This is a genomic window from Paenibacillus sp. NPDC058367, from assembly GCF_042723305.1.
Taxonomy (GTDB): Bacteria; Bacillota; Bacilli; order Paenibacillales; family Paenibacillaceae; genus Paenibacillus_AQ.
Genome location: NZ_JBHXIZ010000009.1, coordinates 149,055 through 199,911 on the forward strand (window position 1 = coordinate 149,055; position 50,857 = coordinate 199,911).

The window sequence follows — 50,857 nt, forward strand, 5'->3', positions numbered from 1 at the left end:
ATATTTCAATTTGATCATGTAGATCTGGATGCCAAGCCAATGGCTAAAGGAATCTATCATCCTTGGAAGCTGGCTGAATTTAAGCACGCATTATCTAAATGGCAGATTGAGACAGCCAATAAGGGCTGGATGGCACTTTTTATGGAGAATCATGATCATGTGCGTTCGGTTTCAAAATTCGGTAACGACGGGATATACCATAAAGACTCAGCTAAAATGCTGGCTGCCTATTATTTCTTAATGCGAGGAACACCGTTTATTTATCAAGGACAAGAGATTGGAATGACCAATTATTTCATGGCTTCAATTGAAGAGTACAGAGATATTGAGAGCTTAAATTATCACCGTAACGAAACTGCAATGGGTAGATCGGAGGCAGATATCCTGAACTATTTAGCGATCAGAAGCAGGGATCAGGGCCGCACACCGATGCAATGGAGTTCAGAACCAATGGCCGGATTTACGAATGCGGAGCCATGGATTAATGTGAATCCGAATTACTCATCGATTAATGTGGAGGAAGAGCTACAAGATGATAATTCTATCCTTCATTTTTATAGGGAATTAATCAAGCTGAGACGGGACAATAAGGCGTTAATTTATGGTGATTATCATGAGATTTATGTGGACTCGAATGAGCTAGGTGGATATGTTCGAACTTACGGGAATGAGTGTTGGACGGTAATTTGTAATTTTACGGATCAAGCCATTCCGTTAACTAATCCTCTTGCAGGCCATGTTGTACTGTCTAACATTGATAATCATGATAATGGTCTGTTGAGGCCTTATGAGGCTTTGATATGCAAAGGGGAAAAGAGTGCAGATGTAGCCGAAATCTAACGAGGGGGATTTATAATGCAAATTAAGAATGAAGCTATGTTGATTACCTATGCAGATAGCCTCGGGCGTAATTTAAAAGAATTAAACGAAGTATTAGATAAGCATCTGCGAGGCATCGTTGGAGGTGTTCATTTACTACCGTTTTATCCTTCTTCGGGTGACAGAGGATTTGCACCAATGGATTATACCAAAGTGGATCCTGCATTCGGAGATTGGTCGGACGTCGAAGCGATGAGTAAAGATTATTATATGATGTTTGATTTTATGATTAATCATATCTCCAGACAATCTCCTTATTTTCAGGACTTTCTTGAGAAAAAGGATGCATCAGAATATGCCGACTTGTTTATCCGTTACAAGGATTTTTGGCCGAACGGGGAGCCCACTCAGGAAGATGTGGATTTAATATATAAGCGTAAACCACGCGCTCCATACGTAGAGGTTGCCTTTAAGGATGGTAGCTTGGAGAAAGTATGGTGTACCTTTGATGAACAACAGATTGATCTGGATGTGACCACAGCAACGACGCAGAAATTTATAACAGACAACCTTACCTTTTTGGCGGAAAAAGGTGCTTCAATTATTCGACTAGATGCTTTCGCATATGCCAACAAAAAAATCGGTACGAATTGTTTCTTTGTTGAGCCGGATATTTGGGAGATGCTGAATCACTCTGAGCAGACCGTTGCCCCTTATGGCGTGACCGTTTTGCCGGAAATTCATGAGCATTATAGCATCCAGTTAAAAATCGCAGATCAAGATTACTATGTATATGATTTTGCGTTACCGATGTTAGTGCTGCATGCTTTATTTAGTGGGAAAGTAAACCGGTTGGTTCATTGGCTGGAGATTTGCCCGAGAAAACAGTTTACAACACTAGACACGCATGATGGTATTGGTGTGGTGGATGTAAAGGATCTTTTGAGCGATGAAGAAGCAGAAATGACAAGAGAAAGTCTCTATAGCCAAGGAGCTAATGTCAAAAAAATATATAGCACCGAAGCATATAACAATCTTGATATTTACCAAATAAACTGTACCTATTATTCAGCACTTGGGAATGATGATCAGGCTTATTTGCTGGCGAGAGCCATCCAATGTTTTGCACCAGGCATACCGCAGATTTATTATGTGGGGCTATTAGCTGGAGTGAATGATATAGAGCTTCTGGAAAAGACCAAAGAAGGACGGAATATTAATCGGCATTATTATACCCAAGATGAGGTTGATGCTGAGGTGAAGCGCCCGGTTGTGCAAAAGCTCTTTAACATTTTGAAATTCAGAAATAGTAATCCAGCCTTTGATGGAGACATTCAGATTGAACAGGTAGATGAGAATAATGTGGTGATAACTTGGAAAAATCTGCTGAACGAAGCGAAACTGGAAGCGAATCTGTTAACCAAGGCATTTACGATTTCGCAAAAAGAAAAGTTAGCGGATTGGGAAATGGTTGCATTGTAAGGGAGTATCCAGTGAGTTGATGAATCATGTTAAAATAGAGGGACGCTAAAATGCGTTCTTCTTTTTTTTTGCGAATAACCTTATAGAAACGATGGTGGGTATGAAGATTGAGTACGACAATCAGGTGATCGAGTTTAATGTTCAATATGGAAATGGCAAGAAAATCTCCATTCATATAGATTCTTCAGGGCGTATAACGCTCAAAGTTCCCAAGAAAACAAGTGAAGAGACGATCAAAAGCGTGGTAGAGCGTAATGGGAAATTAATAGTGGAGAAGCTGAAAAGTATTGAAGCGAACCGAGAAACACCAAAGCTCAAAGAGTATGAAGATGAGGGTAAGTTCCTGTATCTAGGCAAATATTATTCGCTTCAAGAGTTAATAGAGACAGGGGATTTAAATGAGGAAGAGCTTAAACTTAAGCTGAAGAAATTCTATTTCGCCAGCTGTAAGAAGGTTGTAGGTGAACGGATCAATAAATATCAGACACAGCTTAGAGTAAAGCCTAAGACGATTGACATTGTTGAGTCTAGAACCAAGTGGGGAAGCTGTAGTTCGGATAAAAAGCTAACCTTTAACTATCGCCTAGCGATGGCTCCAGTGGAAGTTATCGATTATGTAATCATCCATGAACTGTGTCATTTACTTCATATGAATCATGACCGCTCTTTTTGGCGAAAGGTTGGAAGCCTCATGCCGGATTATAAGGAGAAGGAAGAGTATTTAGCTAGATATGGGCGTGCTATGACGCTGTGATAAATTAGCTTTGATTCATGTTTTAAAATGAAAAAAGGATGTCCCTAATGCAAGGGCATCCTTTTTGTTGTTAATGAGTTCCTCATAATGTTAAAGGGTTCGAACGCTATCTCTTTTTATTAGCTCGCTAGGAAGCATGACATGATGAATAGCTTGTTGTTTCTCTAGTAGATCTATGAGGATCTGAGCAGCGTTGGTTCCTAACTCGTATTTATGTTGATTCACTGTAGTCAAAGCTGGTGTGCAATACGCTGTCAGATCAATATTATCGTAACCTATAATTGAAATATCCCCGGGCACCGCTTTTCCGGCTTCCTTCACACCCTGCATAGCTCCAAGCGCCATCAAATCACTTGCACAAAAAATAGCAGTGACCTCAGGATGGCTGGACATCATCTGCTGAGCAGCTTCTTTTCCTCCTTGTTCGGAAAATAATCCGTTAAAAACGAGGGATTCGTCAAAGGGAATACCGTAATTCTCAAGGGCGAGACGGTAACCTTCTAATCGAAGAAGTGCTACATCTGCTTGGGTATGTCCGTTAATCATAGCAATATGGCGATGTCCTGACTCTAGCAGATGAGTTACTGCGTGAAGCGCCCCTTTTGTATTATCAGAGGTGACATAACCGACATTTGGCCCTTCAAGTGTAATATCAATGAGCACGCAAGGAATATCAGAGGATACGATTTCCTTGAGATAGGGATCATCCAGTCGAATCCCCATAATAATGACACCATCTACACCTCTTTCTTGGCATAATGTCTTATAGGATTTCACTCTTTGCTTTTGCGGGGTTGTGCTGAAGAGTACAAGGTCATAATCCAGCTCTCCTGAACGATCATTGATCCCGCATAATACTTCAAAGGCTATATTGTCTTTGGAGCTATCTCTTGTTACGTTGGAGAGTAGGAGACCCAGCGTTTTTGTTTTTTTAGATATAAGCGATCTGGCAGCCATGTTAGGGCTATAGCCTAATTGGTCTGCAATAGTTCTAATCTTGAGCCGGGTACCTTCGTTAACATCGTCATAACCATTTAAGGCTCGGGAGACGGTTGTTACGGATACGCTGGCGGCTTTGGCAATATCTTTTATAGTAACCATAAGGATACCTCCTTCATATTTAGGGACAATAAGGCCATATGTAGTATTTAAATATTAAAAAAATAAAATATAAAATGCATCTTGTAAATGCTTTCATCATGATTTATAATTCGATTATACCTTATCCGAAACGTTTTGGTAAGTCTTTCGAGCATTCGATTATCTGAAGATATATATTTTTTTGTGCTTTTTCCGAAACGTTTCGGATACACAGCGAAGAAATGAGGGGAAGTTTTGAATTATCGAGTTATCAAAGAAAATGATCTGTTTCTAATGACGGACAAAAGTGGGGACATACCGGACAATGATCAATCGGGTCTAGGTCTCTATACCAGAGATACCCGTTTCTTAAGCCGAATGGAAATCCGAATTAATAATCAGCGACCGATATTGTTATCCTCCGCTGCCGATGAGAATTATATCTCTACTATTCGTCTTACCAATCCTCATATGGAGGAAGACGGTAAATTGATTTTGTGGCGTGAGTCTGTAGAGATTGAACGTACACGCTTTATTTATGAGGGTGCACTATATGAGACCTTCAAGTTAACAAGTTATTATCCAAAAGCAATCCAATTCGATTTCTCTGTGCTGTTAGATGCAGATTTTACAGATATGTTCGTGATTCGTGGGTTTCAGCATGGAAAGCTAGGAAGTAAGACGGGTGAACGAAGTGCTTCAGGTGAAAGAGTGATCAGTTATCTCGGGGCAGATGAGTTACTGAGAGAAACCAAGGTGAAATGGGATACTCAGGAAAGCCGAATAAGCGAGGCAGGTGAGGTACATTTCGATGTCGAGCTGAAGCATCAGGAGAGTGTTGAAATCGCTTTCTTTATTGCTCCGATGATAGATGGCAACGAGCCGCTGCAGCATGAACCTAAGGAAGCAATGAATAAACTCAGAGCATCTTACGCTAGTTGGAATGCTTCATCGACTTCCATCAGCAGTGATATGCCGTTATTTAACAAGCTGTACCATCGAGGTGTTCAAGATTTACGGGTGCTGCTAACAGACCTTGGTTATGGGCAGTTTCCGGTTGCAGGCTTGCCGTGGTACTCCGTTCCCTTTGGACGCGACAGCCTGATTGCAGCGCTGCAGATGTTATCTTTGAATCCTCAAATTGCTAAGGGAACCTTACTTACAATGGCTGCCTACCAAGGACAGAAGGAAGATGAGTGGCGCGACGAGCAGCCAGGCAAAGTGATGCACGAAATCCGGTATGGAGAGTTAGCGGCTACTAACCAGGTTCCGTTCACACCATATTACGGCACAATCGATGCAACACCTCTGTTCCTGCTGCTTACGGCAGAGTATTACCACTGGACAGGAGATCTTGATTTTGTTAGCTCTTTAATGCCGCATCTCAACGCTGCATTGAATTGGATTAAAGAATATGGCGATTATGATAAGGATTCCTTTGTGGAGTATTATCAGAAGTCATCCAAGGGAATTGCCAATCAAGGTTGGAAGGATTCTGCGGATTCCGTCATTCATAGTAATGGTGATTATGCGGAGGCCCCGATCGCGCTAGTAGAGGTTCAAGGTTATGTGTATCAGGCGCTGACTCGACTTGCTCCTATCTTCAAGATTCTAGGTCACGAAGAACAGGCAGAGGTTATGGAAAAAGATGCAGCTCAGCTGCGAACCCGTTTCGAGGAAGACTTCTGGATGGATGATGAGCAATTTTATGCAATCGCCTTGGATAAGGATAAGAAACGGGTAGACTCCGTTACTTCGAATGCAGGACATATTCTAATGTCAGGAATCGCCTCGCCAGAGCGGGCAAAAGCAGTTGCGGAAAGACTAGTAGCCCCTGATCTCTTCGGAGGATACGGTATTCGGACTATGAGTACTGCGGCTACAGGTTACAATCCGATGAGCTACCATGACGGAAGTGTATGGCCGCATGATAACTCACTCTGTTTGCTTGGCCTAAGTCAGTCCGGGTTCACAGAGGAAGCAATCACTGTTATGCAAGGATTACTGAACGCAGCTGACCAATTTGAATATTACAGATTGCCTGAATTGTATTGTGGTTACAGTGACCAGCTCGGTGCTCCTGTTCCTTATCCGGTAGCCTGTTCTCCACAAGCATGGGCGGCTGGAACACCATTGACCTTCGTGCAAGCGCTCCTTGGTCTTCAACCGAATGCTCTAACCCGGCAGATTACGATCAAGCCTGCACTTCTAAACGGTATGAATGACTTAAAGGTGGAGCAATTACAGATTGGCAATGGCACGCTCAGCCTGCGAGTTAGTCGTGTGGATAACGAGCCAAAGCTGGAGATTTTATCTAACCAAACAGGTTATGAACTGGTGATTCTATAGGCAATACGTAATTTTTTTATATAAAAAGCCTGACAATACTAAGGAGGTTGTATTGAAAATGAGAAAATCGGGGTTAATAATTCTATCTTTGATGCTGGTTGCTGGACTAATGTTGACCGCATGTGGTGGCAACAAAACAAACAGTAACGCAGGAACGGCAGCAACAAACAATAGCACAGATAAAGAAACAGCAGCACCGACAACGGATGAGCCGGTTACGATTACTCTTGCAGGCTGGGGAGCGAGTCCTGAAGAGCAGGATCTGTTAAATCAGACGCTGAAGGAGTTCGAAGCTAAATATCCGAATGTGAAAGTAAATTACGAAGTTATTGCCGATCAATACATGGATGTTATCAAGACTAGACTCATAGGTGGAGAAGGTCCGGACGTCTTCTATCTGGATGCATTTGAGGCGCCTGGTCTCATTGAAGCTAATGTGCTGGAGCCGTTGGACAGCTATGTGACACCTGAGTTTGATGTTGCAGACTTTGAACAGCCAATGGTTGATGCTTTTAAGAAGGATGATGTATCTTACGGATTCCCTAAGGATTTCTCTACGCTCGCTATGTTCTACAATAAAAAGGATTTTGCTGAAGCGGGAATTACGACTCCTCCAACAACTTGGGATGAACTGAAAGCAGACGCGATCAAGCTGACTAAAAAAGAAGGAGATAAAATCACTCGTTATGGTTTCGGCGTTGCTCCTGAGCTTGCACGTCAGATGTTCATGATCCAAGCGTTCGGTGGAAAAGTTTCTGACGAAGAAGGCAAAGCAACCTTCGCATCTGCGGAAGCACTACCAGGTCTTCAGCTTGTTGTAGATATGCATAACGTTGACAAATCCTCCGGTGAGCCTAAGGAAGTAGGTGCTGGCTGGGGTGGAGAAATGTTCGGGCAAGGCAAGGCTTCTATCGTATTCGAAGGCAACTGGGCGATTCCATTCCTGGAATCCAACTACAAGGATCTGGATTATGCTACCGCTGAGCTTCCAACGGTGAACGGCACTAAAGGCACAATGGCCTTTACGGTAGCTTATGTAATGAACAAGCAATCGAAGAAGAAAGAAGCGGCTTGGCAGTTAATCTCTTTCTTGACAGGCAAGGACGGAATGAAGACCTGGACTAGCAAAGGGTTCGCACTTCCTACACGGAAATCGGTCGCACAGGAGCTGGGCTACGACAAGGATGAACTGCGTGGAGCAATTGTAGCGGGTGCCTCCTATGCAACGCCTTGGCAAGCCGCATCTACGTTGCCTACCATCACTAATAACTTCAATAACCAATTTGTAGATACATTTATGGGCAACTCTAAGCTTGAGGATGCAATGAAGAAAGCTGAAGATGTAGCGAATAAGGAAATTGAAGCAGCAAAATAAACGGATTGAAGGGGGAGGGTCTTCGGACCACCCCTTCCTTCTTTCATTCTGATACGAAAGGAAAAGTGAAGCATGACTCAAGTCTCAACATTTAGAAAGAAGCTAAGAAATAATGTGACGGCCTATCTGTTCCTGCTTCCTACTATTCTTGTACTGGGCACTTTTTTGTTCCTGCCAGTTTTTTATTCGCTCTATTTATCAGGACATAAGGTAAATTTACTTGGTGATGTCAGTTACAAGTGGGTTGGATTCAATAACTTTACACGTATGGCCGGTGACGAGAGAGCTTGGATTGCACTGAAAAACACGGCATCCTTTGCGCTGTTCGTTGTACCTTTGCAGACTGCATTTGCTATTTTATTAGCCGTTATTTTGAATGCTAAGCTTAGATTTAAAAATTTCTTCCGAATCGTCTTTTTTATGCCGACGGTTACTTCCTCGGCGGTATTGTCACTTATTTTTATGTGGATTTACAATTCAAACGGTCTGCTGAACCGTGTGCTTGAGTTCGTAGGTTTGCATGGTTACAACTGGCTTGGAGATCCGGCGGTCGCTCTTAAGGCGATCATGCTTATGAATATATGGTCTACTGCTCCGTTTTTTATGGTAGTCTTCTTAGCTGCACTGCAAGATATCCCTGATGCATTGTACGAGTCGGCCATGCTGGATGGGGCAGGAGGATTTAGACGTTTTATTTCTATTACGCTTCCGATGATTAAGCCAGCGACCTTCTTCACGGTAGTCATGGGAGTCATTGGTACCTTTCAGCTATTCGATCAATCGTATATTTTTTCGGCAGGCTCCGGCGGCCCGAATAACTCTACCTTAACGGTGGCTCTGCTTATCTATCAGTATGCGTTTAAAAATCTCGACTTCGGTTACGCTTCTGCGCTCGCTGTCATGCTGGCTGCGGTCATTATGATCGTAACGCTGATCCAGCGGAAGCTATTCTCCGAAGAGAAGCTGAACTAGGAGGACGAATCAGGTGGTAATTAACTATTCCAAAGGGGTTAAGGTGGTTCTGTATTTCCTGTTATTCGCATATGGGTGCGTGACGGTCATACCTTTCCTATGGGCACTATCCTCATCGTTTAAACCGTTAAGCGAGATTGTGTCAGGGAGTATCAACTTTATTCCAAAACAGTTCACTTTCCAGAACTATTACGACATCTTCGTGAAGGAGCCGCTGTTCCTCAGATGGATGTTCAACAGTGCACTCATCGCTGTAGTTTCAACGCTATGCAATACCTTGTTCAACTCTATGGCGGGTTATGCGCTTGCACGTATTGATTTTACAGGCAGCAAGGTTGTGTTTTTTCTTATCTTGGCCGTACAGATGATTCCCGGCCAATTGACTATCGTGCCTGCATATCTGATCATGAAACAGCTTGATTTGTTGAATACTTATGCCGCACTGACGCTGCCGATGATGGTAAATGCGACGTTCATCTTTATGATGCGGCAATTCTTCCTGAGCTTTCCGAAAGAGCTGGAGGAGGCTGCCGAGATGGATGGTCTAAATAAATTCGGCACATTTTTCCGCATTGCTCTGCCACTAGCTATCCCCGCATTGGCGGCTCAGACGATCTTTGTATTCATGGGTGCATGGAATGAATTTCTGAAGCCACTGATGTTCATGTCAGACAAGTCGATGTTCACACTTACACTTGGTCTCAATACTTTTAAGGGCCAGTATATTAGCCACTGGAATTATATTATGGCTGCATCAATGGTGTTTACCCTACCCGCACTACTTATTTATGCATTCTTCAACCGCTTCTTTATAAAGGGAATTACGTTTACCGGCAGCAAATAATTTAATTTACAAGGACCGCCACTGATCTTAAATCAGGGCGGTTTTTTGATATGTTCATGAATTGTTACCATTCTATCGATCTTATATGGGGAAGTTGGGGTATAAAAGGAAGGGAAGAGGTAAAACTATGTTCACTAAATAGAACTGGAAGAAATTTAAATGCGGAGGTAAATGATGACACAGAATAAAGGAAATTCACAACGTCAGATTCGAACTTCAATTCTTTGTTTGATCTGTGCCTGCACCGTCCTATTAAGTGGCTGCTCTAAAGCTGCCAATGAAACCACACAAGTAACTCCAACGCCTACAACAGAAGCCACTGCACCTGCAGCTACGAACAGTGCCACTGAACAACCCAATACCTCGTCCGGTACAAATACAGAGGGACTTCCGGCGGGTGTTAGTGTTAAGAGGGTGATTAAGGAAGTTGCTTTAAAGGATGGCTATCATAAAAAGATTGAGCTGCTGACAGACGGCGGCAAGCGGGTTACCATAACGGATGCGACTCAAAAGATTGTTTTGCAGCAGATTGAATATGATGGGAAGATTACTACGTCTAACGGTAAACAGGTTACCGTTAGAGTCGAAGGTGGGGGAGAGCAAAGCATAACCATTCCCGATCATGTAGTGATCGAAGATGAGGACATGCTTGGAATGATGCCAGGTGTTGATATCGAGTGGACAGTGAATGCCGAGGGGCAAATCGAAAGTGTTGAACTGGAGGATTAAAGAGATACTGAGGTGGCTGGCTAAATGAAATTTCTAATCGTATTTGGCAGTATAGTGGTTCCCGTCGCCATGCTAATGATACAACGGAAATGGATAAAGTGGCGTATTGTTTTTAATGTAGCTTCTGTGTTGTCTACGCTTATTTTAGGTAATATTTCTGCCCTAGCTATATATGAAATATTAAGAGATAACACGGTATTTATGACCTCGATCCATGCGATTTTTTTGAATCCAATGTTCCTTTTAACGGGAGCTTATCTTGGAGTATATCTGGTCTATCGCTTGATGTTGATGACGTATGAAGAAGTATATGTATGATGTAGTTAAAAAAAGGAGTGTCCCCGTGAAGGGACACTTCTTTTTATGTTATACAGCGAAAGTTAAGAAGATTTTCCTACAACGTTTGTTCCACTCTTCGTGATCTTGTACGTAAGGATATCACCATTCCAGAAGTGGAATTTCAAGATGACCTCTCCATCTTTAACATCTTTAAAGAAGGCTGGAAGCAGCTTGATTTCTTTCGTGTTATAAGAGGGTGAGAACGTATTGCCGAACTCCTTGAATGGTGTCCAGTCTTGCGGGCCTGCATTGCCACCAGCGGTATAGACAGCCTCCATCGTGGCAAGCTGGTTACCATTAAAGGTAGTTGGAATCGCAAACGATTCAGTCGTACCTTTGGCATCACTTAATTTGGCAGTGTCATTCACGATGATCTTTAGTCTCCACGCAACACCTTTGTTGAATTTCAGCGTTAACACGGCATTTTCACCGTATTTTTGGGAAGCTGTGAGTTTTTTGAGTTGGCTGGCTTTGAGTGTGAGCTCCTCGCCATTCAAGGTGTAATCTTTTCCCTTTGTTAGATACTTCCCATTTGCACTAATCGTGGTTAGCTTATTGCCGTTTAGGTTCAGCTTCACCTTGGTGTCTTTGATCGCTGCACCTTTTTTTAGATAGACCAGATCGCTTTCAGTGCTGGAGGAACGTTCCTTCAGACCAGACATTAATACACCCTGCAGCTCAGAATCGGACCACTTATACGTTTTGCGGTTGAAATGCTGCCCATTATCCCAGAGCATGGAGGTCATTTTCTTTTCTTTTAAATAATAGGTAAGGTACTCGAAGAATTTCAGCTTCTCGCCTTGTTCAATCACACCTGTATCTTTATCGAATCCTAGCAGTCCAAACTCACCAACGATAACAGGGATTCCTTTAGCTACGAATGTGTTGTAAACGCTATCAAAAGTTTGGATGATATCGTTTTGTGTATCTTTTTCAAACGTGGTGTAACCAGCGATATTCACACTGAACGGCCAGAAGCCATAGTAGTGAACGGTCGCAATTATGTTCGGATCGTTAAGAGCTGTAATCGTCTTGTAGAGCTGATCCATTCTAGGTTGGGTAGGAGAAGTCTCTAATGAAGGTAGCACTAGCGGACGGACATCATTCTTTCCACCTGAGTTTCGAACGATCTGATGGAAGGAATTGTTGAGCTCTGCAAGCATCTGTTCCATCTTCGCTTCATCCTTACTTCCGCCATCTGTGAAACGAGGTTCATTAATACTTTCGAACATCAGCTTATCGGATTTATCCTTGAAGCGGTCCGCAATTTGAGTCCATGCTGCATTATAACGCGCCAGCGTTTCCTCATGCTTCTCTTCCATATGACTTACCCATAACCAGGAGTCGTGATGGACGTTAATCATTACATATAACTTGGCGTCCAGCGCCCAGCCTACAACTTCTTCGACACGGTCGAGGTAAGCTTTTTCAATAGTGTAGTTCGGTGCTTCGCCTATGTGTGAATCCCAAGTGATAGGAATACGGATACTTTTGTAGCCTTGTGCGGCGATTTTCTTAATCAGTTCTTGGGTCACACGCGGATTGCCCCAGGAGGTTTCATCCTCACCTGTAGCATCTAGAGTATTGCCAAGGTTCCATCCGGGCTGCATATCGTCTACATAGGATTGGATCTTACTCTTTGGTGCTGCCTTAGCTTGTTGCTCGTCCTTAGTGGCAGCGGCGGCAATGGATGAGAACAAAGAGAGCAGAAGAGCGGTGACAAGGGTCAATGATAAGAATGATTTCTGGATTCGAGTAGTCATTGAATTCTCCTTTGTAAGATCATTTTTGAGGATGCTTAAACCTGACCTTCCTTGGTACTTTGGTGCTTAGATGAACACGTACACCTCCATGAATTCGTTGTAAACGCTTACCAAATACCCTAACATAGAATAATTTCAACGAGTACCTTACTAATTTGTGGTAAATTCATATATGAATTAGTGATTTGCAGTGATTCCAAAGTTATGGAGGGCAATCCAGTGAGCAGATTTCATTACATAGGCTCGGCTACAGAGCTTCCGTTAGGAGAAAGAGGCAGTGTACCGTCAGTAATGACATATTATGAAGTGAAAAATTCCCCGGAGTATAAGAAACAAAGAGAGGCTCTGCGCCTGCAAGGCATAATTCCTTTGGATGACATCGCAGATCTGTCTCATTTAAGAGATGAGGACTGTCTTGTATACGACTCGGAAGAAGATGCAGCGGGTATTTTTATAGAGGAACTTGGGTATTGGAACGATGAGATTCGCAAGCATTTTCGGAGTCCGTATGTGTACCGGATTTCACCGAATTGGGGCGGTTTCTCTGTATCCCCTAAGCTAAAAGATACTCTACCGGGATCGTATAACGCCTCACTCAAGTGTTGTCGGGAGCTATTTAGGCTTATGACAGATTATGGGGTATCTGGTGCCGAGTTCGAGCTCTATACATGCTGGGCTGAGGAAGAAGGACTACCACGTAATAAAAAGTATGATCGAATCTTTGATTTGGCCTTTTTGTCACTGGAGGATGGTTTTGAGCTGAGAGAAAAAGAATATATTGTGGTTAGAATGATTTGATATTCAATAGGATTATCGCTAACTACTCGTTATACAAAAAACAAATATTGCATGACAAAAGCAACTATATTAGATATGATGAAGCATGAAAAATTAATATTAGCAATAGGTGCCAATTATGAATGTTTCGGAATTACAATCATAGATTGGTTAAATGGAAAGCGGGTGTGAATCCCGCGCGGTCCCGCCGCTGTGAAAGAGGAGTCCTTGCAAGGTGCCACTGGGAAACTGGGAAGGTAGCAAGGGTGATGATACTTGAGCCAGAATATCTGCCTGTTTCTAATACACCGTTAAACTCTACGAGCGATAGAGAGGTGTTTGATATAGTATATGCCTGCTATTGTTGCGGTTCACTATCTTAAACCTCTTGACGTTATGTTGAGTGGTTTTTTTGTAGTGCTATGAAAGTTTATTCTGTTTTTTAACATAGGAAGAGAAGGGAAGGGTTATGGAAACATGAAGAAAAATAAGTTTTTAGCTTGGTTACTTATTGTAGCAGTATTTATCACGACGTTCTCTACAAGTGTAATCCCGGCTCATGCGAATGAAGCAATTGCCGATAGTGCAGTTGTAACAACAGAGGTTGATCAAGCTCTAGTAGAGCAGATTAATGCGCTAGTACAAGAGCCAGATACAGAGAAGCCTACGATTTCAATAGAAGGTATACAAGATAAACAGGAAGTATCCAGTAAAGATGTAAGCTTCAAAGTAGTGGTTACAGACAATGTCTATAAAGACATTATTCCAGTAGTAAAGCTGAACCAAGTCGTTCTGTCAGCTACTAATGATGAGTACAAAGCATCTCTAAACCCAGGTAGTAACGTAATCGCAGTAACAGCTATAGATGGCGCAGGAAACAAAGCAGATAATGTAACCTATCAGGTTACTTATAAAATCACTGCTAAAGAACAGTTAGATAAAAGCTTGGCCTACATCGTTAACACCGTAAAGAATCCTTCATTTGGAACAGGTAGCGGAGAATGGTCGATTCTTTCTCTAGCACGTGCGAACTACAAAGTACCTAACGGTTATTACAATCTCTATTACAACAATGTAGCTACGCGAATAGCAACGATAATTAAGGATGGAAAACTCGACGCTAGTAAAAGCACAGAGAATTCCAGAGCCATTCTAGGACTTACCTCTATCGGAAAAGATATCACGAATGTTGCAGGTCATGATCTAAGAAATGCACTCGCTGATTATCAATATATTCAGAAGCAAGGGAACAACGGTCCCATATTTGCTCTGATTGCACTAGATAGTCATAACTATGAGATTCCAGTATTATTCCCTGATCCTGATGAGAAGGGAGTTATATATCAAAGCACAAGAGAAAACCTGGTTCAGTACATCTTAGATAGAGAAGTTAAAAAAGGTGCAGCAGATGCCGGGGGCTGGGCTTTAGGTGTAACCAAAGCCGACGTCGATATGACCGGGATGGCGATGCAAGCACTTGCGCCTTATTACGCAAAGGATCCTAATGTAAAAGCTGCCGTGGATCGGGCGATTGCATGGTTATCGAGTGTACAAAATGCTCAAGGCGGATTTACAAGCTGGGGAAGCACAAGCAGTGAGAGCATTGCACAGGTTGTTGTTGCCTTAACTGGCGTAGGCGTAGATCCGCACAGTGACCCTAGGTTTATTAAAGAAGGAAATTCACTTATAGATGCTTTACTTAGCTTCTCTGGGCCGGATGGTGGCTTCAAGCATATTCTCACCGGTAAAGTAGACGCTATGGCTACGGATCAAGGTACATATGCGCTCGTATCCTATGATCGTCTGATCAATAATAGCAACCGTCTCTATGACATGAATGATGTTCCATTTGAACAACCTACTACTGTTGTAGCCAAACAACAATTAAATAAAAACCTTGCCTATATCCTAAACACTGTAAAAAATCCGTCTTTTGGAACAGGTAGCGGGGAATGGTCGATTCTTTCTCTAGCACGGGCCAACTTCGAGGTTCCAAGTGGCTATTACAATCTTTATTATAATAATGTAGCTGCTGAAGTAGCTAAGCTAATGAAGGATGGAAAACTCGACCCTTCTAAAAGCACAGAGCATTCCAGAGCGATTCTAGGACTTACCTCGATCGGAAAAGATATCACGAATGTTGCAGGGTATGATCTAAGAAATGCACTTGCAGATTTTCAATATGTTCAGAAGCAAGGGCTTAATGGTCCCATATTTGCGCTGATTGCCTTAGATAGTCATAACTATGATATTCCTGTAGTAGAAGGCGTTACAGATCAAACCACAAGAGAAAAACTAGTTCAGTATATTTTAGAAAAAGAAGCACCAACTGGTGGATGGGCGTTATTTGGTACTAAAGCCGATACCGATATCACTGGAATGACGATGCAAGCACTTGCGCCTTACTATGCAAAGGATCCTAATGTAAAAGCTGCTGTGGATCGCGCGATTGCATGGTTATCAAGCACACAGAATGATCAAGGTGGATTTACAAGCTGGGGAAGCACAAGCAGTGAGAGCATCGCGCAGGTCATTGTTGCTTTAACTGGCGTAGGCATAGATCCGCACAGTGACTTAAGGTTTGTTAAAAAGGGAAATTCACTGATTGATGCACTGCTTACCTTTGCTGATCCGGATGGTGGATTTAAGCATATTCTCACCGGAAGAGTAGATGGGATGGCTACGGACCAAGGTACGTATGCACTTGTGTCCTATGATCGTCTGATTAATCACAGTAACCGTCTCTTTGATATGAATGATGTGGTAATTGAACAACCACCTGTACAACCAGAGGGTCCGAAAGAATTTCCGTTACCTTCTGGTGATAAGCCGGAAGTTGTAATCAATGATGATGCTCATGATTATATCGTTCCGATCAGCACAGGAGATAGCAACAAGGAAATAACGGTAGTTATTCCTAAAAGTCAACAATCGAAGGTTAGTGTTAGTTTACCTAATAACAGCGATCTTCCTCAGATTGAGGCTACCAAAGGTGACGTATCTGTAGTCATTCCTAAGGGTGCAAAAGTTACAAGTGGAAATGCCGCAGCGATTGAACTAATGTCACCTTTAACAGGCACAGAAGCTGCACTAAAAGATAGTCTGAATCAGATTATTTCCCAGGATAAGAAGCTGGAGAGCATTATTCAAGCTTTTTCTATGGGTGGCAGCGCAAGAGTAGAATTCAGTCAATTTATCACATTAACCTTTAAGGACCTTAAAGGAAAAGATGTAGCTTATATTCAAAATGGTGCACCTCATGCGATTCAAAAATTTGCAAGTGACGCCTTAGGTTTGGCAAGCGGCAAGTCAGAGTATGCCTACGATAATGGAAATGATTTAATCGTAAAAACCAATCACTTCACTGATTACATTGCGTACACATCCAGTGTAGTTCAGACACCTGGTGGCGACGGTGGTAGTGGCAATGGTGGAGGAACCACTCCATCGAAACCATATGTAACCCTATCCGTGGATAAGCTTACGATTAAGAAGGGATATGTTCTTCCATCTGTACAGGTAGAGCTACAATCTGGTGACACAGTGTGGTCTGTACTAGAAAGAGTGCTAGATAGCCGCGATATCGACTATAGATATTCTTGGAACAGTACATTTGGAAGTGTATATGTTGAATCCATAGCTGGTGATGGAGAATTTGACCATGGTAGCGGTAGTGGATGGATGTATAATGTGAATGGAAAATATCCTAATTATGGTGCATCTTCATATAACCTAAGTGCCGGGGATAGAATTCAGTGGCGTTATACTACGAATTTGGGTGTGGATCTAAATGCACCGATGCCAACTTTGAGCCCAACTCCAACCCCATCTGCTACACCAAAACCAAGTGGTACGCCAGCTCCAGGTGATATCGCTAAACCGGGTGACCCGAATGCGAGTCCATCGCCAACAGCGACTCCTAACGATATCAAGCAAGTGTATAAAGACGCCGATAAGATCTCATCCTGGGCGTTCTCAGCGATTGAAACAGCTACAGTAAAAGGGTACATCCAAGGTAACAATGGTCAGGTAAATCCGAAAGATCACATTACAAGAGCAGAATTTACTAAGATCCTAGTATCAGCATTGGAACTTGATATCAAGAGTGACAAAGGAATTACCTACAAGGATGTCGCTCTGGGAGATTGGTTCTATCCATATGTGAATGCTGCTCATAAAGCAGGGTTAATTACAGGCTTTAATAATGAATTTAAGCCAAATGATAAGATTACTCGCGAACAAATGGCAGCCATTATTGTCAGAGCATTATCAATCCCGGCTACGAAGCCTGGGACAGCTATTAAAGATATCAATACTGTGTCTGCGTGGGCAAAAGCAGATGTGGAAACCATTGTTGCCACCGGACTTATGTTAGGTGATAATAATCAGTTTAAGCCTAAAGAGCTTGTAACTAGAGAAATGGCAGCTGTTGTAGCTACTAGAACCCATGATTATAAGAGTGGCGACAAAGCAGTTAGTCCATATATTCAGAACACAGCAGCCTTTTTGCAAAAAACAGTAACAAACCCGGTCATCTCCTCGGTTGGCGGGGATTGGACAGTGTTCGGGCTGGCACGTTCTGGTGTGAAGGTTCCAGATAGTTATTACGCTAAGTACTATGCGAATGTAGAAGCCACCCTTAAAGAAAAAGCTGGGAAGCTGCATAGCGTAAAATATACGGAATATGATAGAGTTATTTTGGCATTAACTTCAATCGGCAAAAATATTGATAAAGTGGCGGGTTATAACCTACTGGAACCGCTCGCGGATTTTGATACTGTAATCAAGCAAGGCATTAATGGACCTGTGTTTGCCCTGATCGCACTGGATAGTAATCATTACGACATTCCAGTGGTTAAGGATGTAAAGACGCAGACAACTAGAGAGATGCTCATTGATTACATTTTAGGCAGAGAGATCAACAGCGGGGGATGGGCACTAGGCAGTAATGCTACTGAGGCCGATCCGGATATTACGGGAATGGTTATTCAAGGCTTGACCCCGTATTACAAAACGAATGCCAAAGTAACGGCTGCTGTGGATCGTGGAATTGCTTGGTTATCCAAAACGCAAACAGCAGATGGTGGTTTTGCAAGCTGGGAGTCTACGAACTCCGAGAGCATTGCTCAGGTGATCGTAGCTTTAGCTGGACTTGGTATAGATCCACATAAGGATTCCAGATTCATTAAAAATGGCCGTTCAGCGGTAGATGCGTTGCTTGGCTTTGCTGCACCTGAAGGTGGTTTTTATCACGTGAAGCAGGGTGGAGTAGGCAACGGAGGCGCGAAACCCGGAGAAGTAGATCTTATGGCTACGGATCAAGCGATGTATGCACTGGTTGCTTATGATCGGTTCGTTAAGGGTCAGACGAGTCTTTATGACATGACAGACGTTAAATAGAACTTTATTTAAAGAGATAAGCAAGGGTAGCGTGTATACCCTTGCTTATTATTTAAGGTGGGGAACTTAAGAAATGAACAAGAAAAAATGGCTAACAGCGATACTAATTATTGGTGTGTTGGCGATTGCCTTCTTTTGGGGCGGGAATTATCAGAAGAGCCCGAACAAGGTTGCGAGTAACAGTGTTGAGTCTCAAGTTGTAGAATCAGCCAATACGGCCTCCAATCAGAATGTTGATGTAGAGCCTACAACCTCAAGTGATGCCGAGACAACGGAGATAGCTCCTACAGCTACACCTGGTGAAACAGCTAAGCCTAAGCCCGTTGAAACGTTAAAACCAACTGAAGAGGTAACGCCAACCGAAACTGCGGTAACAGAGGTTGAAAAGCCGACTGCAACACCTAAATCGGATACACAGGCACAACCGACCGCAACACCGAAAGCGGCTAAAACGTCCGTGCCGGAAACGAAAGCGACGGCAAAACCAGTAATCAAACCGGATTCAAAAGTAGCGACAACAGAAACAAAGCAGGAACCGAAAAAGGATAAATTCCTTACCGATCCAGTGCCGAGCGGGAAACCTAAGCCCGTGGAATGGCAAGATGCAACGGTAGATAAGAAGAAGCAATTAACGGCTACTTTGTCCGTGTCGGCAGCAACGATTTTAGATAATATGGATATTTTCAATAAGGATAAGGTTGAAGTATTGCCGGCAGATGGTATCATTTATAAAGCGCAGAAGGTAACCTTTTATGAAGGTGAGTCTGTGTTTGATGTTTTGCTAAGAGAGATGAAGAAGAATAAAATCCATATGGAATTCAGTATGACTCCGATCTATAACAGTAATTATATTGAAGGCATAAATAATCTTTATGAATTTGATGCTGGAGAGCTTAGTGGATGGATGTACAAAGTAAATGGCTGGTTCCCTAACTACGGCAGTAGTCGTTATGTTCTCAAGGATGGCGATGTCGTTGAATGGGTATACACTTGTGATTTAGGTCGAGATGTAGGTGGTTATGTAGCCACAGGAGGAGCTCAGAAATAATGAAGGATAGCTTTTCTACCTTTCATCCGTTTGTGAATTTTCTATATTTTGTCGTTGTATTGCTGTTTAGCATGGTGTTCATGCATCCCATATTTCAGGTGATTGCCCTTATCAGTGCAGTAGTCTACTCCTTTATGTTAAAAGGAAAGAAAGCCGTTCGGTTTAATCTGCTGTACATGGTTCCTTTTCTACTATTTATGGCGATTATGAACCCTGTTTTTAATCATCAAGGGGTAACGATCTTGTTCTATTTGAACAATGGAAATCCCATTACGAAGGAATCCATTCTTTATGGCGTAGCAGCGGCGTGCATGTTTGTGACGGTAATCATATGGTTCTCCTGTTATAACGTCGTGATGACCTCGGATAAGTTTATTTATATATTCGGAAAAATACTGCCGGCACTGTCGTTGATTTTTTCGATGGTGCTTCGTTTTGTTCCTAGATATTTAGCGCAAATCAAGGTGATTTCGAATGCCCAAAAATGTATTGGCCGGGATGTTACGCAGGGAAATCTCCTCGCGCGAGCGCGGAATGGGATTACGATCCTATCGATAATGACCACCTGGGCCCTGGAAAATGCGATTGAGACGGCGGATTCCATGAAGTCAAGAGGATATGGATTGCCTGGACGTACAAGCTTTTCGATCTTCCGTCTAGATGCCCGGGACAAAGTAGCCCTCTTGATCATGACAGGTTTAATTGCGATGGTAGCTATCGGCGCAGCAATGGGTGAGAACACGATGAGATATTATCCGTCGATTAAAGCGAGCGCAATTACACCTTTTAGTATCCTTGTATATATCGCTTATTTTGCGCTATGTATGATCCCTGTGCTCATCAATATGGTGGAGGCAATGAAATGGAAATCTATCGAATCGAAGAACTAAGCTTTGCTTTTCCTGAACAAGAGCAGATGGCTCTTTCGAATATTAATCTTACGATTGCAAGCGGAGACTTTATTACTGTGTGTGGAAAGTCAGGCTGCGGCAAAAGTACCTTACTAAGACAACTGAAAACAATCCTAACCCCACATGGCAAACGCCAAGGGGCGATTTATTATAAGGGTCAACCTGTAGAGGAGATTGATCAACGGACACAAGCAGCGGAAATCGGTTATGTACTCCAAAGTCCGGACAATCAAATTGTGACAGACAAGGTGTGGCATGAGTTGGCCTTTGGCCTTGAAAGCTTAGGTTATGACAATTCTACGATTCGTTTGCGCGTGGCTGAGATGGCGAGCTTTTTCGGAATTCAGACCTGGTTCCATAAAAGTGTGACTGAGCTATCGGGTGGCCAGAAGCAGCTACTCAATTTAGCGGCGATTATGGCTATGCATCCCTCGGTTCTAATCCTTGATGAGCCTACCTCTCAGCTAGATCCCATCGCCGCTTCCGATTTTTTGGAGACGGTCAAAAAGATTAATCGCGAGCTTGGAACAACCGTTATCATGACCGAGCATCGTCTAGAGGATGTTCTTCCGCTTACAGATCGGCTGATTGTGCTGAATGAGGGCATCGTGATTGCTGATGATACCCCGCAAAGGGTGGGAGAAGCTCTAAGCAAGCTGAACCATCCGATGTTTCTTTCCATGCCCTCACCGATGCAAATTTACGCAGGCGTAGAGAATGCCTTAGCATGGCCTGTTACAGTAAAGGAAGGACGCCAATGGTTGGATGCTTTTCTAGAGGATAAGACACCTGCAGCGATCGCGGAATCTCAGCCAAGCACGAAAGAGGACGGCCCAGTAGTCATAAAGTTCAAGGATGTATGGTTTAAATATGATAAGCACGGACCGGATATTATTAAAGATTTGTCCTTTGAAGTGAAGCAAGGGCAGTTCTATTGCATTGTTGGTGGGAATGGAACGGGGAAGACATCAACACTCTCCTTGATGAGCGGCATCCTTCAGCCCTATCGAGGGAAGGTTCTAATCAGTGGAAAGAATCCAGCGAAGATAAATGCCAAAGAACTGTTTACTAACAATCTGGGCATCCTTCCGCAAAATCCGCAAACGTTATTTGTGAAAAAAACAGTTGAGTTAGATTTATACGAAATGTTATCTCAGCTTCTTTTAACGAAGGAAGAAAAGGTGGCTAAAGTTGAGGCCGTGGTTAAGTTCGCAGAACTGGAACATCTTCTCTCGATGCATCCGTATGATCTTAGCGGGGGAGAACAGCAGCGTGCGGCGCTGGCAAAAGTGCTTTTGTTAGAACCAAAGATTCTGCTGCTGGATGAACCGACGAAAGGACTGGATGGGCCTTTCAAAGAAAAACTCGCTTTATTCCTACAGAAGCTTAATGCTGAAGGTGTTACCATCGTAATGGTTTCGCATGATGTTGAATTTTGTGCCAAATATGCGGAGGTTTGCGCGATGTTCTTTGATGGAAGTATCATCACTACGAATGAAGCCCAGAAGTTTTTTGCGGGAAACAGCTTCTATACGACTGCCGCCAACCGTATGGCGCGTCATGTATGGAGCGAGGGAGTAACGATAGAGGGTGTGATTGATTTATGTCAACGAAGCAGGTAACGGGTCGTCGTTTGAGTCGTCGGACTTTATTAGCGGGACTGCTAATCTTTATAGTTATTCCAGCTACAATTTTGTTAGGGATCTTTGTCCTAGATGATCGCAAATATTACTTTATCAGCCTATTGATCGTCCTCTACACGATGATTCCGTTTGCGCTGGTGTTCGAGAATCGGAAGCCGCAGGCGAGGGAACTCATCGTCATAGCGGTGCTAGCAGCCATTGCCGTTGCTGGACGCGCAGCCTTTTTCATGTTGCCGCAGTTTAAGCCGGTTGTTGCCATTGTCATCATCGCAGGGGTGAGTTTGGGAGCTGAGGCAGGATTTCTGGTCGGTGCTGTTGCGGGCTTCGTCTCCAATTTCTTCTTTGGGCAGGGACCTTGGACGCCTTGGCAAATGTTCTGTTTTGGCATCATTGGCTTCCTGGCGGGCATTTTCTTCAAGAAAGGTCTGCTTAAAAAGACTAAGCTGTCTCTCTGTATATTTGGAGGGCTAGCAACTTTCTTGGTATATGGAGGCATTATCAATATAGGCTCGCTGATGATGTTCACTTCTGAGTTCTCATTATCGGCTTTGATGACGACTTATGTTTCCGCCTTTTGGTTTGATATGGTGCATGCGGTCTCGACGGTGGTGTTCCTCTTTTTCATTGCTAACCCTATGATTGAAAAGTTGGATCGGATAAAAACGAAGTATGGGTTGATTGAGCCTTAGGGTGTTTGTGTGGGGTGTTGTGCACTTTGCGCTGGCGGACGCTCCGAGAACGGACTGTTGTTACAATCGCTGTTGTGTCCAGATTTTTTTGAATTTTTCCCCCTAGGGTAAAATCCGGACACAGCATATGCTTACGAAGTGAGCTTTCCTTCGGAAAGCTTTCGGGCGAACGCTCCGCTTTTCCACAATCAGTCCGTTCTCTCCGCTGCTATCAGCGCGAAACCCAAACCCACATCGACGAAAGGCTCAAAGAACCCCCCCTTCGGTTTTTAGCCGAAGGGGGGCGGTAGTACCTAGTGGCTGGAGGTTTGGCCACTATAAGATATTACAATCGGTATGGAATTCTAGTAGCGATGCTCCTAGATCTAACCTTAAAAAACAGGCGATGCTCCGGTCTACCGGTATCGCCTGTTTTTTGATTATTCCCTTACGATATCCATAGGCGCTGAGGTATCTTCAAAGGGCTTAAGGCTCTTTCGGCTGGGAGCAGGCGGGGAGACGGGCAACCTAACGATAATCGTCGTTCCCTCTCCGATAGCACTGTCTACCTCTATCCTGCCTTGATGCAGAGAGACAATTTTTTTAACGATCGCAAGTCCGAGACCGTTGCCATTGTTGTTTCCGTTCCGCGACTTGTCTATTTTATAAAATCTTTGGAATACGGCATTGAACTCTTCCGGGGACATACCGATTCCATTATCGATGATGGTGACGGATACTTCTGCTGCACTACTAATTATACTGATGCGAATATTCCCGCCTACCGGTGTGAATTTGATGCTGTTGCTGAGCAAATTCATCCATACTTGCTTCAGCTGATCTTCATCACCCTTAATTTTGACCGCTTCCGGCAGCTCTAGATCGATAACGATGCCTTTGGCTGACCATTGGGGCTCACAGGTCACAACGATGGTTCTAATCTGCTCGTCAAGATTGAAGGGACTTGCGTTGAAGGGATGATGTTCAGAATCCAGGGAAGCGAGCTTCAGTAAATTATCACTTAGCCTCGACAGACGTTCACTCTCCGCAATGATGATATCAAGATATTCGCTGCGTTCCTCTTCCACGATCAAATCATGGTTCTGCAACGCCTTGGCAAAGCCGGAAATGGACGTAAGCGGTGTCTGGATTTCATGAGAAACGTTGGATACGAAATCCTGCCTCATTTGTTCCAACTGCTTCAGCTCCCCTGCCATCTCCACATAGCTTTGTGTCAATTCCCCGATTTCATCTATTCGGTTCACTTTAAGCTCCACCTCGAAATCACCCTTGGCCAGTCTTTTTGTCGCATTCGTCAGTGCTTTGATCGGCTCCACCAAATATCTGGCGGCAATAAGAATGCATACGCTACCCAGCAAAAGCACGAGCAAAAGCACAAAGAGCACCATCCGATTGACGATATTTTCGTTCTCAGCAGAATACTGCAAGAACATCGCACGCCACTCTCCGTTCAACATAAAGGGCATCCCGATAAAAATATCCTTATCTTCCGCGGAGGAACGGTAGAGCTTTCCTTGCAGTACTTGTTTGATAGCTTCGGGGGGGACAGTGACAGCCGGACTACCCTTGAGCCCATAAAAGGTATGTTCTCCGGCATGATTGTACAGGTGGATAGGGTGTGCGGATACCTTAACCATACTATTCAGGAACTCGTCCGTATCTTTAGGTTTGGCGTCATCATAGCGGTGAATGATCTCTTTTCCCACTACGATCATTTCATTCTGTCCCTCATAACTTATCTGTTTCTGAAAGACATACAAGCCAATGAAAAAGGAACAGATTAGACTAAAGATAATGATGCCTAGAAACGTGAGAATGACGCGTACATATAACGTCTTGATCATGGCGTAGGGATCAGCCGATATCCCAGGCCGCGGGCCGTTTCGATTTGAAATTGCTCGCCCTTGCCGCTGAATTTCTCCCTCAACCGACTTATATGCACATCTACAGTCCGGCCGTCTCCTTCATAATTTAATCCCCAGATTTGAAGGATCAACTGTTCTCTTGTGAAGATTTGCCCAGGATGGCTGGCCAGCAGAAACAGCAGCTCAAATTCCTTCAAAGGAATTGTGACCGGTTCTTCACCACGCGTGACCTGAAAAGTGCGCCGGTTGAGCGTCACATTGCCCAACTGCACAGACTGGGAAGAGACGACCAGCGAGCGTTTAAGCAAAGCTTTTACTCGCATTACCAATTCAAGCGGATCAAATGGTTTCGTTAGATAGTCATCCGTACCAAGTTGAAAGCCTTTCACTTTGTGTGCGGATTCCGCTTTAGCCGTCACCATGAGGAGGGGGATGTTGGCATCCCAGCGCCTGATTTCTCTGCATAGATCCCAACCATCCAATCCTGGCATCATAATATCTAGAATGACGAGATCGACACGCGAGTTCTGTATAATGGACAGAGCTTTGGTACCATCCCTGGCTTCTTTGAGGTCAAAACCTTCTTTTCGCAAAAATAAAGACATTAGCTTTCGGATGTTATCATCATCATCAGCGATAAGTATAGTAGCCACGATTTTCCTCCTCTATTAAGCTTTCATTATATCTGATTTGTACTTGGCAAGTAATGGTGTTATCCGAACTGCCAACCCAACAGGTTCCAATAGTAGAAGAACAGAGTCATCGCCACAGCCGAAAGCGTCACTAACGTATAATGCACACGCTTGAAAGCTGTCCAGTATTTATTCTTCCAAACCAGTATAGCCGAGATTAGTAAAGCTAAAGTCAGACCAACCAAAATGATTGGCATAACTAAACTGAGAGAAAGCGAAAGACTGATCCCGCTGAACTTCTGCATCATGTCCATGGACATAACCACCATAAATATCGTGACGAAAGATAGCAGCGCCCAGCCAGCAGTTCCCGCAGATAGGCGGATGGCCCACTTTTCAGGTGGCGTCATCGCCTTGATCTTGCGTCTGGAGAAGATTAGTCCGAGCAATGCAGTGATGAAAATCAACCCCAAGAACCCTAGGACGATAAGCCAAAATTTATTTTGATCCAAGAGAGGCGTACGCTCCAGCGGCATATCCGGTACCATCCCTAAGATCATATGTGTAACCTTACCGGACTCATTCGTACGGAAGGCAATTTGTTCGGTACCTCCCTCGAGTTGGAACATATTCGGACCGACTTCTCTATACAATTGTTGTTCACTACCACTTCCCAAGGATAGCTTATTATCCTCAACCGAGACATTCAGCTGAGCGAAAAAGTTGAAAAACTTATCAATATCACTGATGTTTCGGCGTGTAAATTGATAGGCTCCTGCATATTTCTGAATAGATTCATCAGAAGCGATGAATTCAGCCTGACTCGCATCAGGAGCAGGGTAGTAGCGGTTGAAAAAGGCTTGGATGAGGTCTGCTGCGGAATCACCGCCCTCACCGCCGTTGTAGGATACAAAGATGCCTACATGCTTGGCAGGCACAAGATACAATCCCGTATTAAACATGGGGTCAGAACCACCATGAGTGATCAGCGTGAGCCCATTGATTTGTTTCTCTGCGAACCCAAGATCCACCCCCGGCAGACGTTTATCAAATTGAAACGCCGTTGAATGCATTAGTTCTGCCGTCTCGGGTCTCAGAATCTGCTGGTCTCCATATTTCCCGTTCTGCAGATGGGCGATCATGAAATGCGCTATATCTACTGCTGATACTGTACCCGAGCCGGCAGGACGAAAGCCGCCCTCGAAGGTAGGTGTACCTGGAATAAAACTACCGTTCTCGCTGTTGTACCCCACAACTTTGTTGGGCATGAATGACTCCGGCAAAGGTTCTACTACAGTCGAATATTTCATGTCGAGCGGATCAAAAATATATTTCTTTATATAATCATTGTAAGGAATACCGCTAACTTCCTCTACAATTAGACCTGCGAGTGTAGCTCCGTAGTTCGAATAAGAACTTATCTGTCCGGGTGGTCTTACCCGTGCCAACATATGCTTATTGAGTGTTTCCGAGATTGACCCCGGCAATTTGGCAGGGTCTGTAGTGATTTGATAACCAACTCCACCTTCTTCGAACCCTGCTGTATGTGTCATCAAATGGCGCATAGTGATAGGTTCAGGATAAGTAGCAGGGATCTTCACTGATTTCAGGTAGGTGTTAATATCCGTGTCTAGATCAATTTTGCCTTGCTCGACCAGTTGCATCACCGCTGTCCAGGTGAACAGCTTTGTCGTTGAAGCAATTCGAAACATGCTGGTTATCGGGTCAACGGGTGCTGCCTTTTCCAGATTGGAACTGCCATAACCTTTGGCCAAAATAATCTTGTCGTCTTTAACGATGGAGATGACCGCTCCCGGAATTTGCAGCCGATTCATGTCTTTTTCCATGATGCTATCAACGAAGGCAGTCAGACTCGCGGTATCATCGAGATTGGCGGGTACTTCAGTCTGAGTTATGGGTAGCACGGTTTGATCCGTTTTGGTCTCGGCCGATGCCTGGTACCCGGGCAACACCAGGCTTGCGCCTAATCCGGCACTAATCACAGCCAATAGGGTTAGACCAACGATTAGTCTTTTTTTAAAAGAAGTTAACATTATTATCCTCCGCATCATCATTTATTGGGTTTGGATGATCATCCACCTAACGCTTATAGACATTATCAGAGTAGTGTGAATGGAACGTTAACAAGACTATAAAAAAACAGACTGCCATCCGCCGCCTTCAACGACAGAGGGTAGTCTCTATTGTGAAAAAATTAAAAATCCGGTTTCCTTTTTTGCTTGATAAATTAAAATAAACAGCGGTAGTTTAGGACGTGATTTCCTTGTCCTAAGTTATCGCTGTTTCTATTGGAATCAGTGAACTCTTCTACATATCCCCACTTATCGTTCAGTTACAAGACCTTGTGACGGAACTTCCACAACGGGTCGCCTATGGGTAGCCTCAAGGGTGGAAAGGTCACCATCCAGCGCTTTGAGTCCGGGGAGTAGCAAGGCTGCGCTAGCACAGAGCATTGGAAGCAGTCCGGCGATTACAAAAAGTACCGGCACCCCATAATGCTGGGCAATCGCGCCACCGGCAAAAGCACCAAAAGGCTGCAACCCGCCACCGATCAGAAAGCGAATAGAATTGACTCTTCCTTGCAGATGGCTCGGAACTAGACGTCCATGGAGTGACGAGCTTAAGGAACCGAAGAAGGGGCCTAACGTTCCAGTAGCAAATACAGCGGCGAGAGCAAAAGAAAAACTAGGGAATAACCCCCATAAGGTAGTCACTAAACCTATGGTCCCCAGACTGCTAAGCATGACAAGCCGTCTTTTTTTAATTTCCCCTATCATGGAAATCACACTTAGCCCGACTAAGGTTCCCAGTGCGAAAACTGTACTTAGCGTGCCCATCGTGGCCGCATCGCGGTGGAGCACTTCGCGTACAAAAGGGACCATCATCGTCCAGACGGCAATTGAGCTTAAATTACTGATGGAGGCCATGATCATAATCGTAAGCATTGCAGGAAATTGTTTATAGAAGGTAAAACCCTCGGCTATCTCGCGAACGTAAACGGTGATGGAGAAACTACCTGGGGCTGGAGAAGGTTTCGGTAGCTTTTGTAAGCACAGCAAGGTAGTGATGGCGGCTGCGTAACATATCATGTTGATGCCAAGGGCGGGCAGCGCTCCACTAGCAGCGGTCAACGCACCTGCTAAGGCAGGCCCCAGCAGGACTGCTGCGCTTTTGCTGCCATCAATGATAGCAAAAGCTCGCACCAGCTTCCGGCTGTCGGCAACGCCAGGAATAACAGCCATCGCTGTTGGCATGAACAATGCGGCGCAAGATCCGCTGAGACCCGCGGCGACAAACAGATGCCACAGCTGCAATTGGCCAGCCAGGCCCATGCCGAGTGGCAGTGCTATAGCCAGCAAGCGAATGGCTGCCAAGCAGGCCATAAAACGGATCCGGTGCAGCCGATCGGACAACGGTGAACCGAGCAAGCGCAACAGCAGCTCAGGTATGCCGGAACTGAGCGCGAGTGCTCCCATCGCTAGCTTAGAACCGGTTAGCTCATAGACGAGCCACTCCATAGCCAGTAAGCCAAAAGCATCTCCAAAAGCGCTTAATGTAATGGTCGAGAGTAGACCATAATAGCTGCGTTTTATCATTGCTTGGTAGCTCCTTTCTTAAAATAAGAAAGTATAAAGTTTTGCACCTATACTATCTTATATTTCTCGCAAATACGCTTACCGTCCTTATAAGGACGCCTAAGCCGTTTATGCTTAACTCTCCAGATACGCCCCAATCTGCTGAGGTAGCCCGTTTAACGCTTCTAATCGCAGGCTGTACGATGCGTTTCTAACATTGGTATGGACAATGACCAGCCCAGCTGCACGCAGTGCGATAAGATGGTAGTGGATTGTGCTTTTAGAAAGTCCTACCTCACGCACGATTTCTGTGAAATTGAGCTGCTTGCCTGTGAGCAAACGAAGGATATACAGCCGGGTCTCATCTGACAACGCACGGGTAAGGCGGAGTAATGCAGGCGCAGGCCGTCCAGCTTCCGGAGGGAGAACATCACAAGAGTAGCTGGTGAATACGAATTCATCATACATAGCGGTCGTAACCAATGGACGAGCATGATATTGCGGAATGATAATGACCTGCTTCAGATGTTCGGTTGGATAAAGGCGCATTCCAGCAGTAGCTGCTTCAAAGACTTCCATATCATTGTTCCCGCTTAGCATCGCGCGTCTTGATTCGGCTTCTTGCTCAAGCCCTTTGATGATATTAGGATCGATTCCACTGAAGTAACCTGAGTTCCATTCGCGGAGGATGTCAGCGGCAGTGTCCCTAAGCTCCGCAAGATTGGAAGGGACCGATTGGCCGAAACGTCCGGATATTTCATACAGTTCGCCCGAAGATAAACCATCGAACCACTCCAAAAACCCCTCTACCGAACGCTCTCCCGGACAGCACCAAATATAGGGAGCCAAACTGAAATCATCAAGTTTCTTAACGACTTCCTGCATTTTACGTAGCAGCATTGGCGCGAATCTGGCTTGAACATCGCGTACCCAGAGCTTACCGGAATCCATGGCAGTATGGTTCTGCTTACTTAGAAAAGCAGTCATACTACTAACACATTCATACATGGGTGCAAAATCGACCTCTACTTTATAATCCAAGAGCTGCTCCATTCTTTCAGTGAAATACTGAACTTGTTATTAGTTCTATAAATATAGAACTGATTGTTGGTTTTATTCTAAACGAACTAATCGTTCTTTTCAATAGCCATTTCGCCTAAAAATCCGAACTCAAAATATTGTTCACATATAATCAATTGATTATATAAGTGCGTGGTTATATAATGGATTTGAAATTAGATGAAGAAGGTGTAATTAGACTTGAAGGACTTGAAGGACACAAACGATTTGACTCAGGGTCCTATTATGCCTACCTTAATGAAATTAACGCTTCCGATTATTGCGACGAATTTCATCTCTACTACTTATGGTCTAGTCGATATGATTTGGGTTGGAAGATTAGGAAGTGGTCCGGTTGCCGCGATTGGTACAGCGAGCTTTTTCATTAATCTAGCGATTGCTTTATCGACTATGGTTACGATCGGCACAGGGATCAAGGTGGCGCATTGTATGGGATCTGGTCAGTTAGAGAAGGCTAAATCTTATATAAAGAACGGATTTATGATGTCTATTTTATTAGGACTTCTCTATATGAGTTTAGTGCTATTAACCAAGAATCAGTTGATTGGTTTTTTTGATCTTGGAAGTGATGAAGTAGAACGGATGGCTAGACAATTTCTAATGATTTCGATATTTGGATCGGTATTTTCCATTGTGAATACGTTATTCGCAACTCTCTTAAATGCTATGGGAAATAGTAAACAACCGTTTCAGATCTTCTCCATTGGTCTTATGGTTAATATTGTCCTTGATCCATTTTTGATTTTTGGCTGGGGCAGTTTTGAAGGATGGGGAGTAGCGGGGGCAGCTATTGCAACATTAACGGCGAACATTTTGGTTACGGCTCTTTTTATCGTGAAGACAAGAAAGTCAGAACTCATTTCAAACACATCCGCGTGGGACAGTCGTCAAATGAAAGAAGTCATCCGCATGGGGCTACCGATAACGATCCAACGGGTCACCTTTACGATCATATCGATCATCATTGCCAAGATCATTGTACGATTTGGAGAGGATGCTATTGCGGTTCAAAAAGTAGGAATCCAAATTGAATCCATTTCCTATATGACCATTGGCGGACTACAGGGAGCTATTGCTGCCTTTTTTGGTCAAAATTATGGAGCACGTCGCTTCGATCGTATTGGGCAGGGGTATCGTCAGGCCTTAATTTTAACCTCCATTTTTGGCGTGATCGTGTCGCTTATATTTATTGCGTTCCCGCAGCAGCTATTTTCATTGTTTTTATCAGACCAGACAAGTTTGGAATTGGGCGCAGATTATATGCGGATCATCGGTTACTCACAATTATTCATGTGTATGGAATTGATGACAGTAGGTGCTTTTAACGGCATGGGTCAAACCCACATCCCGCCGATCTTTAGTATTTCATTTACTGCACTCCGAATTCCACTAGCCTTACTCTTATCCGAACCTTTTGGCTTGAATGGGGTGTGGATGTCGATTGCGCTAAGCAGTGTGTTCAAGGGTGTTATTCTTGTGTTCTGGTTTAGAAGATCTTTGTTCATGATGAATAAACAGCAGGCAAACTACTAAGCAAAGGATGAGCGTAGGAATGGTTTTATTAAATCGTAAACTCATACAGCTTTTAAAGGATAACCATTTGAATAAGGAGATTTTTCACGGAGAATTTGGACTGGAAAAAGAAAATGTCAGAGTGGATCCAGAGGGAAGACTTGCGCTGACACCACATCCAAAAGCCTTTGGAAACAAGCTGGAGAACCCCTATATTCAAACAGATTTCTCAGAGAGTCAGGTTGAAATGGTGACACCCTCTTTTGATTCTATTGAAGAGACTTATAACTTTCTGGAGGCGCTGCAGGATATTGTGTCGCTAGAGCTTAATGAAGAATATCTGTGGCCGAGTAGTAATCCTCCCATGCTCCCGAATGATAAGGAAATTCCCATTGCCAAAATGGGTAATCCGGTAGAGGACGAGTATAGACATCAGTTAGCCGATAAGTATGGTCGTAAAAGACAATTGCTGAGTGGGATCCATTATAATTTCTCTTTTGATGAACAATTTCTAAAAAAGCTTCATGATATCGCTGATCCACAAGAGAGTTTTAAAGATTTCAAAGATGCTACCTATTTAAAAATAGCCCGCAACCTATTGCGATACCGCTGGCTTCTAATCTATTTAACAGGTGCTAGTCCTGTTTTTGATAAGACTTATATGGAGCAATGTGTGGCACGTGGTGAATCGGATGATGATAAAAGCTTCTATTATCTGAATATGAATTCACTGCGAAATAGCGAATGCGGGTATCGGAATGAAAAGCCTCTCTATGTATCTTTTGACTCGCTTACGGAATATGTACATGATTTACAAGCGTTGATTGAATCGGAAGAATTATTAAGTGTAAAAGAGTTCTATAGCCCGGTTAGAGTGAAGACGGCAAGAGGTAAACATCCGTTAGAGGAGCTGCTGCAGGATGGGATTGCCTATTTGGAGCTTCGTTTTATTGATCTCAATCCACTCTATAAAATAGGAATTAGCAAAGAATCAATGACTTTCATTCATCTGTTTATCCTGTATATGCTATTAAAAGAGGATGAACCGTTCGGAGTAGAGGATCAGAAGATGGCGAATCTTAATCATGATCAATTGATCATGGAGGGGATCAAAGGCTGTTTGCATGATTACGGAGATTCTTGCGGGACAATGGAACAGAAGGCTTTAATTTGTATGCAAGAAATGCAGGATATGATTCAGCTATTGAACCCAGAGGATAAACAGTTCTCGAACGTTCTGAACGGAGCTAAGGATAAGATTCTAAATCCAGATCAGAGCTTTGCAGGGATTGTGAAGTCGGAAGTTCAACAATCCTCTTTTATTAAATATCATTTGAATAAAGCCAAACAATATGCTAAGGAAAGTCTTGTAAATGGATACCGATTTGTAGGATATGAGGATTTGGAGCTATCTACACAGCTTCTACTGAAGGCAGCAGTTAAACGTGGGATTAAGTTACAATTGCTTGATCGGGAAGAGAACTTTGTTGTACTTACGAAAGGCGGTCATAAAGAATACGTTAAGCAGGCTACGAAGACATCCCTGGATTCTTACAGCACGGTACTAATTATGGAGAATAAAATTGTTACGAAGGAAGTTCTCAAACAACATGGCATTCGTGTTCCTTCAGGTGAGGCATTTGGAGATCTGGAAGCGGCAATGAATGCATATGGAACTTATCGTAATAAGCGAATAGTGATCAAACCCAAATCAACCAACTTTGGACTCGGCATTACTATTTTTACAGATGATTTCTCCCAAGAAGATTATCAAAAAGCCTTCGAAATCGCCTTCGAGCATGATCGAACAGTGCTGCTTGAGGAATTTATGACGGGGAAAGAATATCGTTTTCTAGTCATGGGTGATGAAGTAGTCGGAGTATTGCACCGGGTTCCGGCGAATGTGGTCGGTGATGGTGTACATACGATTGAAGAGCTGGTCCACGAAAAGAATAAGGATCCGCTAAGAGGTCGTGGCTACAAAACTCCGCTTGAGAAGATTCGGATTGGCGAAGCAGAAGAGATGTTTTTGAAGAATCACACTATGACTTGGAGCGATATTCCTCCATTGAATGAGATCATATACCTGCGGGAGAATTCGAATATTAGTACCGGTGGAGATAGCTTAGACTTTACTGATGAGATTCCGGACAGCTATAAAGATCTAGCCATTCAATCAGCTAAAGCTGCAGGGGCCACTATTTGTGGAGTAGACATGATGATTGATAATATTAGGGAAGAGGCGAAGGGTACCAATTACAGCATTATTGAGATCAATTTTAATCCAGCGATTCATATTCATTGTTATCCTTATAAAGGCAAGAACCGCCAAGCGGATGAACGGATTTTGGATCTGTTGTTTGGAGAATGAACAGAAGCTCAACCAGTACTTTTGGTTGAGCTTCTGTTATTAAACGAATCATTTTCGGCTTGATTTCCACCCCTTGTGACACTCTTGTAACAGAGATTCGCTACGATAGGCTACGAGGTGAGAAAATGAAGAATTCTAAAGCTTTTATCGTGTTGATCTTATTGTTGGTTGTCGGATGCAGTTCGGTACCACCGCAAGCCAATCCAGAACTGAAGAAAGAAGAGAAGAAGGAAGAAACGAAAGAAAGGAATGAGAAGTTAGCCTTCTGGGATGGCCAGAGAAAAGGAACCAATTTCATGAATTCAAAATCTTTACCGGAAAACTATGATGCTGCGAAAGAGCAGAATATTGAATTCATTCGTTTGGCACCAGATAAATGGGCAAAAGACAGTGACTTTTTATTTAATGACAAACCGGATGCGAACCCGGATAAAGATTTTCTAATAGGGAATGCAGATAAGTATGAAGGGATTGTTGAGGAGGATTTTGCCGAGTTAAAAGCGGACTTAGATGCAGCCGAGGCTCGGGGCTCCAAAGTGGTGCTGACCGTCCTCAGTCTCCCCGGAGATCGCTGGAGGCAGTTCAATAATTACAAAAATGATGATCGGATATGGAAAGATTTCAGTTATCATGAACAAGCGGCAGTGTTTTGGAGGGATCTAGCAAGCCGGTTGAAAGATCATCCTGCGGTAATCGGTTATAACCTGATAAATGAGCCGCATCCAGAGACCGCCACGGGATTTAATGACTTCTGGACACAGGATTACAGCGAATGGTATAGCTCAGTAGAGAACACCCCTGCGGATTTGAATCTTTTATATGAGACGATAGTGACCGCTATTCGTACCGTAGATACCAAGACGCCAATTATCGTAAATTCTGGGCTGTATGCTACACCTTGGGCCTTTAAATATTTAAAACCGATCGATGATGAAAATGTGTTGTATGCTTTTCATATGTACGAGCCTTACGAGCTAACCAGTCAAAATAAGAAAAAAGGGTTAACCTATGAATATCCTGGAACGATAAAAGTAGGAGAAGATAAAACGGAAAAAGTTTTTAACAAGGAAGCCTTAAAGGAATTTCTGGAACCTGTTGCACAGTGGGCAAAGGAAAATAACATCCCCGCAAACCGGATTGTTGCAGAAGAATTTGGAACGAATCGATTAGTAAAAGGTGCAGATCAATACATGGCTGATTTAATTTCGATTTTTGATGATTTCGGCTGGCACTGGGCGTTTTATGCTTTCCGCGAGGATACTTGGGACGGTATGGATTATGAATTGGGAAGTAAGCCCCCAACCTGGGAATATTGGCAAGCGATAGAGAATGGCGAACAGCCTCCTCGAAAAGTAGTCGATAGCCCAATATGGGAAGTATTGAAGAAAGGACTTGAAGGAAAGGAGTAAATGATGCTACTTGAACATTCTAATTGCCGATGATGAGAAACACATGACCACTATATTGAAGACTTATTTTGAAAAAGAGGGCTATAACGTTTGGGTAGCAGCGGATGGGGAGGAGGCGCTGGAGCTCTTTTTTTCGAATAAGATCGACCTTGTGGTACTGGATTGGATGATGCCTAAGCGAAGCGGGATTGAGGTATGCAATGAAATCAAGCAGGTTAGTTTAGCTAAGGTGGTCATGTTGACCGCTCGATCTTCCCACGACGATGAATTTAGCGCATTAGATATCGGTGCAGATGAATATATAAGAAAACCATTCGATCCACGGATCTTAATGCTGAGAATCAAAAAAATGCTGGGTACCGAAAAGGTAGCTGCTATACGGGATTTAGAAATTGATTTTGAGCGAAAAAAAGTGTTCAAGAATGGGGAGGAGCTGTCCCTATATAAAAAAGAGTTTGAACTGCTAACCTTCCTATATGAGAATAAAGGCCGGATTTTGTCCAGAGATTCTTTGTTATCTTCCGTTTGGGGGATGGATTATCTTGGTGAAGAGAGAACCGTGGATACTCATATCAAAAGATTACGCGATAAGATTGGGGCTGACCACGTAATCACACATAGGGGAATGGGGTACAGCTTCCATGATAAAAATCAATAAAATAAGCACGAAGTTATTGATTATGGTAAGTATTATTCTGCTGATTGTGTTTGGGACGTCCTATTCATTGCACAATTTTTTCTCGTCCGATTATTACCTTTACAAAATGAAAACCAAAATTAACGACATATATGACGAAGTAAAGGATCTCAGTCTGGATCAGCTCATGGAGAAAGAAACAGCGATCGAGAACAATAACAATGTAACGATAGTTAGGGTTGAGAACAACGGAAGCGCAACAATAATCAACGAGAACATTCAATTTGCGTTGTACAAAGATAAAGTGGCACTTAATAAGTTCTGGATTACGGAAGAAGTTTTGCAAAAGGTAAATGAAGGAAAAACGGTGAATCTATTATTTAATCAGGGGAAATTGAAGTCCAGCCTGTTAACGAAAATATATGAGCAGGATGGTAGCTTAATCCTCATCGGCACAGTGGTTGTGCACAATACAGATGCTTTAAACATCGTAAACCAATTCAGCTTCTATTCCATTCTTTTGGGGATTATTATCAGTTTGCTGTTAGTGGCTTATTTTTCGAGGAAAATCATTACTCCGTTAGAGCAATTGCAGGATGTGGCGAAGGATATCTCCAATCTTGATTTTAAACAAGTGACGATTAAATCGGGGGATGAAATCGAAGAATTATCAAAGAGCATTAACCAGATGAGTCAGCGCCTGAAAAGTGCCCATGCAGAGCTGGAAAAGAAAAATCAAAGCTTAAACACACTGATCTCAAGCATTTCACACGAGGTAAAAACACCGTTATCCTTAATCCAAGCGTATACCATTGGTATTCAGGACGATCTGGATGATGGCACCTATACGGATATCATTTTGGAACAGGTGAAGTATACGTCTGATATGGTGGATTACTTAATTAAGCTGTCCAAGATCCAAAAGACCGTAGTGCATAAAGAAAAATTCGATCTTAAAGAGCTTCTGCTCAAAGTGATCTCACAATATAATATTACGTTCAAAAATAAAAACCTGATCTTACAGACCGACTTCCATTCGGTTGAAAGATCCATCGTTGAGGAGGATAGCAGCCAGATAGAAATTGTATTCAACAACTTAATTAGTAATGCCATTAAATATGGGGAAGAGAATGTCTTTGGAATCTCAGTAGCGAATGATACCCAAGGCACTTTGAAATTCAGCATTACTAATAAAACTACGCGCCTAAAAGAGAAGCATCTAGCGTATATTTGGGACCCGTTCTATGTCATCGAGGAGTCTCGGAATAAAGAAATCTCAGGAACTGGACTTGGCCTGTCTATCGTCGCGGAGATTCTAGCTAAGAATGATCTCAAATATGAAGCCACATTAGAGGACTCGTATATTAGTTTTAGTGTTTGGTTTGATGTAGAGGTTACAGAAAATAATTGTTAGTGGGAGGAAAATGTCCCTTAAGAAATCTTCAGTTACTGTGGCAACACTTTCACTCTTAATCAACCTCATAATGAATATATATCAGGCACTATCAATGATTAAATGTTTAGATTAGGGAAAACCTCCCTGATTATGTGAGATTAATCGTGCTCCAAGCGATAATTAGGGAAAATCTCCCCAATTATCAGGGTGTTTCATTCATAAAGAGGGTATTCTCGTATTTATTAGGGAGGATTTCCTTGAAAGTCACAAATTGAGCCGATAATTGACTAATTTTAGGGATGATTTCCCTAATCCGCAAAGTGGTGTGATGTGAAGCTTAATGCAATGCTAGTGGAATTGAATTGCAGCTCATAATAAATGAAGCACTCCTTCAAGGAGGATTCATTCGCTTTAAAGCTATCGGCAGAGACACGATTCTACACATAATCGTGAATGGTTTTCAGATTTAACCCATAAATATGGTGGAAAGTAACGGAGGGAATTTTGGAACTGTAGGAGCGGAGCGTTCGCCTTTGTCTCCGGATGTTATCCGCTGTTAGCGGTGAAATCAAAAACATCTGGAGACAACAGCGACCGAAAGTCCAAACTTCCCGCAGTTACGCCCCATCACCATATTCATCGCACAATCACCATATTCTTTACCAGCCATCACCATATTCATCGCCCTACCATCAATTTAGCTTCAAGATCGAAGCATTATCAACAAAAGTTGCTGTATTAAACAGCATCAATACATCCTTGATATCATTCTGAGCCATATAATCACTGATACTCCCGTTATAATAACGGATGTCGATCACGTGGATCTCAGGCACATGCTGAGCCAGAAAAGGGATGACACTATGCGCATAGGAGTCCTTGATGACGAGCAGCTTCTCCTGTTTGACCACTTTAGGATCAAGCTGGCTTGTGATTTTCATGAGGGCATGAACGCCGCCTAGGAAATAAGAGTATTTATCTTTTTTCTCCAGATAGCTTGGATCGTACATACTTGTTAAAGTCTCACCCGTATCTACAATATGCATCTTGGTGGATACATCATGAACAGGCTTATACACTTGAATGGAATCTGGTGCCACTCCAATGAATTGACTCCGCGTATGGTAGCTTCCAAGGAACGAATCGCTTACCGTCTCAATCTCGAATTCGCTCTGGGATAGAGGCAGCCATCCCATACTTTTAGCATAAGTTACGTAAGCCAAATAAGCGCCGTAGGTTGTCCAGTGATGATCGGTCCGATAATAAATGTCCTCTGCGGCATGAGGAGCAAGAACATTAAATCCATTTATAAAAGTAAGGCTATTCCCTACATCCTCAGCAATCGTTTGATTCACCTCGGCTTGCGAATATACGGGTGCTAACCAGGGCAGACGCTCGTTGTACAAGCCTACCGATGTCGGCGCAAGCAGAAAGGTCATTTTGGCTTCTGCATTTTTATCGGCAAAACGCTTCACAGCCGCTGTATATTGCTGAACCTTATTGTGATCAGGTGCCTCGAATTTTTCGAATAAGTAGCCGTCTTTCCCCTTATATATTCCGTTATTTTCTTGCTGCAACCTCATTTGCTCCATCGCCGATTTCACCCATACCCATTTGGCGCGAAAAGGGAAGTGATCGGTTACGAAGCTTTCCGCCTCTTCCGCGTAGGTGTGGGATAATAAATTGTCCCATGTCAGTTGGGGAGCGCTTTGCAAATATCGGTTTTCTAGCTCAGAGAAACGTTGAACTGGCAATAAGAAAAAGGTTATACCCACCAGAAACAGCGTCGCGACAAATCCCGCCACTAGTATTCGATCCGTTCTCTGCTTCATAAACAATCACCCCCTAGAATCGGAAATATAAGAACGGGTTAAAGGTAGCATCCACTAAGTAAGCGACAGATAGGAAGAATAGCACACCATACCAAACAAGAGAAGGAATCGTTCTAGCATCCATACGCTTGAAAGCTTTTAAAGGTGCAGAGGCTAAAGTTAGTATGACGAGTAGAATCGCGTTTGTGTAAGTGAAGTATAAAGTAGTGGTATCCCACAATGGTTGACCGTTAAAGCCGAGCATCGCTTGCAAGTAACTAAGCACCAATGGAAGTTCTTCAAAGGCGAACAAGACCCATCCGATGAGAATAAGTACAATGGCATATAGATGCCTAACCCAGCGCGGTAGGCGGCTCAGTAGCTTTAATCCCCACCATTTTTCAAAGATAAGAATAACCCCAAAGTATAATCCCCAGAGTAGAAAATTCCAGCTTGCTCCGTGCCAGATTCCCGTCAACAGCCAGACGATGAGGATATTGCGCACCTGAATGCCTAAACCCCGGCGGTTGCCTCCAAGCGGGATATATACGTAGTCACGAAACCAACTGCTAAGGGAAATATGCCATCTTCGCCAGAAGTCGGTAATGCTCTGTGAAATATAAGGTTTGTTGAAGTTCTCGTTAAAGCGGAAGCCGAACATAAGTCCTAGGCCAATCGCCATATCCGAATATCCACTGAAATCAAAATAGATCTGAAAAGAAAATGCAATAATGCCAATCCAAGCGGTTAAAGCAGGCATGGAATCTAGATTGGAGCTGGAGATGGTGTGCCAGAGCAAACCGATGTTATTGGCAAGCAGCACTTTTTTGGCTAGTCCGATAATGAATCTTCGTACACCCTCTGCGAACATGGGGATATCCACCGAACGCGCTCGTAATTGCTCTGCAATGGTGTTGTATTGAACGATAGGACCGGCTACTAATTGCGGAAACAAGGCTACAAACGTTCCGAAATCAATCCAATTTCGCTGTGCTTTAGCAGTTCCTCTGTATACGTCAATGATGTACGACATGGATTGAAAGGTATAGAACGAAATCCCAATAGGTAGTGGTAAATCAGTTAATGGGATATGAGTACCGAGGAGTTCATTTACATTTTGGATGAGAAAATCTGCATATTTGAAATACGACAATAAGCCCAGGTTAATAACCATAGAGCTAACCACAATCCACTTGCGCTGTACCTTAGTTAGCTTCGGTCTACTAAGAAGTAGACCAAAGCCGTAATCCGTAATGGTGGACAGCAACATAATTACAATGTAGACGGGTTCGCCCCAAGCATAAAACACCAGACTGCTTAAGAACAATATGAGGTTTTTGATTCGCCAAGGCGAAACATAGTAGAGTGCAAGGACAGCCGGCAGGAACAGGAATAGGAACAGGAGGCTGCTGAATACCATCGCTAATTATTTTTTAGTGAACAAGGTATCAAATTCAGTCACCAGCTGATCAGCACTCTCCGAAATCACGAATAAGATGTAATTGCCTTTTGTGACCAGCTTATAATTTTTGGCGTTCTCATACTGATCCGGAAGGTATTGTTCGAATTGCTTTTGAATATCAGTCGCACGCTCTTTGACGGCGGTTTCGACAGTAGAGATATCTTTTGCATCTTTAACTTTTAAAATGGCAATTTCGTTACTTTTCACATTCATCATTGGCATTCTAATGCTATAATCTTCAAGTAATGATGGAGCTAGATGGTACAGCTGAGCCACCATATCTTCTTCAACTTCCATTAATGAAGGCTGTTCCACTTTTGCGAGCATCTCGTCGATCATTTCTTTCGGCGTCAGATTGGTTTCGACAACGGCTTCATTGTTACTACTGGAACAGGCGCTAAGCATTACACTTAATACAATAGTTAACGCTAGAATGAAGGTATGTTTTTTCAATTAGGTCACTCTCCTTGGTGTGTTTGATCTACGTTTCTCTAGTTAACTAACGTAAAGAGTCTATAGAATGTTGCGGGACACTTTCTTTCGAATACTTTACCCCAATTTTGTGGAAATATGTTTGAAGGAAAAGGTCATGCAAAGATCTTCCTCTCTTAGCTTGCGCAATGGTTGGTTATACTGTTAATGTTAGATAGATAGTTTTGAATAGAAGGGGATTGAACGGAATGATCGAAGAACTGAACAATAATGGACTACCGGAGAATTACGAGGAATTAAAGAAAGCTGCCAACCGCTCTGCGGATTGGAGAGCCCGTCTAGAGGCTGTTGAAGAACTGGGACAGACTAACCACAAACAAATTATCGATATCCTGACGCGTTTAATGGAGAGCGATCCTGTATATACAGTTCAAGAAGCGGCTTACCTTAAACTGAAGGCATTCGGCGAAGATGTTAAAGCACCTTCCAAGAATAAACCGGAGCTAGTAAAAGGCGTATCCAAAATACTCCTGAGAATCAAGAAGAGCTTGCCAAGAGATCATTCATACGAAGATTTCAAAGAGAAACTGAAGAAGATGAGAATCGACGTGTACGATATTTACGAAGGCGAAAAGGGCGCTGACTTTGACGCTTGGCTGATGAAGATGTGGAATTCCTCGAACAAGTAAAGGATGACAACATGCAAACTAACAAATTGACAGAACAATTTCAAGAATATCTTAAGCTTTCCGCTGACTTACGTCCTGACTATATTGCCAGCTTAGGTAAAGGTGATAATGAAGCGAAGATTACGGCGATTTTTCCGGAAGCCCCTGAACTGCTGAAGGCCATTTATAACACAGTTTCGGGTACAAGCAGTGAGGAAGAAGAACCAAGTCTGATCGAATTTATTCCAGGATATCGTCTAATTCATATTAATGAATATGAAGCAGAGATGAAGATTTTAGCTGGAATATTGGAGGAAAAAGGCCATCAAGCGGATGGAGTTATCTTGCCGATCTTAACGAACTACGGTAGCGACTTCATTTGTTACTATAAATCTGCAGATGGTGTGGAACGTGTATGTGACCTGCTGCATGATTTTGGGGATCTGATTGTCATGTATGAATCACCTGAAAAGTTCCTGGAGACTTTATGTGAGTTCTACAAGCAGGAGGTTTATTTCCTGGATGAAGAGGGTTACCTCGATTGCGATTTAGTAAAAGAGGGCGAAGTAGGTGCGGCTCTAAACCCGGATGCGAAATATTGGTCTGAGTAACAAGCTGATACCCTATAAAGAAGAGCAGCAGTCCTATTACGGACTAGCTGCTCTTTGTTTATTAAATATCTACTGTTATGTTACTCCTGCGCAGCACGTTTCTCCTGCTCGCGAAGCTCTACTCTCCGTATTTTTCCGGAGGTTGTCTTCGGAAGATCTTGAATGAACTCGATTTTGCGTGGATATTTATAAGGAGCGGTCCACTCTTTAACATGGGATTGCAGCTCCTTCACAAGCTCTGGAGAAGCGGCGGTCTCATCTTTTAGTACAATAAAAGCTTTAACGATATGTCCGCGGATTTCATCCGGAGTTGCAACGACCGCGCATTCCTTAACCGCAGCATGCTTCATAAGGGCTTCTTCTACTTCGAAAGGACCTATGGTGTAGCCCGAACTAATGATAATGTCATCTCCACGGCCCTCGAACCAGAAATAACCCTCTTCATCTTTCCGTGCCCGGTCACCAGTTATGAAGAACTCGCCGTGAGTAGAGCTTTCTTTTCTGCCAGGGTCTTTGTAATAGGTATGGAATAACGCTGGCATGCTTAGGTGCACTGCGATATCTCCAACAACTCCAGCAGGTAACGGAATGCCGTCCTCATCTACCACTTCAATTAGACCTGGAGCAATAGACTTACCCATAGAACCTATTCGGATAGATGTATCTTTGAGAGTACCGATAATTAGCGTACTTTCTGTTTGACCGTAACCATCACGAATCGTGATATTGAATTCACGCTGGAAGGTGTTGATAACCTCTTGATTCAAAGGCTCTCCAGCGGAAACCGCGCAGCGAAGGTGGGACAAGTCATACTGATTGAGATTTTCTAATTTGGCCATCAAGCGATATTCGGTTGGCGTACAGCATAATACCTCGATGTTGTGATCTTGTAACAGCTGCAAATATTTTTTGGGATGAAAAGATCCACTATATACAAAGCCGGTCGCCCCGTTGCCAAGGACGGTTAGGAAGGGGCTCCAGATCCACTTCTGCCAGCCCGGTGCTGCTGTTGCCCAAACGGTGTCGGTTTCTTTGATATCGAGCCATTGAGGCGATGTGATACGTAAGTGAGCATAACCCCAGCCATGACTGTGAACGACTGCTTTAGGGTTGCCAGTTGTTCCAGAGGTATATGCCAAGATTGCCATATCGTCGCGGTGGCTTTCGACTGCTGTGAATTTATCTGGCTGATCAATCATTAGGCCTTCCAGATCTAGCCATCCATGACCGAGCTCGTCAGGGTCGCCGGATACGGAAAGACGGTAATCCAGAGCAGGCAGATCGTCTGAGATTTTATTAACTTCATCAGTGACCTCGGACCAGGCAATAACAGCTCTGGCTTCGGAATGCCGCAGACGATAAGATAAATCCTTTGCGCGAAGCATTTCTGATGAAGGGATAATGGCAAGTCCTTGCTTCAGACATGCTAAATAGATGACATAAGCGATGATTCGACGGGGAACCATTACAAGAACACGATCCCCTTGCTGAAGGCCGAGTGCTGCGAGCCCTCCGGCAAGTTGGTTAGCTTGCTTGCGAAGATCTCCGTAAGTGATCTCCTCGTAGTCTCCTTGTTCATTCAACCACTTAAGCGCAATCTTTTCCGGAGCATGACGTTCCATTTCCGAAGTGAGATTGTAGTACTCAGGTGCGATCCACTGCTGATTATCCAATATGAACCTCTCCTATATAAAACAAGATGTGTAAAACTGTTATGCTTAGTATAGCACGTTATCCTAGTACCAGGTACTAGTACCTTGAGGCTTAAATTTGATATCATAGGGTTTAGAAGGTTAAGATAACTTGTGTAAATATAAATCCAGAAAGTGAGAACTATGTTATGAATCACACAACTTTTGATGAAATATTCGCCATTATGGAAGCCTCTTTTCCTACCTCCGAGATCAGAACCTATGAGGGACAACAGGAGTTATTGGATGTTTCACATTACCGATTGATTACCGAAGTGAATGCTGAGGGGAAAATCATTGCTTTTATAGCTTGCTGGGAGTTTCCAGGATTTCGATTTATAGAACATATTGCCGTGGACCCAAGTATAAGAGGTGGGGGCATTGGTAAAAAGCTGATGGAAGAATATATCCGTCAGTCGGGCAAGCCTGTGCTTCTTGAAGTAGAGCCGCCACTGGGTGAAATGGAACAACGGAGAATTGGCTTTTATGAGCGACTGGGCTTCCATTTGAATCCTTATGCGTATGTGCAGCCCCCTCTGCGTGAGGGAAATGCGGATTTACCGCTTCAAATTATGACTTACCCTAACCCTGTCGATGTAGAAGAATTCAATCTTTATAGAGAAATTTTATATACAGAAGTGTATAAGGTTACAACGCCGTATCAAAGTTAATCTCTAACAGCAATCCGTACGATCCTTTTTAGGACAAGCGGGTTGCTGTTTTTATTTTTGTTTGAATTAATGATATTTTGATTTTTTTAATTACAAAATGGGTACAAGTAAGAAACAACTTAGAGACATAATCTTATTTTGTTTGAGCTAAAGTAAGAACAAAGATTGAACTTTCGAGGAGGGCTTACTTATGAAAAACAAAAAAATAATTATAGCAACAATGGTGTTTGGGATGGTAGTCACAGGATCAGCCGGTGTGTACGCAGGAACTAAACTTCAGAAAATTACGGCATATCTCAATCACAGCATTGGATTTAAGGTGAATGGCACGGCGTATACGCCAGTTGATAATAAAGGAAATGCACTGGCACCAATTACGTATAACAATACAACCTATCTTCCTGTACGTGCGATTGCTGATGTAATGAAGGTGCCTGTGACCTTTGATGCGGTGAACAATCAGGTTATTCTTGGCACAGGAGGCTCGGTGACTGACACTATTTCTCTGACTCCAGTACAATACAGCAACACTCAGAAAGAAGAGATTGTTAAAGCCTTCGCTAATTTCCAGGGTTTTGAAACAGCCTATGCACCTACTCAAATGGTGAGTGGAGACGCATTTCAAAAAGTAGTGGGTTCAGATGATGGTGTGAACTTTCTGTTTAAGCAGATGAAGGTGAACATTTCTCCTCGTGATTACGCTTACGAATATAAAGGTGAAACCGTAAAGCTCTCTAACGGAACCGAAGCTAAATGGTATAGTCCATCTACCGAGTCGTTGTTCTTGACCTATAAACTGGATGATCGTTTTGTTACTATTAGTTCCCCGAATAAAACACTGAGTAAGACGCAATTAGAAAAAGTAGCAGTAAATGTAGTGAAATGGACGAAATAAGCCCTCATTAGCACTTATCTTTGTGCCTTAAAAAGTAAAGCAGCAAGTCTCCCATAGTTGGAGAGGCTTGCTGCTTCTTTGTCGTGTTTGGGAGCCAATGATTTAAACGCTTTTACTTACTGTGCTGTTTATTTGGCAGCTTTTGACTTGGTGTACTTTTACCGTGATTTTCTTTATTCTTTTCAGCTTTCTTTTGAGTATCGTGTACTTTTTCTACAAAAGCATGAGTATCGTCCATGTTTATCCTCCTTGATTGGCAACCTTGCCGTTACTGTAACCACTTTTGTAAGAATACATACACGATGTACTTTACAAACTTCTATGTTTATAAAGACATTGCGAAAATATTTAATAGTTACTATAAATGGATGCAAGCATTTCATAGAACAGTAAGGGAGACTGATTATGAACAGGTTATTTAAACAAGCTGTATCCATGACCTTAGCTTTCGTTATGGTACTGGGAATTACATTCACAGGAATACCAGCTTATGCTGAAGACAGCAATGGGGATGCTGGACTACTGCAATTACAATCGTTAGAGCCTGTTACATTATTGGCAGGGAATTCTACGTGGAAGTATCTAGATCACGGAACAGATCAAGGGACGGTATGGCGGTCCGTGTACGATGATTCAACATGGGCGTCTGGCCAAGCACCGCTTGGTTATAAAGATAGTGGATCCGGAGTCAGCAGCAAGCAATTTGGTGCTCTGAACACAAATATAAGCTACGGTTCTAATAAGAGTATGAAATATCGTACTTCTTACTTCCGTACAAACGTAACGGTGAATAAGGAAGAGATTGCGAAATCCGATAAAATCTTGGGTAACTTCGCATTTGATGACGGAGCTGTACTATATTTGAACGGTAAAGAAATTTACCGTGAGGCTATGCCAGCGGGCGAAATTAATTTTCAAACAAAAAGTTCAACTAACTTAAGTGATCCAAACGAATATACCAAGGTAGACCTTACCGAAGTAGTAAAGGCTAACTTGAAGGACGGAAGTAATGAGCTTTCAGCTGAGGTGCATCAGTCGAGTGATGGTAGCTCTGACCTCTATTGGGATATGAACCTGATTGCTTATCCGGTAGTAGAGCCTGTAGACCCTGGAGTTGGGAAGCCTGAGTCTATCGCACTTACTTTTAACGGAAACCCTCAGACTAGTATGGGATTCAACTGGTATGCACCTGAGAGTGTGACGGGTACCAAGCTTGAAGTAGTAGAAGCTTCTAAATTAGTGGACGGTCAGTTCCCGGTAGGTGCTCAAACTTACGAAGGAACATCGGTTACAACAAGCGTGTATATGACCAAAGCGGATAAGTCAGCCAAGAAACCAGTAGTACTGACTAGTCATAAGGTCATTGCTGATCACCTGCAGCCGGGAACGGAGTATGCTTACCGTGCTGGGGATGGACAAGCTGACAATTGGAGTGACATCGGAACGTTTACAACAGAAAGCTCCAGTAATCAGGCATTTAAGTTCTTATATACAACGGACTCTCAAGGAACAACTGAAGGTGATTTTGATATTTGGAATCATACCCTTCAAGAGGGATTGGCTAAATTCCCGACAAGTGAATTCATTCTGAATTCCGGTGATTTGGTAGACAACGGTGATATTGAGGAGCAATGGGGATGGTTCTTCAATAAACCAAAGGATATTCTAGCAAATATTCCATTGGTTCCACTGGTAGGTAATCATGAAAGTAAGAGTTATAGCAATTACACAACTCATTTTAATTTACCTAATGTCTCGAATACGGGCGCAAAACCAGATGGCTCTGTATATTCTTTTGACTACGGTTCAGCACACTTTATGGTTATTAATACAGAATATTATGGTGCTAGCTCGAGTCTTGAGAATAACGAAATTTACAAAAAACAAGTAGAGTGGCTGCGCAGTGAAGCCGCGAAAAGCGATCAGAAGTGGAAGGTTGTGCTTTTGCATAAATCACCTTATTCAGTTGCCAGTCACACAAATGATACAGATGTACTCTATTACAGAGCTAATTTGACAAAGGTATTTGATGAGCTTGGTATTGACATGGTTATCGGAGGACATGACCACACCTATACTAGAAGCTATCAAATGTACAACAATCAGCCGTTGACGGATATTAAGCCGGACAAAAACGGAGTGGTAACTGATCCTAAGGGTACGTTATACCTGATTACAAATGCAGCGGGCAATAAAAAATATAATGTAGCAGCAGGTCCATTTCCTTTTGCAGCTAAATACGAGCAGCCTGGTAAGGAAATGTTCACAGGAATGACTGTAACAAATAATGAATTTTCATACGAAGCCTATACCACGACAACTGGTGGATCTACTGACTTGTATGATAAATACAGCATTCATAAGTCTGATGTAGCTGTTAAACCTGTGCAAAATGCAAAAGCTACTGTAGCAGATGGCGGTAAAATCACGTTAACTTGGGATGCGCCTGCATCCGGTGCACCGGTATCAGGATATCGCATTTATGAGCAAAATGATCTGGTATCTGCAAACTGGACGGTCAGTGTTCCTAATACGGAAGGTCAAACTTCTTATAGTTACACTGTAGAAAATACTAATCCGAACCAAACCTATCAATTTGTTATCAAAGCTGTAAGTGACAGAACCAATTCAGAAGCTAAAATTGCTTCTAGCGATTCTATCAAAAAAGTTACCGTTACCTTTAACGGCGATCCAGTGAGTGCAAAAGGATTCACTTGGTACACAGCGTTGAAATCTGCAGGAAGCGACCTGCAGGTTGTAGAGAATACGGGCGTTACTCCAGACTTTACAAAAGCTGCTGAGTTTACAGGCCGTTCAGCTGTTTCCAGAAATTCAAAGGATGAATTAGTTCATAAAGCTGAAGCTTCTGGCCTTAAGGCTGATATGAAATACTACTTCCGTGTAGGTGATAAAGCACTGGGATTGTGGAGTGCAGTGGGAACTTTCGAAACAGCTGCTAAGACAGGTGCATTTACTTTCATCGATCTGGCGGACACACAAGCTAAGACCGAAGATGAGGCTATTCTTTCTGGAGAAACGATGGCAAAAGCACTTACGACATTCCCGAATGCTGAGTTTGTGGCGATTAACGGAGATATCGTAGATACTGGAACCAATGAATCACAATGGAATTGGTTGCTTGGCCATTCACAGGAAACCTTGCTCAATACCACTATTGTTCCAGTTGCGGGGAACCATGAGGATAAAGCGAATGCCTTCTATGAGCACTACAATATTAAGGAAGCCGTAGGCTCACCAACAGAAACAGGAGCATACTATTCCTATGATTACAGCAATGCGCACTTTGTAGTCTTGAACACGAATGAGAATTCGGATGAATATGCTAACTTCAGCAAAGCACAGTTGGATTGGATGAAGGCCGATGTAAAAGCAGCGAAGGCTGCTGGAGCGAAGTGGATTATCGTCGCTATGCATAAAGGACCATACACAACCTCTAACCACGCTACTGACAAAGATATTATGGGCGCTAATGGAGAAAGAGCGAAAGTCGCTCCAATGATGGCTGAACTGGGTATTGACCTGGTGCTTCAAGGTCACGATCATATCTATGCACGAACCAAGCCAATCAAGGCTGACGGAACTGCAGCAGACACAGTGAAAATCAAGGAAAGCTTCAATGGTCAAACGGTAGAGTACACAGTAAACCCAGATGGAACAATCTATCTGATTCCAGCTACGGCAGGAGCGAAGGTTTACTATAAGAACATGAAGAAAGAATTGGGAGATGCTTACTATAATCTCTTTGAAGTAGCCAATGAGAATACAGCAGCTAAATACGGAGCGGACCCAAGTGATGCTACGCGTCCAATGCGCGGTCAAGTTCAGACCTTTGTTGGTATCACTGTAGATGCAGGGAAGCTGACAGCTGTATCTTATGAGATTGATCAGAATGTTAATGAGGCTAGACCATATGTTCTTGAAGAGTTCGGTATTGTTAAGGGCGATGAGAATGGTGGAGTTACACCAACGCCAACACCAACACCAACGACAACACCAACAACAGAGCCGACAACAGCACCAACAACAGCACCAACGACAGCGCCAACAACAGCACCAACAACAGCACCAACGACAGCGCCAACAACAGCACCAACAACAGCACCAACGACAAAACCGACAGCAACACCAACACCAACACCAACAGTAGCGCCAACAGCTACACCAGCACCGACAACGGCGCCTTCACCAACTGCGACGCCAGTTAGTAAGCCATCTTTAACGGATACTAGCAATCACTGGGCGGCTGCTGTTATCGAGAAAGCAGTAGCAGCTGGCTTCGTTAGTGGTTATCCGGATGATACTTTCCGTCCGAATCAGAAAGTAAATCGGGTTGAATTTATCACAATGCTGGCACGTGCATTGCAATTGCCGGAGAATGGTGACACTTCAAGCTTTAAGGATTCTGCGAAGATTCCAGCATGGGCTAAGTCTTTTGTGGCACAGGCTGTATCTCTGCAAATTATCAGTGGCTATGATGATGGAACATTCCGTCCTACGCAGGAGCTAACACGTACAGAATTAGCAGTTATGGTTGTTCGTGCTCTTGGTATTACGGTAGATCCTAAAGCGACATTAACCTTCAATGATGCTAAGGATGTACCAGCATGGGCAGTGCCATATATTGCAGCAGCAGCGAAATCAGGCCTTGTGAACGGTGTAGGGCAGAATAAATTTGCACCTAACCAGAAGGCAACAAGAGCAGAGGCGGTTACCATAATCCTTGCATTATTAGAAAAAGGGCAGAAGTAATCTATTATCTGCGTGAATTGAACTCAAGCTTAGCTTGTGTCTAACAAAGGGGTCTCAGCTTATCTGCTGGGGCTCTTTTGTGTTTAATGCTTTTTGTATAATAGGCCATCTCTAAGAAGTGGAGTATTATGATGAAGAAGTAACAGAATACAAAATAATATGAATTTAAAAACAATGCTTGCAATGAATCTCTATACATGATATATTCTAAGTCCGGCCAAGAAATACACATGCCGAGCTCGAAAAAGAAGTTAAAAAAAGAGCTTGACATTAAACGGCCGAACATGATATAGTATAAGAGTTGCTGCTGAGACATTAAACGGCGCCAACGAGAACTTGATCTTTGAAAACTGAACAACGAGTGAGTAGGATAT

Annotated in this window: 37 protein-coding genes and 1 riboswitch (1 of these 38 running past the window's edge); of the genes, 25 read left to right on the forward strand and 12 right to left on the reverse strand. The window is 43.2% G+C overall.

Annotation, left to right across the window (positions count from 1 at the left end; all coding sequences use genetic code 11):
- The 3 genes from ACFWMP_RS29585 to ACFWMP_RS29595 all read left to right on the forward strand — a co-directional run.
- Positions 1-840, forward strand: the 3' portion of a protein-coding gene (locus ACFWMP_RS29585) for a glycoside hydrolase family 13 protein (protein WP_379425893.1). It extends 843 nt beyond the left edge of the window; 840 of the gene's 1,683 nt are visible here — the last part of the coding sequence; its start codon lies beyond the left edge, outside the window; it ends in the stop codon at positions 838-840.
- A gap of 15 nt (positions 841-855) precedes the next feature.
- The gene (gene gtfA, locus ACFWMP_RS29590; protein ID WP_379425895.1) at positions 856-2,301 is read left to right on the forward strand and encodes a sucrose phosphorylase; all 1,446 of its coding nucleotides are present in this window, start codon (positions 856-858) and stop codon (positions 2,299-2,301) included.
- A 100-nt stretch (positions 2,302-2,401) separates the two neighbouring features.
- Positions 2,402-3,055 (forward strand): M48 family metallopeptidase, encoded by a 654-nt coding sequence (locus tag ACFWMP_RS29595; protein ID WP_042184945.1) that lies wholly within the window; start codon positions 2,402-2,404, stop codon positions 3,053-3,055.
- 90 nt (positions 3,056-3,145) lie between these two features.
- On the opposite strand, the gene ACFWMP_RS29600 is transcribed toward ACFWMP_RS29595, so the two are convergent.
- A complete protein-coding gene (locus tag ACFWMP_RS29600; protein ID WP_042184946.1) occupies positions 3,146-4,156 on the reverse strand; it encodes a LacI family DNA-binding transcriptional regulator in 1,011 nt (336 codons plus the stop codon).
- A gap of 234 nt (positions 4,157-4,390) precedes the next feature.
- Here ACFWMP_RS29600 and ACFWMP_RS29605 point away from each other — a divergent pair, with 234 nt between their 5' ends.
- The 6 genes from ACFWMP_RS29605 (at position 4,391) to ACFWMP_RS29630 (ending at position 10,722) form a co-directional block, all read left to right on the forward strand.
- Positions 4,391-6,484, forward strand: coding sequence for an amylo-alpha-1,6-glucosidase (locus ACFWMP_RS29605; protein WP_339244933.1), 2,094 nt, complete (start codon positions 4,391-4,393; stop codon positions 6,482-6,484).
- Between the two features lie 58 nt (positions 6,485-6,542).
- Complete coding sequence (locus ACFWMP_RS29610) at positions 6,543-7,859, forward strand: ABC transporter substrate-binding protein (RefSeq protein ID WP_042184948.1); 1,317 nt, start codon at positions 6,543-6,545, stop codon at positions 7,857-7,859.
- A 72-nt stretch (positions 7,860-7,931) separates the two neighbouring features.
- Complete coding sequence (locus tag ACFWMP_RS29615) at positions 7,932-8,831, forward strand: carbohydrate ABC transporter permease (protein WP_042184949.1); 900 nt, start codon at positions 7,932-7,934, stop codon at positions 8,829-8,831.
- A 19-nt stretch (positions 8,832-8,850) separates the two neighbouring features.
- Positions 8,851-9,675 (forward strand): carbohydrate ABC transporter permease, encoded by an 825-nt coding sequence (locus ACFWMP_RS29620; RefSeq protein ID WP_042193304.1) that lies wholly within the window; start codon positions 8,851-8,853, stop codon positions 9,673-9,675.
- Between the two features lie 171 nt (positions 9,676-9,846).
- The gene (locus ACFWMP_RS29625; protein ID WP_379425896.1) at positions 9,847-10,404 is read left to right on the forward strand and encodes a hypothetical protein; all 558 of its coding nucleotides are present in this window, start codon (positions 9,847-9,849) and stop codon (positions 10,402-10,404) included.
- Positions 10,405-10,428: 24 nt separating this feature from the next.
- Entirely contained in the window at positions 10,429-10,722 is a 294-nt protein-coding gene (locus ACFWMP_RS29630) for a hypothetical protein (RefSeq protein ID WP_042184951.1), read from the forward strand.
- 62 nt (positions 10,723-10,784) lie between these two features.
- Here ACFWMP_RS29630 and ACFWMP_RS29635 read toward each other — a convergent pair whose 3' ends face one another.
- Positions 10,785-12,506, reverse strand: a complete 1,722-nt coding sequence (locus ACFWMP_RS29635) for a cellulase family glycosylhydrolase (protein WP_379425897.1) — start codon at positions 12,504-12,506, stop codon at positions 10,785-10,787.
- 219 nt (positions 12,507-12,725) lie between these two features.
- Between ACFWMP_RS29635 and ACFWMP_RS29640 the strand changes: the two genes are divergently transcribed.
- The 6 genes from ACFWMP_RS29640 (at position 12,726) to ACFWMP_RS29665 (ending at position 22,974) form a co-directional block, all read left to right on the forward strand.
- Positions 12,726-13,304, forward strand: a complete 579-nt coding sequence (locus ACFWMP_RS29640) for a hypothetical protein (protein ID WP_379425899.1) — start codon at positions 12,726-12,728, stop codon at positions 13,302-13,304.
- Between the two features lie 90 nt (positions 13,305-13,394).
- Positions 13,395-13,595: riboswitch (cobalamin riboswitch) on the forward strand.
- A 165-nt stretch (positions 13,596-13,760) separates the two neighbouring features.
- Positions 13,761-18,683, forward strand: a complete 4,923-nt coding sequence (locus ACFWMP_RS29645) for an S-layer homology domain-containing protein (protein ID WP_379425901.1) — start codon at positions 13,761-13,763, stop codon at positions 18,681-18,683.
- Positions 18,684-18,756: 73 nt separating this feature from the next.
- Positions 18,757-19,731 (forward strand): DUF4430 domain-containing protein, encoded by a 975-nt coding sequence (locus ACFWMP_RS29650; protein WP_042184954.1) that lies wholly within the window; start codon positions 18,757-18,759, stop codon positions 19,729-19,731.
- On the forward strand, positions 19,731-20,621 hold the full coding sequence (locus ACFWMP_RS29655) for an energy-coupling factor transporter transmembrane component T (RefSeq protein WP_042124206.1): 891 nt from the start codon (positions 19,731-19,733) through the stop codon (positions 20,619-20,621). Before ACFWMP_RS29650 ends, ACFWMP_RS29655 begins: the two co-directional genes overlap by 1 nt.
- Positions 20,594-22,264 (forward strand): ABC transporter ATP-binding protein, encoded by a 1,671-nt coding sequence (locus ACFWMP_RS29660; RefSeq protein ID WP_379425904.1) that lies wholly within the window; start codon positions 20,594-20,596, stop codon positions 22,262-22,264. The genes ACFWMP_RS29655 and ACFWMP_RS29660 overlap by 28 nt, the downstream gene beginning before the upstream one ends.
- Positions 22,246-22,974, forward strand: coding sequence for an ECF transporter S component (locus ACFWMP_RS29665; protein WP_339244954.1), 729 nt, complete (start codon positions 22,246-22,248; stop codon positions 22,972-22,974). Before ACFWMP_RS29660 ends, ACFWMP_RS29665 begins: the two co-directional genes overlap by 19 nt.
- 419 nt (positions 22,975-23,393) lie before the next feature.
- Here ACFWMP_RS29665 and ACFWMP_RS29670 read toward each other — a convergent pair whose 3' ends face one another.
- From ACFWMP_RS29670 to ACFWMP_RS29690, 5 genes are all read right to left on the reverse strand, one after another.
- A complete protein-coding gene (locus tag ACFWMP_RS29670) occupies positions 23,394-24,818 on the reverse strand; it encodes a HAMP domain-containing sensor histidine kinase (protein ID WP_379425906.1) in 1,425 nt (474 codons plus the stop codon).
- Positions 24,815-25,492, reverse strand: a complete 678-nt coding sequence (locus ACFWMP_RS29675) for a response regulator transcription factor (RefSeq protein ID WP_042184959.1) — start codon at positions 25,490-25,492, stop codon at positions 24,815-24,817. The genes ACFWMP_RS29670 and ACFWMP_RS29675 overlap by 4 nt, the downstream gene beginning before the upstream one ends.
- Positions 25,493-25,551: 59 nt before the next feature.
- Positions 25,552-27,525, reverse strand: coding sequence for a serine hydrolase domain-containing protein (locus tag ACFWMP_RS29680; protein WP_379425909.1), 1,974 nt, complete (start codon positions 27,523-27,525; stop codon positions 25,552-25,554).
- Between the two features lie 288 nt (positions 27,526-27,813).
- Entirely contained in the window at positions 27,814-29,088 is a 1,275-nt protein-coding gene (locus ACFWMP_RS29685) for an MFS transporter (RefSeq protein ID WP_379425911.1), read from the reverse strand.
- A 114-nt stretch (positions 29,089-29,202) separates the two neighbouring features.
- On the reverse strand, positions 29,203-30,120 hold the full coding sequence (locus ACFWMP_RS29690; protein WP_339800535.1) for an ArsR/SmtB family transcription factor: 918 nt from the start codon (positions 30,118-30,120) through the stop codon (positions 29,203-29,205).
- Positions 30,121-30,327: 207 nt separating this feature from the next.
- Here ACFWMP_RS29690 and ACFWMP_RS29695 point away from each other — a divergent pair, with 207 nt between their 5' ends.
- The 5 genes from ACFWMP_RS29695 (at position 30,328) to ACFWMP_RS29715 (ending at position 37,490) form a co-directional block, all read left to right on the forward strand.
- The gene (locus ACFWMP_RS29695; RefSeq protein ID WP_379425914.1) at positions 30,328-31,680 is read left to right on the forward strand and encodes an MATE family efflux transporter; all 1,353 of its coding nucleotides are present in this window, start codon (positions 30,328-30,330) and stop codon (positions 31,678-31,680) included.
- A gap of 19 nt (positions 31,681-31,699) precedes the next feature.
- The gene (gshAB, locus tag ACFWMP_RS29700; RefSeq protein WP_379425916.1) at positions 31,700-34,030 is read left to right on the forward strand and encodes a bifunctional glutamate--cysteine ligase GshA/glutathione synthetase GshB; all 2,331 of its coding nucleotides are present in this window, start codon (positions 31,700-31,702) and stop codon (positions 34,028-34,030) included.
- A gap of 125 nt (positions 34,031-34,155) precedes the next feature.
- Positions 34,156-35,439, forward strand: coding sequence for a glycoside hydrolase family 5 protein (locus tag ACFWMP_RS29705; protein WP_379425918.1), 1,284 nt, complete (start codon positions 34,156-34,158; stop codon positions 35,437-35,439).
- 10 nt (positions 35,440-35,449) lie between these two features.
- The gene (locus tag ACFWMP_RS29710; protein WP_042184967.1) at positions 35,450-36,097 is read left to right on the forward strand and encodes a response regulator transcription factor; all 648 of its coding nucleotides are present in this window, start codon (positions 35,450-35,452) and stop codon (positions 36,095-36,097) included.
- Between the two features lie 106 nt (positions 36,098-36,203).
- Positions 36,204-37,490: a sensor histidine kinase gene (locus ACFWMP_RS29715; RefSeq protein ID WP_379425921.1), complete on the forward strand. Its 1,287-nt coding sequence runs from the start codon at positions 36,204-36,206 to the stop codon at positions 37,488-37,490.
- 674 nt (positions 37,491-38,164) lie between these two features.
- Here ACFWMP_RS29715 and ACFWMP_RS29720 read toward each other — a convergent pair.
- Genes ACFWMP_RS29720 through ACFWMP_RS29730 form a run of 3 tightly spaced genes read right to left on the reverse strand, consistent with a single transcriptional unit; the run spans position 38,165 to position 41,198 of the window.
- Positions 38,165-39,304 (reverse strand): DHHW family protein, encoded by a 1,140-nt coding sequence (locus ACFWMP_RS29720; protein ID WP_379425923.1) that lies wholly within the window; start codon positions 39,302-39,304, stop codon positions 38,165-38,167.
- A 13-nt stretch (positions 39,305-39,317) separates the two neighbouring features.
- Positions 39,318-40,703, reverse strand: coding sequence for an MBOAT family O-acyltransferase (locus ACFWMP_RS29725; protein ID WP_379425925.1), 1,386 nt, complete (start codon positions 40,701-40,703; stop codon positions 39,318-39,320).
- A 6-nt stretch (positions 40,704-40,709) separates the two neighbouring features.
- A complete protein-coding gene (locus ACFWMP_RS29730; RefSeq protein WP_379425927.1) occupies positions 40,710-41,198 on the reverse strand; it encodes a DUF4358 domain-containing protein in 489 nt (162 codons plus the stop codon).
- 227 nt (positions 41,199-41,425) lie between these two features.
- Between ACFWMP_RS29730 and ACFWMP_RS29735 the strand changes: the two genes are divergently transcribed.
- Together ACFWMP_RS29735 and ACFWMP_RS29740 are read left to right on the forward strand one after the other, a co-directional pair.
- Positions 41,426-41,866: a HEAT repeat domain-containing protein gene (locus tag ACFWMP_RS29735; RefSeq protein ID WP_042184977.1), complete on the forward strand. Its 441-nt coding sequence runs from the start codon at positions 41,426-41,428 to the stop codon at positions 41,864-41,866.
- Between the two features lie 11 nt (positions 41,867-41,877).
- Positions 41,878-42,456, forward strand: a complete 579-nt coding sequence (locus ACFWMP_RS29740; RefSeq protein WP_042184979.1) for an SMI1/KNR4 family protein — start codon at positions 41,878-41,880, stop codon at positions 42,454-42,456.
- Between the two features lie 80 nt (positions 42,457-42,536).
- Here ACFWMP_RS29740 and mbcS read toward each other — a convergent pair whose 3' ends face one another.
- Complete coding sequence (gene mbcS, locus ACFWMP_RS29745; protein ID WP_379425945.1) at positions 42,537-44,132, reverse strand: acyl-CoA synthetase MbcS; 1,596 nt, start codon at positions 44,130-44,132, stop codon at positions 42,537-42,539.
- Between the two features lie 164 nt (positions 44,133-44,296).
- On the opposite strand from mbcS, the gene ACFWMP_RS29750 reads away from it, so the two are divergent.
- On the forward strand, positions 44,297-44,818 hold the full coding sequence (locus tag ACFWMP_RS29750; RefSeq protein ID WP_379425930.1) for a GNAT family N-acetyltransferase: 522 nt from the start codon (positions 44,297-44,299) through the stop codon (positions 44,816-44,818).
- Positions 44,819-45,008: 190 nt separating this feature from the next.
- Entirely contained in the window at positions 45,009-45,713 is a 705-nt protein-coding gene (locus ACFWMP_RS29755) for a hypothetical protein (RefSeq protein WP_379425932.1), read from the forward strand.
- A gap of 112 nt (positions 45,714-45,825) precedes the next feature.
- Here the strand turns inward: ACFWMP_RS29755 and ACFWMP_RS29760 are convergent, their stop codons facing one another.
- The gene (locus ACFWMP_RS29760; RefSeq protein ID WP_052404154.1) at positions 45,826-45,951 is read right to left on the reverse strand and encodes a DUF4023 domain-containing protein; all 126 of its coding nucleotides are present in this window, start codon (positions 45,949-45,951) and stop codon (positions 45,826-45,828) included.
- A 167-nt stretch (positions 45,952-46,118) separates the two neighbouring features.
- Between ACFWMP_RS29760 and ACFWMP_RS29765 the strand changes: the two genes are divergently transcribed.
- Entirely contained in the window at positions 46,119-50,483 is a 4,365-nt protein-coding gene (locus tag ACFWMP_RS29765; protein ID WP_379425934.1) for an S-layer homology domain-containing protein, read from the forward strand.
- Positions 50,484-50,857 lie beyond the last annotated feature (374 nt).

Excerpts from the sequence above, each read along its gene's own strand:
- gtfA (WP_379425895.1), top strand. The coding sequence starts at position 856 with ATGCAAATTAAGAATGAAGCTATGTTGATTACCTATGCAGATAGCCTC.
- ACFWMP_RS29595 (WP_042184945.1), top strand. The coding sequence starts at position 2,402 with ATGAAGATTGAGTACGACAATCAGGTGATCGAGTTTAATGTTCAATAT.
- ACFWMP_RS29600 (WP_042184946.1), bottom strand. The coding sequence starts at position 4,156 with ATGGTTACTATAAAAGATATTGCCAAAGCCGCCAGCGTATCCGTAACA.
- ACFWMP_RS29610 (WP_042184948.1), top strand. The coding sequence starts at position 6,543 with ATGAGAAAATCGGGGTTAATAATTCTATCTTTGATGCTGGTTGCTGGA.
- ACFWMP_RS29615 (WP_042184949.1), top strand. The coding sequence starts at position 7,932 with ATGACTCAAGTCTCAACATTTAGAAAGAAGCTAAGAAATAATGTGACG.
- ACFWMP_RS29625 (WP_379425896.1), top strand. The coding sequence starts at position 9,847 with ATGATGACACAGAATAAAGGAAATTCACAACGTCAGATTCGAACTTCA.
- ACFWMP_RS29630 (WP_042184951.1), top strand. The coding sequence starts at position 10,429 with ATGAAATTTCTAATCGTATTTGGCAGTATAGTGGTTCCCGTCGCCATG.
- ACFWMP_RS29635 (WP_379425897.1), bottom strand. The coding sequence starts at position 12,506 with ATGACTACTCGAATCCAGAAATCATTCTTATCATTGACCCTTGTCACC.
- ACFWMP_RS29645 (WP_379425901.1), top strand. The coding sequence starts at position 13,761 with ATGAAGAAAAATAAGTTTTTAGCTTGGTTACTTATTGTAGCAGTATTT.
- ACFWMP_RS29650 (WP_042184954.1), top strand. The coding sequence starts at position 18,757 with ATGAACAAGAAAAAATGGCTAACAGCGATACTAATTATTGGTGTGTTG.
- ACFWMP_RS29655 (WP_042124206.1), top strand. The coding sequence starts at position 19,731 with ATGAAGGATAGCTTTTCTACCTTTCATCCGTTTGTGAATTTTCTATAT.
- ACFWMP_RS29660 (WP_379425904.1), top strand. The coding sequence starts at position 20,594 with ATGGAAATCTATCGAATCGAAGAACTAAGCTTTGCTTTTCCTGAACAA.
- ACFWMP_RS29665 (WP_339244954.1), top strand. The coding sequence starts at position 22,246 with ATGTCAACGAAGCAGGTAACGGGTCGTCGTTTGAGTCGTCGGACTTTA.
- ACFWMP_RS29670 (WP_379425906.1), bottom strand. The coding sequence starts at position 24,818 with ATGATCAAGACGTTATATGTACGCGTCATTCTCACGTTTCTAGGCATC.
- ACFWMP_RS29680 (WP_379425909.1), bottom strand. The coding sequence starts at position 27,525 with ATGTTAACTTCTTTTAAAAAAAGACTAATCGTTGGTCTAACCCTATTG.
- ACFWMP_RS29685 (WP_379425911.1), bottom strand. The coding sequence starts at position 29,088 with ATGATAAAACGCAGCTATTATGGTCTACTCTCGACCATTACATTAAGC.
- ACFWMP_RS29690 (WP_339800535.1), bottom strand. The coding sequence starts at position 30,120 with ATGGAGCAGCTCTTGGATTATAAAGTAGAGGTCGATTTTGCACCCATG.
- gshAB (WP_379425916.1), top strand. The coding sequence starts at position 31,700 with ATGGTTTTATTAAATCGTAAACTCATACAGCTTTTAAAGGATAACCAT.
- ACFWMP_RS29705 (WP_379425918.1), top strand. The coding sequence starts at position 34,156 with ATGAAGAATTCTAAAGCTTTTATCGTGTTGATCTTATTGTTGGTTGTC.
- ACFWMP_RS29715 (WP_379425921.1), top strand. The coding sequence starts at position 36,204 with ATGAAAACCAAAATTAACGACATATATGACGAAGTAAAGGATCTCAGT.
- ACFWMP_RS29720 (WP_379425923.1), bottom strand. The coding sequence starts at position 39,304 with ATGAAGCAGAGAACGGATCGAATACTAGTGGCGGGATTTGTCGCGACG.
- ACFWMP_RS29725 (WP_379425925.1), bottom strand. The coding sequence starts at position 40,703 with ATGGTATTCAGCAGCCTCCTGTTCCTATTCCTGTTCCTGCCGGCTGTC.
- ACFWMP_RS29735 (WP_042184977.1), top strand. The coding sequence starts at position 41,426 with ATGATCGAAGAACTGAACAATAATGGACTACCGGAGAATTACGAGGAA.
- ACFWMP_RS29740 (WP_042184979.1), top strand. The coding sequence starts at position 41,878 with ATGCAAACTAACAAATTGACAGAACAATTTCAAGAATATCTTAAGCTT.
- ACFWMP_RS29750 (WP_379425930.1), top strand. The coding sequence starts at position 44,297 with ATGAATCACACAACTTTTGATGAAATATTCGCCATTATGGAAGCCTCT.
- ACFWMP_RS29755 (WP_379425932.1), top strand. The coding sequence starts at position 45,009 with ATGAAAAACAAAAAAATAATTATAGCAACAATGGTGTTTGGGATGGTA.
- ACFWMP_RS29760 (WP_052404154.1), bottom strand. The coding sequence starts at position 45,951 with ATGGACGATACTCATGCTTTTGTAGAAAAAGTACACGATACTCAAAAG.
- ACFWMP_RS29765 (WP_379425934.1), top strand. The coding sequence starts at position 46,119 with ATGAACAGGTTATTTAAACAAGCTGTATCCATGACCTTAGCTTTCGTT.